55 protein-coding genes, 1 tRNA gene and 2 pseudogenes are annotated in these 55,076 nt (G+C 70.3%); 25 read left to right on the top strand and 33 right to left on the bottom strand.

The features are described from left to right. Positions 1-140: 140 nt before the first annotated feature. From ACIRHA_RS03145 to ACIRHA_RS03160, 4 genes are all read right to left on the bottom strand, one after another. Positions 141-617, bottom strand: coding sequence for a thioesterase family protein (locus ACIRHA_RS03145; RefSeq protein ID WP_403839237.1), 477 nt, complete (start codon positions 615-617; stop codon positions 141-143). Positions 618-623: 6 nt separating this feature from the next. Next, positions 624-1,586, bottom strand: a complete 963-nt coding sequence (locus tag ACIRHA_RS03150; RefSeq protein WP_403839238.1) for a 3-hydroxyacyl-CoA dehydrogenase NAD-binding domain-containing protein — start codon at positions 1,584-1,586, stop codon at positions 624-626. Positions 1,587-1,644: 58 nt separating this feature from the next. Continuing rightward, positions 1,645-2,535 carry a 3-keto-5-aminohexanoate cleavage protein gene (locus ACIRHA_RS03155; protein WP_266716674.1) on the bottom strand — a complete coding sequence of 297 codons (891 nt, stop codon included), beginning with the start codon at positions 2,533-2,535 and terminating at the stop codon, positions 1,645-1,647. 102 nt (positions 2,536-2,637) lie between these two features. Further along, positions 2,638-3,486 carry a TetR family transcriptional regulator C-terminal domain-containing protein gene (locus ACIRHA_RS03160; RefSeq protein ID WP_403839240.1) on the bottom strand — a complete coding sequence of 283 codons (849 nt, stop codon included), beginning with the start codon at positions 3,484-3,486 and terminating at the stop codon, positions 2,638-2,640. 127 nt (positions 3,487-3,613) lie between these two features. Here ACIRHA_RS03160 and ACIRHA_RS03165 point away from each other — a divergent pair. From ACIRHA_RS03165 to ACIRHA_RS03185, 5 genes and pseudogenes are all read left to right on the top strand, one after another. Beyond that, positions 3,614-3,923: pseudogene (locus ACIRHA_RS03165) on the top strand (ABC transporter permease); the annotation flags it as partial. Between the two features lie 320 nt (positions 3,924-4,243). Then, positions 4,244-4,867, top strand: coding sequence for an ABC transporter ATP-binding protein (locus ACIRHA_RS03170; RefSeq protein ID WP_403842075.1), 624 nt, complete (start codon positions 4,244-4,246; stop codon positions 4,865-4,867). Positions 4,868-4,935: 68 nt separating this feature from the next. Beyond that, the gene (locus tag ACIRHA_RS03175) at positions 4,936-6,693 is read left to right on the top strand and encodes a sensor histidine kinase (protein ID WP_403839242.1); all 1,758 of its coding nucleotides are present in this window, start codon (positions 4,936-4,938) and stop codon (positions 6,691-6,693) included. Beyond that, positions 6,690-7,328, top strand: coding sequence for a LuxR C-terminal-related transcriptional regulator (locus ACIRHA_RS03180; RefSeq protein WP_403842077.1), 639 nt, complete (start codon positions 6,690-6,692; stop codon positions 7,326-7,328). Before ACIRHA_RS03175 ends, ACIRHA_RS03180 begins: the two co-directional genes overlap by 4 nt. Before the next feature lie 325 nt (positions 7,329-7,653). Beyond that, entirely contained in the window at positions 7,654-9,168 is a 1,515-nt protein-coding gene (locus ACIRHA_RS03185) for a long-chain fatty acid--CoA ligase (RefSeq protein ID WP_403839244.1), read from the top strand. 28 nt (positions 9,169-9,196) lie between these two features. Here ACIRHA_RS03185 and ACIRHA_RS03190 read toward each other — a convergent pair whose 3' ends face one another. Both ACIRHA_RS03190 and ACIRHA_RS03195 read right to left on the bottom strand, forming a co-directional pair. Further along, positions 9,197-9,412 carry a hypothetical protein gene (locus tag ACIRHA_RS03190; RefSeq protein WP_403839246.1) on the bottom strand — a complete coding sequence of 72 codons (216 nt, stop codon included), beginning with the start codon at positions 9,410-9,412 and terminating at the stop codon, positions 9,197-9,199. Next, positions 9,409-9,819 (bottom strand): DUF1622 domain-containing protein, encoded by a 411-nt coding sequence (locus ACIRHA_RS03195; RefSeq protein ID WP_403839248.1) that lies wholly within the window; start codon positions 9,817-9,819, stop codon positions 9,409-9,411. Before ACIRHA_RS03195 ends, ACIRHA_RS03190 begins: the two co-directional genes overlap by 4 nt. Before the next feature lie 145 nt (positions 9,820-9,964). Here ACIRHA_RS03195 and ACIRHA_RS03200 point away from each other — a divergent pair, with 145 nt between their 5' ends. Beyond that, positions 9,965-10,735: a sulfite exporter TauE/SafE family protein gene (locus tag ACIRHA_RS03200; protein WP_403839250.1), complete on the top strand. Its 771-nt coding sequence runs from the start codon at positions 9,965-9,967 to the stop codon at positions 10,733-10,735. Between the two features lie 111 nt (positions 10,736-10,846). Here the strand turns inward: ACIRHA_RS03200 and ACIRHA_RS03205 are convergent, their stop codons facing one another. Continuing rightward, positions 10,847-12,931: an MDR family MFS transporter gene (locus ACIRHA_RS03205; RefSeq protein WP_403839252.1), complete on the bottom strand. Its 2,085-nt coding sequence runs from the start codon at positions 12,929-12,931 to the stop codon at positions 10,847-10,849. 270 nt (positions 12,932-13,201) lie between these two features. Next, on the bottom strand, positions 13,202-13,690 hold the full coding sequence (locus tag ACIRHA_RS03210) for a DUF309 domain-containing protein (protein ID WP_403839254.1): 489 nt from the start codon (positions 13,688-13,690) through the stop codon (positions 13,202-13,204). Between the two features lie 127 nt (positions 13,691-13,817). Here ACIRHA_RS03210 and ACIRHA_RS03215 point away from each other — a divergent pair. Next, positions 13,818-13,891, top strand: a tRNA-Pro gene (locus ACIRHA_RS03215). A gap of 558 nt (positions 13,892-14,449) precedes the next feature. Here ACIRHA_RS03215 and ACIRHA_RS03220 read toward each other — a convergent pair. After that, positions 14,450-16,192, bottom strand: a complete 1,743-nt coding sequence (locus ACIRHA_RS03220; RefSeq protein ID WP_403839256.1) for a CocE/NonD family hydrolase — start codon at positions 16,190-16,192, stop codon at positions 14,450-14,452. A gap of 117 nt (positions 16,193-16,309) precedes the next feature. Here ACIRHA_RS03220 and ACIRHA_RS03225 point away from each other — a divergent pair, with 117 nt between their 5' ends. Together ACIRHA_RS03225 and ACIRHA_RS03230 are read left to right on the top strand one after the other, a co-directional pair. Further along, positions 16,310-16,969, top strand: coding sequence for a TetR family transcriptional regulator (locus ACIRHA_RS03225; RefSeq protein WP_403839258.1), 660 nt, complete (start codon positions 16,310-16,312; stop codon positions 16,967-16,969). Next, the gene (locus tag ACIRHA_RS03230) at positions 16,966-18,033 is read left to right on the top strand and encodes a magnesium and cobalt transport protein CorA (RefSeq protein ID WP_403839260.1); all 1,068 of its coding nucleotides are present in this window, start codon (positions 16,966-16,968) and stop codon (positions 18,031-18,033) included. Before ACIRHA_RS03225 ends, ACIRHA_RS03230 begins: the two co-directional genes overlap by 4 nt. Positions 18,034-18,065: 32 nt before the next feature. Here ACIRHA_RS03230 and ACIRHA_RS03235 read toward each other — a convergent pair whose 3' ends face one another. After that, positions 18,066-18,716, bottom strand: coding sequence for a TetR/AcrR family transcriptional regulator (locus ACIRHA_RS03235; protein WP_403839262.1), 651 nt, complete (start codon positions 18,714-18,716; stop codon positions 18,066-18,068). Between the two features lie 116 nt (positions 18,717-18,832). On the opposite strand from ACIRHA_RS03235, the gene ACIRHA_RS03240 reads away from it, so the two are divergent. Further along, the gene (locus tag ACIRHA_RS03240) at positions 18,833-19,531 is read left to right on the top strand and encodes a hypothetical protein (protein ID WP_403839264.1); all 699 of its coding nucleotides are present in this window, start codon (positions 18,833-18,835) and stop codon (positions 19,529-19,531) included. A gap of 195 nt (positions 19,532-19,726) precedes the next feature. Here the strand turns inward: ACIRHA_RS03240 and ACIRHA_RS03245 are convergent, their stop codons facing one another. The 9 genes from ACIRHA_RS03245 to ACIRHA_RS03285 form a co-directional block, all read right to left on the bottom strand. Next, positions 19,727-20,479, bottom strand: coding sequence for a GntR family transcriptional regulator (locus tag ACIRHA_RS03245; RefSeq protein ID WP_403839266.1), 753 nt, complete (start codon positions 20,477-20,479; stop codon positions 19,727-19,729). A 319-nt stretch (positions 20,480-20,798) separates the two neighbouring features. Further along, entirely contained in the window at positions 20,799-21,713 is a 915-nt protein-coding gene (locus ACIRHA_RS03250; protein WP_403839268.1) for a fumarylacetoacetate hydrolase family protein, read from the bottom strand. Positions 21,714-21,802: 89 nt separating this feature from the next. Continuing rightward, positions 21,803-22,966 carry a DUF3500 domain-containing protein gene (locus tag ACIRHA_RS03255; RefSeq protein WP_403839270.1) on the bottom strand — a complete coding sequence of 388 codons (1,164 nt, stop codon included), beginning with the start codon at positions 22,964-22,966 and terminating at the stop codon, positions 21,803-21,805. Continuing rightward, on the bottom strand, positions 22,941-24,287 hold the full coding sequence (locus ACIRHA_RS03260; protein WP_403839272.1) for an MFS transporter: 1,347 nt from the start codon (positions 24,285-24,287) through the stop codon (positions 22,941-22,943). Before ACIRHA_RS03260 ends, ACIRHA_RS03255 begins: the two co-directional genes overlap by 26 nt. Before the next feature lie 76 nt (positions 24,288-24,363). Further along, a complete protein-coding gene (locus ACIRHA_RS03265; protein ID WP_403839274.1) occupies positions 24,364-25,968 on the bottom strand; it encodes a bifunctional 3-(3-hydroxy-phenyl)propionate/3-hydroxycinnamic acid hydroxylase in 1,605 nt (534 codons plus the stop codon). 37 nt (positions 25,969-26,005) lie between these two features. Further along, positions 26,006-27,085 (bottom strand): zinc-binding alcohol dehydrogenase family protein, encoded by a 1,080-nt coding sequence (locus tag ACIRHA_RS03270; protein ID WP_403839276.1) that lies wholly within the window; start codon positions 27,083-27,085, stop codon positions 26,006-26,008. Positions 27,086-27,173: 88 nt separating this feature from the next. Further along, a complete protein-coding gene (locus ACIRHA_RS03275; RefSeq protein WP_403839278.1) occupies positions 27,174-28,445 on the bottom strand; it encodes an acyl-CoA dehydrogenase family protein in 1,272 nt (423 codons plus the stop codon). A gap of 44 nt (positions 28,446-28,489) precedes the next feature. Continuing rightward, a complete protein-coding gene (locus ACIRHA_RS03280; RefSeq protein ID WP_403839280.1) occupies positions 28,490-28,651 on the bottom strand; it encodes a hypothetical protein in 162 nt (53 codons plus the stop codon). 28 nt (positions 28,652-28,679) lie between these two features. Then, positions 28,680-29,060: a cupin domain-containing protein gene (locus ACIRHA_RS03285; protein ID WP_403839282.1), complete on the bottom strand. Its 381-nt coding sequence runs from the start codon at positions 29,058-29,060 to the stop codon at positions 28,680-28,682. A 510-nt stretch (positions 29,061-29,570) separates the two neighbouring features. Between ACIRHA_RS03285 and ACIRHA_RS03290 the strand changes: the two genes are divergently transcribed. From ACIRHA_RS03290 to ACIRHA_RS03300, 3 genes are read left to right on the top strand one after another with little or no spacing between them, the layout of a single operon-like run. Then, a complete protein-coding gene (locus tag ACIRHA_RS03290) occupies positions 29,571-30,092 on the top strand; it encodes a nuclear transport factor 2 family protein (protein ID WP_403839284.1) in 522 nt (173 codons plus the stop codon). A gap of 14 nt (positions 30,093-30,106) precedes the next feature. Further along, complete coding sequence (locus ACIRHA_RS03295; protein ID WP_403839286.1) at positions 30,107-31,003, top strand: SDR family oxidoreductase; 897 nt, start codon at positions 30,107-30,109, stop codon at positions 31,001-31,003. Continuing rightward, a complete protein-coding gene (locus ACIRHA_RS03300) occupies positions 30,988-32,139 on the top strand; it encodes a flavin reductase (RefSeq protein ID WP_403839288.1) in 1,152 nt (383 codons plus the stop codon). The genes ACIRHA_RS03295 and ACIRHA_RS03300 overlap by 16 nt, the downstream gene beginning before the upstream one ends. Positions 32,140-32,150: 11 nt before the next feature. Here ACIRHA_RS03300 and ACIRHA_RS03305 read toward each other — a convergent pair whose 3' ends face one another. Next, positions 32,151-32,633 carry a MarR family winged helix-turn-helix transcriptional regulator gene (locus ACIRHA_RS03305; RefSeq protein WP_403839290.1) on the bottom strand — a complete coding sequence of 161 codons (483 nt, stop codon included), beginning with the start codon at positions 32,631-32,633 and terminating at the stop codon, positions 32,151-32,153. Here ACIRHA_RS03305 and ACIRHA_RS03310 point away from each other — a divergent pair. Further along, positions 32,623-32,673 (top strand): annotated as a pseudogene (locus ACIRHA_RS03310) (hypothetical protein); the annotation flags it as partial. The gene ACIRHA_RS03305 and the pseudogene ACIRHA_RS03310 sit on opposite strands and share 11 nt — an antisense overlap. Before the next feature lie 59 nt (positions 32,674-32,732). After that, positions 32,733-33,368: an IclR family transcriptional regulator gene (locus tag ACIRHA_RS03315; protein WP_403839292.1), complete on the top strand. Its 636-nt coding sequence runs from the start codon at positions 32,733-32,735 to the stop codon at positions 33,366-33,368. Positions 33,369-33,549: 181 nt separating this feature from the next. Here the strand turns inward: ACIRHA_RS03315 and ACIRHA_RS03320 are convergent, their stop codons facing one another. Together ACIRHA_RS03320 and ACIRHA_RS03325 are read right to left on the bottom strand one after the other, a co-directional pair. Next, positions 33,550-34,647, bottom strand: coding sequence for an MBL fold metallo-hydrolase (locus ACIRHA_RS03320; protein ID WP_403839294.1), 1,098 nt, complete (start codon positions 34,645-34,647; stop codon positions 33,550-33,552). Between the two features lie 134 nt (positions 34,648-34,781). After that, positions 34,782-35,348: a flavin reductase family protein gene (locus ACIRHA_RS03325; RefSeq protein ID WP_403839296.1), complete on the bottom strand. Its 567-nt coding sequence runs from the start codon at positions 35,346-35,348 to the stop codon at positions 34,782-34,784. Positions 35,349-35,649: 301 nt separating this feature from the next. Between ACIRHA_RS03325 and ACIRHA_RS03330 the strand changes: the two genes are divergently transcribed. Continuing rightward, positions 35,650-36,849 carry an acyl-CoA dehydrogenase family protein gene (locus ACIRHA_RS03330; RefSeq protein WP_403839298.1) on the top strand — a complete coding sequence of 400 codons (1,200 nt, stop codon included), beginning with the start codon at positions 35,650-35,652 and terminating at the stop codon, positions 36,847-36,849. Between the two features lie 5 nt (positions 36,850-36,854). Here ACIRHA_RS03330 and ACIRHA_RS03335 read toward each other — a convergent pair whose 3' ends face one another. Both ACIRHA_RS03335 and ACIRHA_RS03340 read right to left on the bottom strand, forming a co-directional pair. After that, positions 36,855-38,216 (bottom strand): PucR family transcriptional regulator, encoded by a 1,362-nt coding sequence (locus tag ACIRHA_RS03335; protein ID WP_403839300.1) that lies wholly within the window; start codon positions 38,214-38,216, stop codon positions 36,855-36,857. 177 nt (positions 38,217-38,393) lie between these two features. Then, positions 38,394-39,074, bottom strand: coding sequence for a GntR family transcriptional regulator (locus ACIRHA_RS03340; protein WP_403839302.1), 681 nt, complete (start codon positions 39,072-39,074; stop codon positions 38,394-38,396). 116 nt (positions 39,075-39,190) lie between these two features. Here ACIRHA_RS03340 and ACIRHA_RS03345 point away from each other — a divergent pair, with 116 nt between their 5' ends. Genes ACIRHA_RS03345 through ACIRHA_RS03355 form a run of 3 tightly spaced genes read left to right on the top strand, consistent with a single transcriptional unit; the run spans position 39,191 to position 43,102 of the window. Beyond that, complete coding sequence (locus ACIRHA_RS03345; RefSeq protein ID WP_403839304.1) at positions 39,191-40,054, top strand: fumarylacetoacetate hydrolase family protein; 864 nt, start codon at positions 39,191-39,193, stop codon at positions 40,052-40,054. Positions 40,055-40,088: 34 nt separating this feature from the next. Continuing rightward, on the top strand, positions 40,089-41,063 hold the full coding sequence (locus ACIRHA_RS03350; RefSeq protein ID WP_403839306.1) for a VOC family protein: 975 nt from the start codon (positions 40,089-40,091) through the stop codon (positions 41,061-41,063). Continuing rightward, positions 41,060-43,102 (top strand): acetoacetate--CoA ligase, encoded by a 2,043-nt coding sequence (locus ACIRHA_RS03355; protein ID WP_403839308.1) that lies wholly within the window; start codon positions 41,060-41,062, stop codon positions 43,100-43,102. The genes ACIRHA_RS03350 and ACIRHA_RS03355 overlap by 4 nt, the downstream gene beginning before the upstream one ends. Before the next feature lie 181 nt (positions 43,103-43,283). Here ACIRHA_RS03355 and ACIRHA_RS03360 read toward each other — a convergent pair whose 3' ends face one another. Together ACIRHA_RS03360 and ACIRHA_RS03365 are read right to left on the bottom strand one after the other, a co-directional pair. Further along, positions 43,284-43,988 carry an HpcH/HpaI aldolase/citrate lyase family protein gene (locus ACIRHA_RS03360; protein ID WP_403839310.1) on the bottom strand — a complete coding sequence of 235 codons (705 nt, stop codon included), beginning with the start codon at positions 43,986-43,988 and terminating at the stop codon, positions 43,284-43,286. 41 nt (positions 43,989-44,029) lie between these two features. Continuing rightward, complete coding sequence (locus tag ACIRHA_RS03365; RefSeq protein WP_403839312.1) at positions 44,030-44,935, bottom strand: hypothetical protein; 906 nt, start codon at positions 44,933-44,935, stop codon at positions 44,030-44,032. Between the two features lie 89 nt (positions 44,936-45,024). Here ACIRHA_RS03365 and ACIRHA_RS03370 point away from each other — a divergent pair, with 89 nt between their 5' ends. Then, on the top strand, positions 45,025-45,948 hold the full coding sequence (locus tag ACIRHA_RS03370) for a LysR family transcriptional regulator (RefSeq protein WP_403839314.1): 924 nt from the start codon (positions 45,025-45,027) through the stop codon (positions 45,946-45,948). Here ACIRHA_RS03370 and ACIRHA_RS03375 read toward each other — a convergent pair. Genes ACIRHA_RS03375 through ACIRHA_RS03395 form a run of 5 tightly spaced genes read right to left on the bottom strand, consistent with a single transcriptional unit; the run spans position 45,938 to position 49,588 of the window. Continuing rightward, complete coding sequence (locus tag ACIRHA_RS03375; protein WP_403839316.1) at positions 45,938-46,660, bottom strand: luciferase family protein; 723 nt, start codon at positions 46,658-46,660, stop codon at positions 45,938-45,940. The two genes, ACIRHA_RS03370 and ACIRHA_RS03375, sit on opposite strands and share 11 nt — an antisense overlap. A 51-nt stretch (positions 46,661-46,711) precedes the next feature. After that, a complete protein-coding gene (locus ACIRHA_RS03380) occupies positions 46,712-47,407 on the bottom strand; it encodes a TetR/AcrR family transcriptional regulator (RefSeq protein ID WP_403839318.1) in 696 nt (231 codons plus the stop codon). Beyond that, entirely contained in the window at positions 47,404-48,099 is a 696-nt protein-coding gene (locus tag ACIRHA_RS03385) for an alpha/beta fold hydrolase (protein ID WP_403839320.1), read from the bottom strand. Before ACIRHA_RS03385 ends, ACIRHA_RS03380 begins: the two co-directional genes overlap by 4 nt. 32 nt (positions 48,100-48,131) lie before the next feature. After that, entirely contained in the window at positions 48,132-49,106 is a 975-nt protein-coding gene (locus ACIRHA_RS03390; protein ID WP_403839322.1) for a hypothetical protein, read from the bottom strand. A gap of 44 nt (positions 49,107-49,150) precedes the next feature. Then, the gene (locus ACIRHA_RS03395) at positions 49,151-49,588 is read right to left on the bottom strand and encodes a nuclear transport factor 2 family protein (RefSeq protein WP_403839324.1); all 438 of its coding nucleotides are present in this window, start codon (positions 49,586-49,588) and stop codon (positions 49,151-49,153) included. A gap of 222 nt (positions 49,589-49,810) precedes the next feature. On the opposite strand from ACIRHA_RS03395, the gene ACIRHA_RS03400 reads away from it, so the two are divergent. Continuing rightward, complete coding sequence (locus ACIRHA_RS03400) at positions 49,811-50,221, top strand: winged helix-turn-helix transcriptional regulator (protein WP_403839326.1); 411 nt, start codon at positions 49,811-49,813, stop codon at positions 50,219-50,221. A 29-nt stretch (positions 50,222-50,250) separates the two neighbouring features. On the opposite strand, the gene ACIRHA_RS03405 is transcribed toward ACIRHA_RS03400, so the two are convergent. Further along, positions 50,251-50,937 (bottom strand): TetR/AcrR family transcriptional regulator, encoded by a 687-nt coding sequence (locus ACIRHA_RS03405; protein ID WP_403839328.1) that lies wholly within the window; start codon positions 50,935-50,937, stop codon positions 50,251-50,253. A gap of 321 nt (positions 50,938-51,258) precedes the next feature. Here ACIRHA_RS03405 and ACIRHA_RS03410 point away from each other — a divergent pair, with 321 nt between their 5' ends. The 3 genes from ACIRHA_RS03410 (at position 51,259) to ACIRHA_RS03420 (ending at position 54,385) form a co-directional block, all read left to right on the top strand. Then, complete coding sequence (locus tag ACIRHA_RS03410; protein ID WP_403839330.1) at positions 51,259-52,221, top strand: amidohydrolase family protein; 963 nt, start codon at positions 51,259-51,261, stop codon at positions 52,219-52,221. A gap of 43 nt (positions 52,222-52,264) precedes the next feature. After that, complete coding sequence (locus ACIRHA_RS03415; protein ID WP_403839332.1) at positions 52,265-53,332, top strand: amidohydrolase family protein; 1,068 nt, start codon at positions 52,265-52,267, stop codon at positions 53,330-53,332. Between the two features lie 90 nt (positions 53,333-53,422). Beyond that, positions 53,423-54,385, top strand: a complete 963-nt coding sequence (locus ACIRHA_RS03420) for an amidohydrolase family protein (protein WP_403842079.1) — start codon at positions 53,423-53,425, stop codon at positions 54,383-54,385. A gap of 79 nt (positions 54,386-54,464) precedes the next feature. Here ACIRHA_RS03420 and ACIRHA_RS03425 read toward each other — a convergent pair whose 3' ends face one another. Beyond that, a complete protein-coding gene (locus ACIRHA_RS03425) occupies positions 54,465-54,674 on the bottom strand; it encodes a hypothetical protein (RefSeq protein WP_403839334.1) in 210 nt (69 codons plus the stop codon). Between the two features lie 142 nt (positions 54,675-54,816). On the opposite strand from ACIRHA_RS03425, the gene ACIRHA_RS03430 reads away from it, so the two are divergent. Continuing rightward, positions 54,817-55,044: a hypothetical protein gene (locus tag ACIRHA_RS03430; RefSeq protein WP_403839335.1), complete on the top strand. Its 228-nt coding sequence runs from the start codon at positions 54,817-54,819 to the stop codon at positions 55,042-55,044. Positions 55,045-55,076: the final 32 nt, after the last annotated feature.

Below are 55,076 nucleotides of genomic sequence, written 5' to 3' on the forward strand. Positions count from 1 at the left end.
CCCGGGGGTTGGGCGGCGGGGTTGGACCCGCCCCGGGGGAAAGGGGGGGGCCCCGGGCGACCGCTTGGCGGCCCCCCTCCGGGGGGGCCCGGCCCCGGGGGGGGGCGGGCACCCCTCGTACGTCCAGCAGTCGTGCGCCGTCAGACGACGGCGATCGACCGGCCCGCCCACTCCGGCGCGGGCTCCGTCAGTTCGGTGAAGCGGTCGCGGACCGCGGCCGGGAACTCGGCCGCCTTCCCCGCCTCCTGGTCGACGTGGATCGCGAGCAGCTCGGTGGTCGCCACCGGGTCCGCGTCCGCGGCGGGCTCGCCCGCCTCTTCGTCCACCACGAACATCTCGTGCGTGAAGCGCGCCTTCTTCGACGCCGCACCCAACACCCGCGTACGGATGGCGAGATGGGCGCCCTCGGGCACGTCACGCAGATAGCGGATGTGCGACTCGACCGTGTAGAGCGAGCAGTGGGTGGACTCCCGGTACGTGGAGTCCAGGCCCGTCTCGATCATCATGGCGTCGGTGGCGTGACCGAAGGCGAGCACGTAGAACGCCTCGCTCATATGGCCGTTGTAGTCGATCCACTCGGGGCGGACCGTGCGGTGCAGGAGGGGGAGCTTTATCATCGCAGGTCAGCCTACATTCCGGCCGAGCCGGCCCGTCGCGCGCAGCACGTCGATGACGCCCTGGTCGCGCTCGGCGACGAGTTCGGCGATGGAACGGCCGTCGGCGGCGACGTCGCAGCCCGCGACCACGGAGTCGTACAGCTGCTTGTCGAGCTCCGGGGCCTCGAGGCGCGTCCACGGCGACTTCAGGGACGGGCCGAAGTGGTCGAGCATGTGCGCCATGCCGCCCTCGCCGCCCGCGAGCGCGAACGTCAGCATCGGGCCCATGAACGCCCAGCGCAGACCGGGGCCCTCGGTGATCGAGTCGTCGATCTCCTTCACCGTCGCCTCACCGTTGGCGACCATGTGCAGCGCCTCGCGCCACAGGGCCTCCTGGAGGCGGTTGGCGATGAAGCCCGGCACCTCGCGGTCCATGGTGATGACCGACTTGCCCGCGACCTCGTAGAAGCGGGAGGCCCACGCGGTGGCGTCGGCATCGGTCTTCTCGCCGCCGACGACCTCGACGAGCGGGATCAGGTACGGCGGGTTGAACGGGTGGCCGACGACCAGGCGCGCGGGGGTCGCGGCGGTGGTCTGCATGTCGGTCATCGGGTAGCCGGAGGTCGACGAGGCGATGACGACGCCGGCGGGGGCGGCCGCGTCCAGGCGGGACAGCAGGTCGCGCTTGAGGTCGAGGTCCTCCGGGGCGCTCTCCTGCACGAACTCGGCGTCGGCGACGGCCTCTTCGAGGGTCGGGGCGACGGTGAGCCGGTCGCGCGAGGCGCCGTCGGCGAGGCCCATCTCGGTCAGGGCGGGCCAGGCGGCGTCGACCAGGCGGCGCAGCTTCTGCTCGGCGTCGGGGGCGGGGTCCCAGGCCTGCACGTCGTAGCCGCGGGCGAGGAAGTGGGCGACCCAGCCGCCGCCGATGACGCCGGCTCCGACGCAGGCGACCCGGCGGACGTCCTCGGGAGCGGTGAGGGGGGAGGTCATGAGGGTGGTGTTGCCTTCCGGTGGTGCGGGTGCGGGTGCGGGGTTCGGTGCGTGGGGGTCAGGAACGCGGCTTGAGGCCGAGCAGCGCACGGGCCTCGTCCGGCGTCGCGACGCGCGAGCCGAGGGACTCCGTGATGGTCACGGCGCGCTCGACGAGCTGAGCGTTCGTCGCCTTGTTGCCCTTGCCGAGGTAGAGGTTGTCCTCCAGGCCGACGCGGGCGTGCCCGCCGAGCAGGATCGACTGCGCCACCCACGGCATCTGCATGCGGCCGAGCGCGAAGCTCGCGAACTGGGCGCCCTCCGGCAGCATGTTGACCATCGACTGCAGGACGCCCGGGTCGGCCGGGGCGCCCCACGGGATGCCCATGCACAGCTGGAACACGGTCGGGTCGTCGAGCAGACCTTCGGCGAGGAGCTGCTTGGCGAACCACAGCTGGCCGGTGTCGAAGATCTCCAACTCGGGCCGCACGCCCAGCTCCTGGATGCGCTTGGCGCCCTGGCGCAGCATGTCGGGCGTCGACACGTACAGGTTCGAGCCGTCGCCGAAGTTCAGCGAGCCGCAGTCGAGCGTGCAGATGTCGGGGAGCAGCTCCTCGACGTGCGGCAGCCGGTCGAGGCCGCTGACGAGGTCGGTTCCGGGCAGGTGGGTGAGCGGCTCGTCGGGGTCGATGACCAGGTCGCCGCCCATGCCGGCGGTCAGGTTGATGACGACGTCGGTGCCGGTCTCCTTGATCCGCTCGACGACCTCGCGGTACAGCTTCGTGTCCCGCGAGGGGTCGCCGGTCTCGGGGTCCCGTACGTGGATGTGTACGACGGCGGCACCCGCGTCGGCCGCCTCGACGGCGTTCTTGGCGATCTGCTCCGGCGTGACGGGCACGTGCGGACTCCGCCGCACGGTGTCGCCGGCACCGGTGAGCGCGGCGGTGATGATGACGTTCTCTGTGGGCATGGGGGGACCTCTCAGGTGTGTGTCCGCCTGCGGCGGGTGTGCAAATCAAGCCCCTGCGGCGTTTGAGCAGCGGGGTCCGGGGCGGAGCCCCGTGTCGTGCGGCTATTCGGCCGCGATGGTTCCGTCGACGTAGCTGAGCAGCGCGGCATGCATCGCATCGGCGGCCGACCCGAACGACTCCCGGCTCACCGAAAGCACCTGCGTAGCAAGTCCATCGATGAGCGCGGTCAGCGCATACGCGGCCGCCTCCGGCTCCACGGACGGCCGAAACACGCCCTGATCAACCCCGCGGCGCAGAACGTCCGCGACGGTCGACCGCCACTGCCGGTAGTACTCCGTGTGCAGCCGCCCCACCGTCGTGGAACGCGCCGCCTCGGCCCACAGGTCGAGCCACACCTTCCACTGACGCCGCTGCTGCTCGGTGCGCGGCGTCTGCAGCTCGATGAGCTGGCGCAGCTCCGCCGCCGCGTCGTCCGCCTCCGCGAGGTGGGCGGCGCGGCGCGCGGTGTCCTCGTCCATGCACCAGCGCACCGCGGCCTCCAGGAGGTCCGCGCGGCCGGGGAAGTGGTAGTGGATCGCGGCGGTACTGGTGGCGCAGGCGCGGGCGATGTCGGAGACCCGTACCGCGTGGAACCCGTGCTCGGCGACCAGCCGGACCGTCTCCTGGACGATCTGCAGCGGCCGCCCGCCCGCCACGGGCGCGGGCGCCCCGGCCTCGGCCTCCAGGGGCCGCGCGCCGAGCAGCCAGCCCGGATCGACGCGCGCCTCGTCGGCGATCCGTGCCAGCTCGGCCACCGTGAACCGGCGGGTGCCGCTCAGGGAGCGGGAGAGCTTCGACGGATCCATGACGATGCGGCGCGCGAACTCGCGCTGGCTGACACCGGCCGCCGTGATGACCTCACGGACGCGGGCGGCGGTGTCGGCAGGGGGTGCCTCGTTGCTGGATTCCACGAGGCACGACCCTAACCATGCGTTGAGAAGAACACAACACCGAGGCCCGCGATGTCCAGTAAATGCTGGTCATTGAGCCTCTGACTTGCTCATCAGTCACCATCGCAACACGAGAGGTGATGCCGGCGTCTACGCCGCGTTCTGGCAGGTCCTCGTGCAGGTGCTGTACGGGGTGCAGGACGTGGACCCGGTCGCCGACGACACGGCGCGCCGCCTCGGTCGCGTTGATCCTCGCCATCACCGTCGAACTCGTCATCGGGGCACCGGGGTTGGGGCACCGGATCAATGTTGCGCAGAGTTCCCGGGCCGTCCCGGACATGTACGCATTGATCCTTGTGGCCGGCTGCCTGGGCGTATTGATCAATACTGGAGCGCGGTTCGTGGAGCGCCGCGCCCTGTCCTGGCACCAGTCTGTACGGGCACGGGCTCCGGCGTGAGCCGCACACTCCGCGCCCTGCGCGCCACCGTCCTGGCCGTGGCCCTGCCCTGCCTCCTGGTCGCCATCTGGTGGTGCGCCTCCGACGGAAGTACCAGCTTCTACGCGCCGCCCCTGCGCACGATCCTGTCCCGCTTCGACGACACCTGGACGCCGGACCGGCTCCAGGACGACGTCCTGCCCAGCGCGCTGCGCCTGCTCGCCGGGTACGCGGCCGGGGGGGGCGTCGCCGACGTCGCCCTCGGCGTCGGCCCCTCGCGCCGCACCCGCGCCGTGTGCGAGCCCGCCCTCGAGTTCCTGCGCTCCTTCGCCGTACCGAAGGTGTGGACCGGCATCCGCGTCCTCGGCCTGCTCGGGGTGGTGCTCACGCTGCTGTTCCGCCTTGAGGCGGGCGAGCTGGTGTGCGTCGTCGGCCCTTCCGGCTGCGGCAGGACGACGCTTTTGAAGTGCGTGGCAGGGCTGCTGCGGCCGACCGGGGGATCGGTCGCCCTGGACGGCGCGCGGGTGACGGGCCCGCGCCCCGGGCTCGCCGTCGTCCTCCAGGAGTACGGGCGCAGCCTCTTTCCGTGGATGCGGGTCGCCGAGAACGTCGAACTCCCGCTCAGGCAGCGCGGATCGATGCCCAAGGTGGTCAGCCGCGAACGCGTCGCGGAGCCCCTCGAAGCGGTCGGCCTCGCAGGCGCCCACCACGCCTACCCGTGGGAACTCTCCGGCGGCATGCAGCAACGCGTCGCCATCGCCAGCGCGTTGGCGTACGAGCCGCAGGTACTCCTCATGGACGAGCCCTTCGCCGCCGTCGAACTCCCTGCCCGACGCGACCAGTTGACGACGCGTGCGGATGCGCGGTTCACGGCGCTCAGGAGCCGCGTCCTTGAGCTGATCCGCGAGGGCGGTGGCGCGGGCACCGCCGAGCCCAGGGACCGGGTCACGAAGCCCTACGGGTAACCGACGGTTACCCGCAAGTACCTCACGCGCTTTCCCGTTTGGGCCGCCAGATGCCTTACCGTGTGGCCGTGGACAGTCAGGGTGAGCGGGCGGTTCGGCTGCGCCTGACCGGGGCCGTGGCCCTCGCCGCAGTATCGGGAGTGGCAGGCGCGTGGGCGTACGCGCGCAGCGGGGCGTCCGCGGGCGATATCGTGCGGGACCTCGCGGTGGGCTGGGCGTACGTGGTCGCCGGCATCGTCGCCTGGCGGCGCAGGCCCGCCAACCACACCGGGCGCCTGATGGTGCTCGAAGGCATCACCTGGTTCTTCGGCAACCTCCAGGGCACCGCGGTACCCGCGCTCTTCGCCTTCGGCGCCTGGTGGGAGGCGCTGAACATGGCGATCCTGCTGCACCTCATCCTGTCGTTCCCCGAAGGGCGCCTCACCACCGTTCTCACGCGCCGCCTGGTCCAGGTCGCGTACGGGCTCGTCGCCGTCGGCGGATTCGTGCGCACGCTCCTGTTCGACCCGGCGGCCCAGGCCGGGGCGACGTATCTGGACTGCCGCGCGTGCGGCCCGAACCTGCTGCACGTGCCCGCCTGGGACGGTCTCTTCGGCCCGTTCGACGCCGCGTATCACGCGGCGGGCTGGGGGCTCTCGGTCGTCGCCGCCGTCGCGATCGTGCTGCGCTGGCGCAACGCGTCCGCGGCGCGCAGGCGCGCCCTGTTGCCCGCCTGGATCGGCATCGGCGTCGCCACGGTGTTCCTCATGTGGGACATGCTCTTCTACGTAGTGCCGTGGTTCGGCGGAGTCGGTTCGGTGCCCGAACAGGCTGTCTACTTGTTGTCCGACCTCGCCCAGGTCGCCGTCCCCTTCGCCTTCCTCGCGGGACTGCTGCGCATGCGTCTGCAGCGCGCCGAGGTCAGCGGGCTCGTCATCGACATCGGTACCGACTCCGACCCGGCGCGGCTGCGCGAGGCACTGGTGCGCGTCCTCGGCGACCCGACCCTGCGGCTCGGCCTGTGGGACGAGCGGCGCGGCGGGTACGTCGAAGGGGCGGGCCGCGAGATCGGCGAGGACGGGCGGCCGGGCCGCACCCCGGTGGCAGCCGCCGACGGCCGCCCGCTCGCCCTGCTCCACCACGACCCCGCGCTCGACGAGGACCCCGAACTCCTGCAGTCGGTGGCGGCCGCCCTGCGCCTGGCCCTGGAGAACGTCTGGCTGCGCACGCGCGCGAAGGACGTCGCCACCCGCATCGTGGCGGCCGCCGACGCCGAGCGCGGCCGCCTGGAGCGCGATCTGCACGACGGCGCGCAGACCCGCCTCGTCTTCGCCCTGATGTCCGTACGCCGCGTGCAGAAGGGCCTCGCGGACCACCCGGACGCGGGGCTGCGCGAGGCCGCAGACGATGCCGAGGCCGGTGTGCGGCACGCCATCGAGGAACTGCGCGGCATCGCCCACGGCATCCATCCCGCCGTCCTCACCCGCGAGGGCCTCGCCGCCGCCCTGAGCGAGCTGGCCGAGGAGGCCACCGTGCCGGTCGTCGTCGCGGCCGAGTCCCGCCGCTACGACCCGCTCGTCGAGTCCACCGCGTACTTCACCGTCTGCGAGGCCCTCTCCAACGCGGCCAAGCACGCGGAGGCCCGGGCCGTCAGCGTCTCCGCCCGGCACCACGACGGGAGGCTCGTGGTGGAGACCGTGGACGACGGCGTCGGCGGCGTCGATCTCGCGCGCGGCACCGGCCTGCGCGGCCTCGCCGACCGGCTCGCCGCCGTCGACGGCGTACTGCACATCCACAGCCCCGCAGGGGGCGGAACCAGAATCAGGGCGGAGCTTCCGTGCGGGTGATCGTCGCCGAGGACTCGGCACTCCTTCGGCTGGGGATCGTACGACTGCTGACCGACGAGGGCATCGAGGTGGCCGCCGAGTGCGGTGACACCGCCCCGCTGCTCGCCCTGGTCGCCGAGCACACTCCGGACGCCGTGCTGCTCGACATCCGTATGCCGCCCACCCATACCGACGAGGGCCTGGTCGCGGCGGCGGCCGTGCGCGCGGCACACCCCGACACCGGCGTGCTGCTGCTGTCGCAGTACGTGGAGACGACCGCGAGCGTCCGCGCGCTCGCCCAGCGGCCCGAGGGGTTCGGCTACCTGCTCAAGGAGCGCGTCGCCGACGCCGAGGAGCTGAGCGGGGCGCTGAAGCGCGTGGCCGCGGGGGAGACCGTCGTCGATCCGCTGGTGGTGGCCCGCCTCATGGACGCGCCGCGTCCGCGGGGGCCGCTCGACGAGCTCACGGGCCGCGAGCGCGACGTGCTCGCGCTGATGGCCGAGGGGCGCTCCAACGAGGCCATCGCCAACAAGCTGGTCATCGGCGGCAAGACGGTCGAGACCCACGTCCGCAACGTCTTCGCCAAGCTGAGCCTGGAGTCGGACCCCACCGAGCACCGCCGCGTGATGGCGGTGCTGCGCTTCCTGCGCGGCTGACCCCGCGCCCGCCACCCGTGGGTGGAAGAGATTCCGGCTACCCGCTCCGTCGGACGACGCGCTACCCCCGTAGCCCCCGTACTTCCCCCGTACGTCGTCCGCGGAGCGGTGCCGGACCTCCACAGTAGGCGGGCCGACCGGCCAGGACATCAGGGCCAGCCCTGAGATCCGGAAGTGACCCAGGGCACATACCGTCTGGTCGGGTCCGGGCGTAGAGTCCCCCCAGGATGGCAAAACTAGCGGCGCTAATTAACCGCTGCGGCGCCCTCCCGACCTGGTCCACCGCCGCACCAGCAGTCAGTAGTACGGAACGGAGCGCTACCCGATGGCCACTCTCTCGCTCGCCGCGATCCTCGCCGACAACGCCCGCCGGCACCCCGACAAGACAGCCCTCGTCGCGGGCGAACTGCGCAGCACCTTCGCCGAGCTGTGGCTCCAGGTCCGCAAGCAGGCCGCCGCCCTCGCCGGCCTCGGCGTCCGCCCCGGCGACAAGATCGCCCTCATGGCGCCCAACACCGCCGAGTTCCCGCACGCCTACTACGCGGCCATCGCGGCCGGCGCCGCCGTCGTCCCCGTCCATCTGCTCCTGTCGGCGCCCGAGGTCGAGCACGTACTCAAGGACAGCGGCGCGACGCTCCTGCTGTGCCACCCGGCGCAGGCCAAGACGGGCGAGGCGGCCGCCGACGCCGTCGGTATCCGCACCGTCGCCCTCGGGGCCGACGGCGAGCTGGAGAAGCTCACGCACGACGCCGAGCCCATCGCCACGTACGCCACCCGCGACGCCGACGACCCGGCCGTCGTCTTCTACACGAGCGGCACCACAGGCGTCCCCAAGGGCGCCGTGCTCAGCCACTTCAACCTCGTGATGAACGCGACCGTGGAGGCCTTCGACTGCAACGAGCACAGCCCCGACGACATCGTCCTCGGCGCCCTGCCCCTCTTCCACGCCTTCGGCCAGACCGCCTCCATGCACGCCACCTGGCGGGCCGGCAAGACGCTCGTCCTCATGCCGCGCTTCGACGCCGTCAAGGCCGTCGAGCTGATGGTCCGCGAGCACGTCACCGTCTTCCAGGGCGTGCCCACCATGTACGTGCATCTGCTCACGGCGGCCGAACAGGCGGACACGCTCCCGAAGTTGCGCGTCGCGGTCTCCGGTGGCGCCTCGCTGCCGGTCGCGATCCTCGAACGCTTCGAGCAGCTCTTCGGCGCCCCCGTCCACGAGGGCTACGGGCTCAGTGAGACCTCGCCCGTCGCGGCCGTCAACCAGCCCTGGTACGGCGCGAAGGCGGGCACCATCGGCCACTCCATCTGGGGCGTCGACGTCGAGGTCGCCCGCGCCGAACTCGACGACCGCATCGAACTCCTTCCCACCGGCGAACTCGGCGAGATCGTCGTCCGTGGCCACTGCGTTTTCTCCGGCTACCTCGGCCGCCCCGAACAGACCGCGGAGGCACTCGTCGACGGCTGGTTCCGCACCGGCGACCTCGGCACCAAGGACGAGGAGGGCTACCTGCGGATCGTCGACCGCAAGAAGGACGTCATCATCCGCGGCGGCTACAACGTCTACCCGCGCGAGGTCGAGGAGGTGCTGATGCGCCACCCCGGCATCGACCACGTCGCCGTCATCGGCCTGCCCGACGAGGTGCACGGCGAGGAGGTCTGCGCGGTCGTCGTCCTCAAGCCGGACGCCACGCTCGACACCGCCGAACTCACCACGTGGTCCAAGGAGAACCTGGGCAAGCACAAGTACCCCCGCCGCGTGGAGTTCACCGACCAGCTGCCGCTCGGCCCGAGCATGAAGGTCCTTAAGCGCGAGCTGCGGGAGACGTACACGGGCTGAGGACGGCGCACCTTCGGCCGGTGGACGGTCAGAGGACCCTGCGAAGCGCGATCGCCGCGGCCGTCAGGACGATGCTGTCCCATGACGGCCGACCGGCCAGCCGGAGCAGGGCGGCGGCGGTCAGGAAGTCGAGCAGCACGGCCAGGGCCTGTCGCACGATGCGCGTCAGGCGCCAGGCCGCTGCTGCGGCGAAGAGGCCGAACACGCCTACGAGGGCGGCCGCCCGCGACAGCCACTCGCTCATGTCGGCCGTCCCTCGGCGCCGGGCGCGGGCGCCGTGCGGCCCTGCTCGATCTCGGCCCGCTCCTGGGCGATCTCGCGTCCGAGGAAGTAGTTCAGCGCGGTCCGGATGGCCGCGATGGCCGCCAGCTGGCCGATCTCGGCGAAACTCGGTGCGACCGCTGTGCGCAGCACGTCACTGGCGAGCTGGAACTCCAGGCCCAGGACGAGGAAGCGCCCCATACCGAGTCTGATCCGGCCGAACTCCGCCACCTCGCGGTGCCTGCGCACACCGGCCCGGACGAACCGTGCGAACGCCCAGACGGCGCCGATGAAGATGATGAGCGCGCCCGCGGTCTCGACCAGCCTGATCAGCAGATTGATCAGATCGTGCACGGTCGACTCGGGCAGCGTTTCCGCCAGCGGGGCCATGGAGGGAGGCTCGTCCTCGAACGGGCGGTGCGCAAGGACCAGTTCGCGCCGCCCGGTGGGCCGGGGCCCGGTGAAACGTAATCCGTATCAGCATGTGGTGCCCCTGACGCCCGGCAGGTAGTTGCGTCTAGCATCTGTCCTCGCCATGCACGACATATTCGGGATCACACCCTGGGAGTTCTCCGCCCTGGCCGCCGCGGCCATGGTGGTGGGGTTCTCCAAGACGGCCGTCAGCGGCGCCAATACGGTCAGCCTCGCGGTCTTCGCCGCGATCCTGCCCGCGCGCGCCTCCACCGGAGTGCTGCTCCCCATCCTGATCTGCGGCGACATCCTCGCCGTGCTCACCTATAGGCGGCACGCCCACTGGCCCACCCTGTGGCGCCTGTTCCCCGCCGTCGGCGCGGGCGTGGTCCTCGGCACCGTCTTCCTCGGCTTCGCGGGGGACGGGGCGGTACGGATGTCGATCGGCGTGATCCTGCTCGTCATGGCGGGGGTGACCGTCTGGCGCCGCAAACAGGCAGCCGCGGCCGCTGCCGCCGCTGAGCCGACGCCGACCCGCGCGGCCCGCGTCAAGGCGGGCTCGTACGGGGTGCTCGGCGGCTTCACCACCATGGTGGCCAACGCGGGCGGCCCCGTGATGTCCATGTACCTGCTGTCGGCGGGCTTCAAGAAGCTCGGCTTCCTCGGCACCTCCGCGTGGTTCTTCCTCATCGTGAACTCCGCGAAGGTGCCGTTCAGCGTGGGCCTCGGCCTCATCGACGGCCGCTCGCTGCTCCTGGACGCCGCGCTCGCCGCCTTCGTCGTGCCGGGCGCGGTGATCGGCAGAGCCTGCGTGAACCGGATCAACCAACGCCTCTTCGAGCAACTGGTCATCGCGGCGACGGTGCTTGGCGGCCTCCAGCTCTTGCTGAACTGAGGGCCGCCGGCGGTTCGGGCATGGGGACCGGGCCAGTGGTGAATGCCGGTCCGCATGGGGGTTAGCCGGTCCTACATGGGGGTCCTACATGGACATGGGGGCCAGTCGGTCCTACATGGGAACCAGCGCCCGCTCAGAGCCCGACTGACTGGTCAGCCCCTGCGCCATGTCCTCGGCGAGCAGCCGCTTCGCGATCGAGTCGACCGCGATGCGCAGCTCCCCGTCCGCGGGGCGGCCGACGTCGGCCTCGACCTTCTCGCTCAGCCAGTCGCCCCAGGCGCTGTTGATGACCTCCGACTCCCGGTGCCCCGCTTCGGTGTGCGAGAAGAACGCGCCCGTACGCGTCAGATAGCCCTCGTCGACCATCCGCTGGAACACCGGCACCAGCACCTCCGGCGGCACCCTGCGGCGCGCCGCGATCATCCCGAGGGTCGCGTGCCCGACCATCCGCGTGAAGAAGTCCACCTGCATCACGGCCCACGCACCCGCGATATCGAGCCGGGTCTCGGATTTCTCCAGGATCTGCCGCGCGGTGTTGAGGTTCGTCTCCTTCACCAGGTTCGCCACGGCCCGCTGGAGCACATGCGAGGAATCGCCGGTCGAGGGCTGCGCGAAGCCCTCGCCCATGTCGGCGGAGCCCGCGCGCGCGGTGTCACGCAATTCCACCTGCTTGAGGAACAGCGCCACCAGGAACCCGATGACCGCCACCGGCACCGTGCACAGGAACACCGTGTGCAGCGAGTCCGCGTACCCGTTGACGATCGGCTCGCGCGCCGCTTCGGGCAGGCTGTGCAGGCCCTGCGGGCTCTGCGCCGCCTTGGCGAGCGCTTCCGGAGCGATCCTCGTCCCGGCGCGCGCCGCCTCCGCCACGCCCTGCTTCAGGTTCGGCTCCAGGCTGTTGGCGTAGATCGTGCCGAACACGGCGGTGCCGAACGAGCTGCCCAGCGTGCGGAAGAACGTGACACCGGAGGTCGCCGTGCCCAACTCCGCGTACTCGACGGTGTTCTGGACGGCAATGGTCAACACCTGCATGCACAGACCAATGCCTAGACCAAGGACAAACATGTACACGGACTCAAGCCACGCACCGGTCGAACTGTCCATCAGGGACAGCAGATACAGGCCCAGCGCCATCACCAGGGCGCCCACGATCGGGAAGATCCGATACTGACCGGTCTTGCTGACAACATTGCCGGAGAAGATGGACGCGATCAACAGACCGATCACCATGGGCAGGGTGCGTACACCCGAGATGGTGGCCGAGTCGCCGTCCACGTACTGCAAATACGTCGGCAGGAACGTCATCGCGCCGAGCATCGCGAATCCCACGATGAAGCTGAGGATCGAGCAGACCGTGAACACCGGGTTGCGGAACAGATGCATCGGCAGCATCGGTTCCTTGGCCCGCATCTCCACCCAGCAGAACAGCCCGAGCGCGACGAGGCCGCCGACGAACAGGCCGATGATGACGCTCGACCCCCACGCGTACTCGTTGCCGCCCCAACTGGTCGCGAGAATCAGGGCGCTCGCCCCGACCGCGACGAGCGCGATGCCGAGATAGTCGATGATCGGCTTGGCCGCCGACTTCACCACCGGGATCGTCCGGGCCGCGGCGATGACGACGACGATCGCGATCGGTACGTTGACGTAGAACGCCCACCGCCACGTCAGGTGATCCGTGAACACACCGCCGAGCAGCGGCCCGATGACGGTCGAGACACCGAACACGGCGCCGATCGCACCCTGATACTTCCCGCGCTCGCGCAGCGGAATGACGTCCGCGATGAGTGCCATCGCCGTCACCATCAGCCCGCCGGCGCCGATGCCCTGCAGCGCCCGCCAGGCGATGAGCAGTGACATGTTCGTGGACAGGCCGCACAGGAACGAACCGGTGATGAAGATGATCGCCGAGAGCTGGAAGACGATCTTGCGCCCGAACATGTCGCCGAACTTGCCGACGAGGACCGTGGCCACGGTCTCCGCGAGCAGATAGGCCGTCACGACCCATGACATGTGCGCGGCGCCGCCCAGGTCCGAGACGATCGTCGGCAGCGCCGTGCCGACGATCGTCTGGTCCAGCGCGGCCAACAGCATGCCGAGCATGATCGTCCCGAAGACGACATTGCGGCGCCGTCTGTCGAGAACCGGTGGAGCCGCCTCGGCGGCCGGCGGCGGGGCTGCTTCTTCGGTGGTCATCACTCCCGCAGCGTCACATCGGGGCCCGGGCGGCGCATGCGGGTGGGGGCCGGACCGGTGACGTGCGCCGGCCGCGGTGGAGGGGGAGGTGCGTGCGCTGGGCGGAGCGGGGGCGTGCGTGGCCGGGGGTCGGGGGTGGGTGCCGGTGCCGTGGACCGGGGTGGGCGTGTGTGCCCTGCCGCGGGTCGGGCGGGTGGCAAGGTGCTTGCGCCCTGGTGTCGCCGTGGGCGTGCGCGCCTGTGCGGGGGCGTGCACGTACTGGGAGCCGCGTCAGGTGAGGCGTGGTGCGACGGTGGCGGCATCCACGGGTTCCCCGCTGCGCTCCACCTCGTCGGCTAGCCCCTGCGCCCACCGCACCAACGTCGCCGTGTCTAGCCCCGCCGGCGCGACGCCCTGCCATGCCGCGATGCCCTCCGCGCCCCGCCGCAGCAACCGGGCGCCCCCGGTTGCGTTGCCGCGCGCCGCGTGCGTCAGTCCCACCGCGGTCTGCGCGAGGGCCCGCCACAGCCCGCGCTCACCCTCCGGCCCGGACTTCCACGCGTCCTCGAAGACCTCGTGCGCATGGAACGGCCGCCCCGAGTCGAGCAGCGCCTGCGCCTCCGCGACGCTCTGCGCGGCCGTCCGCACGACCCCTTCCGGCTGCCGGTCGACGCCGGTGCTGCCATAGGGGAGCGGCCGACCGAGCCCGTCCCGGGGCCGGGCATTGCGTGCCCGCCCCTCCTGGTCACGGTCCCGTCCACCGTCGCGCGAAGTACTCATGCCCCGATTCTCGCGCAGCCTCCCGCGAGCCCGCAGATCCGGTTTCAAACCACCCCTGAGCTTGGGGTATTGTTCCTCTTGTCGCCGCCGACGGGACGGAAAACACCGGGCCGAAGGCAGTGGACATCGGGACGTGGCGCAGCTTGGTAGCGCACTTGACTGGGGGTCAAGGGGTCGCAGGTTCAAATCCTGTCGTCCCGACGGTTTTGCGGCATGAAGTCGCAGGTCACAAGCCGGTTCGAGGAAATCTCGAACCGGCTTGTTTTATTTGACCGTTGGGAGCGGATCGTGCTCCCTGGGCCGGTTCGATTCGAACGGCGTGACACCGGATCGCGCCGGGAGCCGGTCGTTTGTGCAGGCTGTCGTGGTGGCGCGGGTAAGTCTGCTGTTCGAGTGACAACTTGTCTGCGGCGTAAGTGCGCAACTGTTGCGTGTGGGGTGCGGGTGACGTCATGGGGCGTTTGAGGCGCCTCGATGGGCTCGTGGAGCTGCCGCCACTCTGGCGAATTGCCGCTGTTGTCGCAGTTGCCCTTCTTGGTGTGTGTGGTCAAGGGGTCGTTTTGCTCCCCGGCTGCTCCCGGAGTGCTCCCCGTGTTCGGTTCTCCTGTCCGAACCGGGTGGGGCTGGTGGGGTGTGTGGTTCACCAGTGTGTGGGGATGCCAGGTATGGGGTCGCAGTTGGAGTTCAGGTAGTCGGTGAGGCTCTGTCCGGCGGTGGTCAGGTGGCGGATGCTGGGGTGGAGGTGGTGGAGCGCCTGGGTCACCCGGTTTTGAGCGGAAGCTGCAGGTACGACGCCCGGTCGCCGCCCGTGTGGATGAGGTGTCGGCCGCTGTTGGCCGGCGCGTACTCGCGGATTCCGGGCATCATCGTGCCGAGGAGCGAGCGGCCGCTGACGATGAAGCGGAGCTGTTCGCCCGGGTGGAAGGTGAGCCCGACCGGCAGCAGGTCGATCTCGACGTCGACGACCTCGCCGGGGGAGAGCTTCTCGACCCGGTCGAAGGCGTGGGCAGGGACGTCGTCCGTGGCCAGGGTCTTGTCCAGGTGGCGCATCGAGACGCGCAGACGGCCGTCGGAGCCCTTGTAGCGCAGGATCGAGGCACCCCGCTCGGTGACGTCCTGGACCAGCGCGCCCTGGTTGAGCACGGTGAACGCCTGCAGTGGTGTGCCGTGGGCGTCGAGCTTCTGGACGAGGACGAACAGGTCCATGTCGTCCGAGCCGTCCGCCTCGACCCACAGGTGGGCCTTGGGGTAACCGACCAGCGTGGTCTCCTCGTCGAAGCGCGCCACGAACGACACCGTGTCGGGGTTGGACGAGATGGCGTACCCCACCTCTGCTTCAACGTCGGGCGTCGCCGTTCCAAGGGTCCGGGTGCGTCCGTCGAGGTAGTACTTCGTCGACGTGACGTCAGTCGGCGGGAACTGGTCCGCCGGGACGTTGACCCGGTCGCCGCCCCGGAGGTCGAGGAGGGAGTAGCGCACGCGGGGCGTGTTCTCCCAGCCGTTGTCCTCGCCCTTGAGGGCGTGGTCGAAGAAGCGGCGCAGGTCCTCGACGTTGGCCTCGTCGTAGTAGTCGGGCCATTCCTGGCTGTTGTGGACGCGCAGCCACTTGTCCTCGGATGCCATCCGGCGCCAGGCGCGGAACGTACCCGCGGTGTGCAGGGTGTTGGAGTAGCTGGCGACGACGTACGCGGGCACATTGATGTTCTCGAACCGCGGGATCTTGTTCTCCCACAGCTCGTCCATCAGCGGGTGGTGCTCGGCCTCGGTGAGGATGTCCTCCTTCTGGCCTTTGCCGAAGAAGCTGTTGTCCTGGAGTTGGCGGGCGAAGCCGGTGTCGGGCATACCGCCGCGCATCACCAGGTCGCGGTAGACGTCGCTGACGCCCTCCCACGGGTTGATCGCCGCCAGGTGCGGCGGCTGCTCGGCCGCGGTGAACCACTGGGAGACCGCGAGGTACGAGGTGCCGCTCATGGCGACCTTGCCGGTGCACCAGTCCTGGACGCCCAGCCACTCCACGAGGTCGTAGCAGTCCCGGCCCTCCTGGCGGTCCCAAATGACGCTGTCGCCCTCGGAGTTGGCCACGCCCCGGATGTCCGGGTTGCAGATCGCGTAGCCCTGCGCGCACCAGTAGGCGGGGTCCGGGCCTTCGAACTTCTCGAGGCCGGACACGATGCCGTTGTCGAGGCCGACCATCCCGAAGATGCCCATCACGCTGGCGGATGAGCCCTGGCCCTTGCCGTACGGGCTCCACGCCACGATGACCGGGACCTGCTCCGCACCGGCGGGGCGGAAGATGTCGACGTGGATCGTGACGCCGTCGCGCAGGGTGACCGGTACGTCCTTGTCGAGCACGATGTCGACGGGGAGCGGCTTGAACGGCGGCGCGATCTGGAAACCGGCCTCCAGCGTCCGCGTCCCGGGCTCGAAGTCGCTCAGAATCCCGTAACGGGCGCCCGGCTCCAGCGGCTGGGACGGCATGAATACCTTCTGGGCATCGCTCATCGTGAACTCCTCGCGTCTTCCGTCGAGCAACGGACTCTGCCGACATTTCGAGGGTAGATCCGCGACGAGAAAAACTCAACGCCGTTGAGTTCTGTGGCGTGAGGGTAATTTTGGACTATGAGCGCGCATACGAGTCCCGCCCCGGCACCCCGTCGCGGACGCCGTCCGGGAACGAACACGACCCGACAGGCGATCCTCACCGCGGCCCGCGCCCGCTTCGCGGCTGATGGCTTCACCAAGACCACGATCCGGCGGGTGGCGGCCGACGCCGGGGTGGACGCGTCCCTGGTGATGCAGTTCTTCCGGTCGAAGGGTGAGCTGTTCGCTGCTGTCATGGCCGTTCCCGCAGAGGCGTTGACGCGCTTCAGCGCCGCGTTCGAGGGGGCGGACGACGGCCTCGGTGAGCGGGTCGTCCGAGCCTTCCTCGACGTGTGGGAGGTGGACGCCCGGACGTCGGAGCCGCTCATGGCGATGCTCCGGGGCGCCATCGTCAACGATCAGGTGAACGAGCAGCTGCGCGAGTTCCTCCAGGATCGGCTGCTCGTCGCCGCGATCGCTTCGCGCGACGCCGACGCCGACGCCGACGACGCGATGCTCCGCGCGGGGGTCGTGTCGTCGATGCTCGTCGGCCTTGTCGTAGGGCGGGGCATCGTCGGTGTCCCCACGCTCATCGGGGCGGAGCGTGAGAAGCTGATCATGCTCGTCGGGCCTGCCGTGCAGAGCGTGCTGGTCCCGGCGCCTCCCACCACCGACGACAAGGGGGCGGACCGCCCATGACGGCAATCGACGGCCGCATCTACGTGGAAGGGCACCGTGCCGCGTGCCCGCCCGACCTGGAGGACGCCGCCGACGATCTGGAGCGCTCGGGCGGCGTGGCCTGGATCGGTCTGATGGACCCCGGCCCGGACGAGCTCGCTGCCGCGGCGGCCCGGTTTGGTCTGCACCCCCTGGCCGTCGAGGACGCCCACAAGGGGCATCAACGCGCGAAGCTCGAGCGCTACGGCGACACCATGTTCGTCGTGCTGCGCCCTGCCTCCTACGACGACCGCCGTGAGTGCGTCGACTTCGGTGAGGTGCACCTGTTCGTCGGGCCGCAGTTCGTCATCACCGTCCGGCACAGCGCCGTGCCGGACCTGTCGGCGGCCCGTGACGCCCTCGAGGCGGAGCCACAGTTCCTCGGGCTGGGGCCCGAGGCCATGCTCACCGCGTTCCTCGACGTCATCGTCGACGGCTACGCGCCCGTCGTCGCCGGGCTGATGAACGATATCGACGAGGTGGAGGACAGCCTGTTCGGCGAGGGGAACGCGGATCCCGCGCTCTCGGAGCGGATCTATCGGCTTCTCGCCCAGGTCATCGCCCTGCAGCGGGCGATCGGACCGCTCCCGGACATGGTGCGGGGACTTCTTCGCGGCGCCGATCGTTACGGCACGGGGGACGAGGTGCAGAACCGGCTGCGCAACGTGCTCGACCACACGATCCGGGTGACGGAACGCGTCGACGGTGCCAGGTCCCTGCTGGAGAACGCGCTGACCGTCCACTCCACGTTGGTGACGATGGATCAGAACGAGGCCATGCGCCGCATGTCCAGCGCGAGCCTCGCCCAGGGTGAGGAGAGCCGCCGCCTCGCGGAGGAGACCATCGAGCAGGGCGAGCAGGTCAAGAAGATCTCGTCGTGGGCGGCGATCCTGTTCACTCCGACCCTGATCGCCTCCATCTATGGCATGAACTTCGACCACATGCCGGAGCTGCACTGGACATGGGGATACCCGCTCGCCGTCGCGCTGATGATCGGCTTCGGTGTGGGCCTCTGGGGTGTTTTCAAGTGGCGCCGTTGGCTGTGACCGGCCGGGCCGGCTGGGGGTGAGTCGGGCACTCAGGTGCGGGCGGCGTCCCGAGGGTCGGGCGTGCGGAGGTAGGCGACAGCCATGTCGCTGAGGTCGTCCGCGTACCGGCGCATCGCCGTGGCACCGGTCGCCGGGTCCGGGCGTACGGAGTTGTGGAAGCAGGCGCCGAGGAGGGCGCGGGCCGCGGTGTCCAACGCTGCCTGCGGGTCGGGGCGGCGGATCTCGTCCGTATAGGGAGCTGCCGCGTCGAGCAGGAGCCGGTGGACCTTGGTGATGGTGCGGGCGCCGCGGTCCGAGGGCCTGGCTCCTCGTGTGCGCAGCAGCTCGGGGAAGAGGGTGTTGCTGTCGCTGAATGACTGCAACAGGGCGTGCGCGTAGGCGTCCATGACGCCGGAAAGTGACGGCTCGGCCTTGCGCAGCTGCTCCGCCACGAACTCCTCGCGTCGGTCCAGCATCCGCTCGGTGAGGGCGCTTATCAGCTGCTCTTTGTCCTCGAAGCGGCGGTAGATCGTGCCGACCGAGACACCGGCGCGCTCCGCGACACCGGTCATCGTCAGCTCCTCCAGTCCGGCCGAGGAGGCGATTTCCTCGGCCGCGCGCAGTACACGGGCGAGTGTCGCAGCGCTGCGCGCCTGCTGGGGCTCCTTGTAGGGCGCCGGGCTGTCGTGCTGGTCGGTCATGCTCCGCATCGTATCGGCGGGCTCCGGCGGGAGGGGGTTGACAAGTGAAGGGGCTCCCTGCGTAACCTCGCAATGCGAATGTGAATGTACATTCGCATGATATCGGAGGTTCGACCATGACCGACAAGCAGACTTCCCCGGCTGTGACCGTGACGCTCGAGTCGGGGCCCACCGGCTCCGGCGGCATCGACGACTTCGAGCTGTTCTACGCACGCCGTGCCCTGGACCGCTTCAGGACGCGACTGGGCCGCCAGGGTCTGCTCGATCTGTTGGCCGCGGACATCGAGGAGGGCAACGCCTTCCTGCGGGAGTGCGCGCGCACCTCCGACGGCGAGTTCAATGCGGGCACGACCGTGCTTCAGGCGCGTGGGCTGACCTCGGCCGAGTTCCTCTCGTGGATGGATGCCGCCTTCGCGGGCGACGACTCCCGCCCGCTTCTGGCGGCGCACCCCGAGCACTATGTGATGGGCACCGACGGCATCGGGGCGCGTGTGGTGGAGAACATCGGCCCCCATGTCTGCTCCTTCTACATGGGCGGATGGGGCACGGCCGCGATGGCCTGGGCCGAGGACGCCGCCGAACGCCTTCCCGAGTCGGAGTTTCCGCGGAAGATGTCCTCGAACCTCTTCCTGGAGGACGGCACCGTCGTCGGGCGGGCGTTGATCCAGTTCGGCGACACCGCAGACGGGTTCACCGCGAACCTGACGGTCTACTTCCCCACGTCCTGCCCGAAGGACGTCCTGGATCACCACCTGCGGCACTACGCCGTCGAGTTCAGGAACTGGATCGCCGCCGCGGCGGAAGCCCGCGCCTGAGGTCCGCTGCCGAACGGCACATGAGTCGCTCCGGCAAGGTCGCGCCGCCTGCTGCGCGACGTCGCAGAGATCCGGGCGGTCGGCGACGTCACCACGCTCGCCGACTCATCCGTCATGGACCTCGTCCAGGCGGAGCCGCCCTCGGTGTTCAGCGACGACTGACCAACGTCGTCCGAGCGAGAGGAACCGGAGTCGCTAGTCGGCGCACGCGGCGGCGAGAGCCTTGCGGGTACGGACGGGTTCGTACGCCGGCGAGGCGATGGAGAGGACCACGAGCGCGGTGCGGGCCAGGTGGGTCGCCAGCGCACGGGAGGCCGCCTTCGCGTCTTGTGCGTGCACGGCCTCCGCGATGGTGTGGTGCTGCGTGCTCGTGTCCGCCTGCCACTCGAGCGGGTTCCACGAGACGAACGCCATGCGGTAGCGCGTGGCGTGGTCCGACAGCAGCGCGAGTTCCCGTTCCAGGCGCGTGCCGGACGGGTGCACCAGCGCGCGATGGAACTTCTCGTGCGGGCACTCCCACTGCTCGACGTCTCCCGTGCGTGCCTTCTCGTCCATCTCCCGCAGCGTCGCGTCGAGGTGACGCAGATGGTCCTCGGTCATGCGCGGGACGGCGATCCCGATCGCCAGCGACTCGAGGCTGATCCGCATCGCGTACAACTCGTCCAGGTCGTCGTCGCTGAACGCCGCAACGCGGGCGCGATGCTGTGACTCCTGCTCGACGAAGCCCTCGCGTTGCAGAATCCTGAGAGCTTCGCGCAGCGGGCCGCGGCTCACACCGAGTTGGCGGGCCAGTTCGACCTGGGACAGTGGGTCGCCGGCGCGCAGGTCGCCGTGCATGATCGCGCGCCGGAGAGCGTGATGGGCCCTGCTCATCTCGTCGGGATGGGTCCGGCTTGCGTCGTCGGGGCGGGCGAGCTTGTTCGCCGCCTCGGCTGACCGTGCTGTCATCGGCTCCAGGCCTTTCACGCGTCTCCATGTGGCGTTCGGATGTTCCTTGGAACCCGCTGGACGAATCGTCGGCACAACCGTAGCTGACGCTCCGTGCAAGCCTGCCGACACTTCGGAGCAGGAACTGGACGGGATGGGCGGGGTACAACCTGCGTGCCCGGTCGTCAGGCGGGAGCGGTGGAATACCTACGTACTGCGCCCCGGCGGCAAGGTGTCAACATTACCGGCCGCCTGCCGCGCGCAGCACGGTGAGGCCGGACCGCCTCCCGGCTGTCCGGCCCGTCTCACCGTTCCTGAGTTCCACCAGGTCAATGGCGCCCTACGGTGTCAGCGCCTCGGGCTTCTCAGCAGATGTCCTGCGTCCGCCCGGCAAGACGCCCGGTCCGGACCGGTGGTCGTTGTCCACCACCGTGTTGCGGACCGTACCCAGACGTTCCACCTCGACCTCGACCGTGTCTCCCGGCCGCAGCAGCCGGGGAGGCGTACGGCTGTAGCCGACTCCCGCCGGTGTGCCGGTCGCGAGGAGGTCGCCGGGACGCAGGGTCAAGGTGTGCGAGATCAGGGACAGCGTGTCCCCGACCGCGTAGATCATCTGGTCCGTCGTGGCGTCCTGCATGGTCTCGCCGTTGACCCGGGTCCGCAGCCGCAGCCCCTGCTTCAGGTCGCCGACCTCGGCGGCGGGCACGAGCGGGCCGAGGGGGCCGGACCGGTCCCCGTTCTTGCCGAGAATCCACTGCGAGGTCAGCTTCTGCGCCCGGCGCGAAGTCAGGTCGTTGAACGCGGAGTATCCGATGACCGCCGCCAGGGCCTCTTCGGCAGAGGCGTCGACGAGGGGCGCTCCGACCCAGGCGACGACCTCGCCCTCCCAGTCCAGTCCCTCCTCGTTGGAGGGCACGGGCACTTCCGCCCCGTCCACGGTCAGCGACTGCGGCCACCGTGCGAACAGTGTGGGGTACGGCGGCAGTTCCTGGTCGCGGAAGCTGCCTTCCGCCGCGTGCGCGTAGTAGTTGAGGCCGATGCAGAAGACGCGCGCGCCGGGGAGGACGGGGGGAACCTGTTCGACCGACGCGGCGGCGAACGTCGGCCCGGTGGGCGGCCTGGAGAGATGTCCCGCCGGGTCGGCCCAGAAGTCCGCGAGTGAGGCGATGACGGTGACCTCGTCATCCTGTTCGGCCAGAGCCGCGACCTCCACGCCGGACTCGCCGTGCGCGCGCCTGACACCCACGATTCTCATGAGATTCCCTTTCCGGTCTCCGCAGGCAGGCCCACGAAGCTCTTCTTTCGTCGTTGCTGATGTGCCGAAGGCGGCGATGCCGCCGGCGGTCAGGCCGCGTCGTCCGAGGACGGGGGCGGGCCGGTGTGGTCGTGTTCGAGGTGGTGCTGGATCAGTAGGTCGGCGCCGAAGTCATTGGACGGGTCGCGCCAGACGCTGTGCACGTGGTTGGCGTCGTCCTCGGCGTTGTCGAACTCGACGAGGGTGACGGGCCCCTGGATGCGGAAGTAGTGCGGCTGCTCGATGGAGGTGCCGCCGGCCCAGGCGAAGTGCAGTGCGTCGACGCCGCCCCCGGCCGCGATGCGGTCCATCTCATGGCCCACCAGGCCGGGGCGGGCCCGCTCGACGAAGTGGGCGAGCAGGTCGTCGAAGTGTGGCCGCTGCGCGAGGGAGAGATCCCCTGCGCGGATGCCGCGGGGGTGGGCGCGGAAGTACGCCAGGGCCTTGCGGTCCTCGTCGGTGATCATCGCGTCGCGGCGGCCGACGCCGTGGTAGGCGGGGTACTCGACGTCGCCGATGGTGGAGACGGTGCGGGTCACGAAGTCCGCAGGCGGCCTGGAGTGGATGACCGCCTGCTCCTTCTGGGCGCCGGTGAGGCCGTCGAGGAGGACGAAGGCGGCGTCTTCCTCCTCGCCCAGGATGCGGAACGGCCCGAACCGGGCGGGTTCGGCGCCGAGCAGGAACGGAGTGGCGCTGACCAGGTCGCCGTCGACGACGGTGACGTTGACCGACAGGTGGTGGCCGACAATCCGCCAGCCCCATGTGGTGTCGGGCTGCGGCTGGCCGAAGAACGTGAGGAAGTAGCCGCGGGGGTCGCGGAAGGTGGCCGCGACGTGACCGAAGACGGGCAGGTTCAGTTCGCGCAGTACGTGCTCGTTGGACATCACCTGGACCACGCGGGCGTAGGCCGGGATCGACATCGACTCGGCGATCAGACGGTGTGCCAACCCCTCCTGGTGGCGGTCGAGTTCGCCCAGCGGGAGGCCGTGCCGTCCGGACTCGGGCAGGAAGTTCCAGTGCGTTCGGCCGGAGTCCTCGTGAGGGAGCAGCACTCGCGCGCGCTGGTCGCCGGTCAGGCCGTCGAAAAGGCCCATCGCCGCGAAGGTGATCGCCGTCGCGTCGAACGTGCCGCCGGGCCGCGGCCGGTGTGCCTTCGGGAGTTCGCCGTTCAGATGCGGGTGGTGCGCGTTATGCGGATGTGGCGTCGCCGTCATGAAGGTCCATGCCTTTCTTCGTGGGGTGGTCCTCGATCCTTGCGGGGTTCGGCGTGGGCTGGGGGAGCGGCTCAGGCAGGCTTCCCTGAGGGCCTCCGTCGTACCGGTACGGGCCGAGGCACAGGAACAGCACGGCGCAGACCGCGCAGGCGACGGCCAGCACGAGCATCGCCGGCGTATAGGAGCCGTAGGTGTCGCGGCTCACGCTCACCAGGGACGTCGCGGCAGCCCCGCCGATCTGGAAAACCGAGAACGCGACACCGTAGATCCTGCCGAAGGCCAGACGCCCGAAGTAGCGGGGGATGAGGTAGCTGAGGACGTCGAACTCGGCGCCGATCAGCAACCCGGCAAGGGCCGCAGCGAGCAGGGCCATCGGTACGTTCGGCCCTGCCGCAAACAGCAGCACCGAGGCGATGCCACCGACGAGATACACCGACATGACCTGCGACACGGTGAAGCGGTCGAGGAGCCACCCGGTCACGAGCCTTGCCACGATGAGCGCGACTCCGAGTGCGACCGGCACCAGGTTCGCGATGTGCGAGGGGATCCCGGCGTCAAGCAGCAGTGAGATCTGATGGACGAGGACCGTGGAACCCACGGTGCCCAGAAGGACGAACGCGGCTAGGACGAGCCAGAACGGCCGTGTTGTCGCCGCGACGCGCAACGTGTCACCACTGACCGGCTGCGCTGCCGTGCGCGCACGGGGTTCGGCCAGCAGGAAGTACGCGACCGGGAACGCGATGAGCGCGACCGCTCCGAGCCCGACGTACCCCGCGCGCCACCCCCACGCTCCGATCAGCACCGTGGTCAGGATCGGGGCGAGCACCGTACCGACCCCGATGCCCGAGTTGGCGATGCCCAGCGCGAGGCCGAGCCTGCGCTCGAACCAGCCCGCGGTGAGCCGGAGATACGACACCGGCCACAGACCCATGCCGCAGAGCGGGATGAGCACCCAGCCCAGATAGAAGACGGGCAGGCTGTCGGGCAGGAAGGCCATCGCCATCAGGGACAGCGCGAAGAACGGGGAGCTGCACAGGATCACCCGGCGACCGCCGAACCGGTCGACCAGCAGGCCCTGCACAGGCGAGATGATCACAAGCGTGATGCTGAGGATGGACGAGGCCAGGCCGATGGCGGGCACTCCCCACCCGAACTCCCGGTGCAGCGGCGCGATGAACGCCCCGAACGTGGTGACCGCCAGCACGCTGGGACCGCACGCGAGGCCGAGCGTGGACGCCATCGCGGTACGCCACCCCGACCTCGACTCGTCGGGCGGATCCGTGGTCGCCTCGGCGTACGTGACGGAATTCTCCGCTCTCATGTGAATCCTCCTTGATTCCTCGTGGAAGAACCCCGCCTCGCATGGGCGAGCCGCGTACTGCTCGTCGTCGGCCCCCTCAGGCGGCGGGTGATCCGAGCGCCTGACGCAGAAGCGAGACGAAGCGCGGGATGTCGCGGTGCCGGCCGGCCGCGAACACGTAGAAGTCCGGCCGGGCCAGGAACGCCTCACAGTCGTGCTCGGTGAACCAGCGCTCATAGGCGCCGTCCAGGTCCTTGACCGCATGCCCGCCCGACACGTCGGCGAGCACGCCGCCGATCTGCCGGAACCAGGACGCGTCCTCGTCATCGAGGGCTTCGGTGGGGTCCCCGCCCCGGCTGATCAATTGCCAGCCACCGCCGACGACGTCGTCGAACAGGCCCTCACGGTCGGCGAGTTGAATACGCCCCTGCGGTGCGAGTCGTCCCTCGGCGCCCCCGCTCCCGACCGTCAGTGACGGCCCGCCCAGGCGCGGGTGCGGGGGCTCCCGCGTGGCGGCATCGGGATCGAGCGAGCGCTTCCTCATCTCGGCGTCCCTGGCCGCGGCCCGGTCGACGTCGAGTTCGCAGATGACCCGGCCGGCGGCCACCGCCTCGTCGATGATCTCCCGTACGTGGCCGGTGCGTTCGGGGCCGTACGTGTCGAGTACGTCTGCTGTCGCGAGGCCGTCGTGCACCATGCCGAGACGCCACGACAGCGCTCGCGCGTCCCGCAGGCCCGAGCAGAGCCCCTGGCCGAGGAACGGAGGCATGAGGTGGGCCGCGTCACCCGCGAGGAAGACGTTTCCCTCGTGCCACGCGTGCGCCCACCGGCCCCGGAACGTGTACACGGCGTGCCGTTCGAGCCGGGCGGTCTTTGGTGTCACGCCCCAGGGCGCCATGAGCCGCCAGGCCGTGGTCTCCTGGCCCAGTTCCTCGACGCTCACGTCCGCGCGGCGCATGAACTCGAACCGGCGCCGCCCCGGGCCGCTGTTGACCGCGGTCGCCGGCTGTTCCGGGTCGCAGTACTGGGTGACGAAGGCACTCCATGTCTCCTCGGCCAGTGGCTGGTAGTCCACCACCAGCCAGTCGGCCTCGAACCCCGAGTCGTCGACGCCGATCCCGATCCCGGACCGGACGGCACTGTTGGCCCCGTCGGCGCCGACCAGCCAGCGGGCCCGGACGCGTACGGCTTCGTCGGGCCGCTCGGTGGGAGCCACCTGCACGAAGACCTGCTCGTGGCGGCTGTCCTGCTCCAGGGACTGGAAGGTCCATCCGCGGTGGACCGTCACGCCCGGGGTCGCGCGAGCCAGGTCCTCCAAGGCCGCCTCGAGTGCGGGCTGATGGAAGCCGTTCGTGTTGGCCCACCCCGACTCGGCGATCCTGTTCCAGTCGATGGTCTGGAGCAACTCGCCCGCACTGCCCCGGAACTCGTACCCGCCCCGCTCACCCTGGGACGGCTCGAACATCGCGGCATGGTCCGCCATGAGGCCTGCGGCCTGGAGGACACGCAGTGCCTCATGGTCGATCGTGCACGCCCGCGGCAGCGGATACCGCTGGGGCCAGCGTTCCACGACGGACACCTGCAGCCCGGCCTGGCCGAGGAAGACAGCGGTCAGCAGACCGACGGGCCCGCCGCCGACGACCACGCAGTCGACGGCCGTCCGCACAGTGGCGCCGGAGTGCGGCGCAGGTTGCGTCGTCATGCGTGCGGCTCCCGGCTGCGGGTCTGGGTGCGGTGGCTCACGGACGTGTGCTCCGATCTCGTGGGGTCCTGGCGGTGATGGCGTGCTCCCGGAGTCCGCCGTCCTGAGGCAGGACAACGCATTTGGCATGCGGGGAGACCGCCTGCGTCCGCCACGCCGACGGGAGGTCCTCGAGCGGGAAGGTGCGGACATCGACCCGCAGTTCGCCCCGCGCGAGGCAGGCCCAAAGCCAGGTCAGAGCTGCCTGCTTGGCCTGTAGCGGAGTGTGCAGACCGGCGAAGCCGGACAGGGTGAGTTGCTTGCCGCGCAACAACCCGGCGGGTATCCGCGCGGTCGCGCCGGCCGGATTGCCGACGTTGACGATCCGCGCCCGTGGTGCGCAGACCTGCAACGCCGCTTCCAGCGGCATCCCGTAGACGCCGTCGAGGACGACGTCCACCGGACCGGTCACCGCCCGCAACCGCTCTGCCAGTTCCTCAGCGCTCTCGCCCGCGCGCTGATCGACGGTCGCGTCGGCGCCGAGGGCCGGCAGACGCTCCAGCGCTGTGCGGTCGCGGGCCACGCCGATCACCCGGCCCGCGCCGCGCCGGTGCGCCACCTGCACCGCGAGCTGTCCGACCGCGCCCGTGGCCCCCAGCACCAGCACGGTCTCCCCGGAGCGGAGCGCTGCGTCCTCGACCAGAGGCATGAACGCCGCCGTGCCGGAGTTGCCGACGGCCGCGGCCTGTACCGGATCGATCCCCTCGGGCAGCGGCAGCAGATCCTCGTCGTCGACGAGCACCTGCGTGGCGAGGGAGCCGGGAGCGTCCGGTGAGGCGTGACACTCGGCGTAGACCCAGGCGCCGGGCTGATGCCGGTCGGAGGCGAGCACGACCCCCACGCACTCGCTGCCCGGTACGTACGGGGCTTCGTGACGCGCCGAATGGAACGTCCCCGACGCGATGACCAGGTCCAGCGGGTTCAACGGCGCGGCGACGACCGCCACGAGGGTGCTACCGGGCGTGCGCGGTGGCAGTGCGATCGAGCTCACTCGCGGCACGGCGCCCGGGGCGTCCACGACGGCCGCCCGGATCTCGCCCGGCGAGTCGGTGTCGTCGTGCGAGCGTGTGCTGCTCATCGTCCGGCTTGCCTCTCTGTGAACGTCATGGGGGAACCTGAGCCGGCGCCGCGGGCGGCGACGACGTTCGGCGCCTGGACCAGGGAACTCAGGCGTCCTTGTCCGGGGTGGGCGGGGCGAAGCGGTCCAAGGTGGTGATCCCCGCGAACTTGTGCGGCTGGGAACCGGCCATCAGCCGTCCGTAGTTCTCGGAGAGGGCCTCGAGGTTGAGAGCGCCGTGCAGGGTGATGACCCGTGCGTCGCGCCACGCTCGCTGGATCGGTTCGCTCTCCATGATCGCGGTCGAGCCGGAGTTCCTCTGCAGCAACTCGATCGCCTCCGCGCACCACTTGGCCGCGTAGGCCGTCTCGACGAGGACCCGGGCGCTGAAGCGCTGCATGTACTCGCCGTCGGCAGGAGTGCCGGCGGCGGCCAGCGCCCCGAGCCGGTCGGTCTCCTCCGCGTTGGCACGGGTCATCGCCGTAGCCGACTGGATCTTGGAATGCACCTCGGCGAGCATCAGATGCGTCATGGGCGCGTCCAGCTGGTTCTTGTACGTGGTGCCACGGACAGGCCGTCCGGCGGAGCGTTCGAGGAACCGCTCGAGCGCGCCCCGGGCGATACCGATCGACAGGCCCGCCATGAGGGTGAACGCCCAGCCGAGAGTGGGTGCCTTCCACAGCGAGCCCCCGAGGCCGTTGTCGAGGGTTCCACCGGTGACGTCACGGAAGTCGACGACGCGGTGTTCGGGTACGAACAGCTCGTCCTGCGCCAGCGTCGAGGAGACACTGCCGGTGCCGCGCATGCCGGCGACCTGCCAGTCGTCGAGGAAGCGGAGTTCGTCGCGCGGAACCTGAACGCCGACCAGATACGGGCCTTCACCGTCGTCGGCGATGCAGCCGAGGTTTGTGTAGGGCGCCCAGAGGGAGTCGCTGCCGAAGGTCCAGGGGCCGCCGGTGATGGTCCAGCCGCCGCCGGTCCGCTTCGCACGTCCCCGTGAGGCCGGGAAGTGGCTGGAGGCGGCGATGCGCGGGCCGACCCATTCCGGGGCGTAGACCTCCTTGACGACGCGGGCGCCCGAACCCGCGGGGATCCAGTTGGTGGAGGCGCCGACCCACACGATCCATCCGGCTGAGCCGTCCCACTTGGCTACCTCGGACACCACGTCGAGCTGCTGGCGCACGGTGAGTTCATGGCCGCCGAACTCGGCGGGGCTGCCGATGTCGAAGGCGCCGGTGGCGTCCAGGTCGGCGATGGTCTCGTCCGAATGGCGGCCCGCACGCTCCGCGTCCAGGGCGCGTTCGCGCAAGGTCGGCCCCAGCGCACGCACCTTGTCGAGGACCGCTTTCAGCCTGTCGGACGTGTCGGGAGACTCATTCATCGACGTCAACTCCTCTGTGGTTCGTCGTTCATGGGGCTTGTCGTTCATGGGTCATGGGCGCAGCCAGATGCGGCGGATGCCGACCAGACAGGTGTGGAGACGGATTCCTGTTCCGCGCCGCCGAAGAGCCGACGCTCGTCGGCGCGGATGCCGAACGCCTCGCACAGGAGCTGCCACATGGCGTCCTTGCCGCAGGCGATCTGCACACGAGGAGGCCCTCGAGTAACCCGCTTATTACCGCGCCTCGGAGGATTCGTTCGCCTGCGCGGCCGCGGGGTTGGGCCGGATCACCATCATGCTCGCCGGCAGGTTCGTCCGGTTCTCGACACTGCGGAGCGTCCCGGTCGTGAGCCGCACCGCGTCCAGGGGATGCAGGTCGTGGGTGTCGCCCTCGGCGTCGATCGTCAGTGTGCCGGTCAGGACGACGTACAGCGTCTCCATGGGGACGGGCGACATGTCGGCGCGTCCTCCGGGGAGGTAGTGCGACAGGGTTGCCGTCACGGCGCCGTCGTAGTCCTTGCCGCCGAAGAGATGGACGGGGCCGACGCCGTGGTGGCCGGCGGGCTGGAAGGGCTGGGCCTGGGGGAGCCGGGTGATGTCGATCGGCACGGTCATGAACTCGTTTCTGGCGGGCCTGTAGGGCAGAAGCGCGCGGCGGCTGAAGTCGACGGAGGGCGAACGAGGCTGCTGAGAAGCAGAGTCGGCGCCGTCCGGAAGGAAGGGCCTGTGCGTCGCACCGTAGGAGCCGCTCTCGCAAAGTGTCAACATTTAGCGCGGGAATCGCTGGGAGCGACTTGGCGCGCACGGCCGTGAGCCGGGTGGCCTGTTGGCGGGCGCGTCATTGGAGCGCGAGTAAAGCCCAAGTAAGTGGAGGGCGGAACGTGTCGTCGGTCTATCGCCGAACGGTTCGCGGGCTGTAGATGTCGATCATTCGCCCTGCTCCAAAGTGTTGACAGAAAATGTGGTGGCTCTCAATGATGGCTCTCAGGCCGCTGTCCCGTCCGACGCAGCCGAACCGCGCCTTCCCGTACGACAGCGCGTCGCTGTGATGACGTACCCCCAGCTCGGCGAGGTCCTTTCGATCCGCCTGGCTTCAGACACCCGATGAAGAAGAGGGACACACGCATGGTCAACGACGACAAGGCCGCAATCATCGAGGCCCTGAACATGTACGCCTTCGCGCTCGACGCACGTCAGTGGGATCTGTTCGACCGCGTTTTCACCGAGGACGTGGAGGCCGTCTTCGGTCCTGCCGGAGCGGCCTGGGTGGGTCTCGAGGAGTTCAAGACGTCCTTCGCCGGGTTCCACGACAGCCTCGACAGCCACGTTCACACGATGATGGGCCAACTGGTCAACGTCGACGGGGACAAGGCGAACGCCTTCAGCTACGGCAACTGGATCCTCGTGCGCGAGGCGGCCGAAGGCGGTCCCACCTGGACAGGAACCGGCTACTACGACGACGAGCTCGTCCGCACCGATGACGGCTGGCGCATCAAGCGTCGCGTCTGCCGACTGCTGTCGTGGACCGGTAACCCCTCGGTGCCCGAGCCGCAGCGCGAGCACCAGCCGGACATGAACGCGATCGGGTTGCACCAGATTGCCAAGAAGGGCGACATCACGTTCCTGAAGGCGATCACCAAGAACTAGACGGGGGTGCACCTGTGATTCTCGTGACCGCCGCGAACGGCAACCAAGGAAAGTGTCTCGTCCCGAGGCTGGTGGCAGCGGGAGCCGAGCTGCGCGCCTGTGTCCGCTCCGACGAGTCCGCGAAGGCGCTCCGCGCCGCCGGCGTGACCGACGTCCTGGTCGGCGATCTCGCCGATCCAGCGGTACTGGCGCGTGCCATGCGCGGCGTGGAGACGGTCTACTACGTCGGGCCCGCCCTTCATCCCGACGAGCGGACGACGGGGTTCGCCGCCATCGACATCGCGAAGCAGGCGGGCGTGCGGCACTTCGTGTTCAGCTCAGTGCTGCACGCGATCACCACGGACCTGATCCAGCACGAGATCAAGCGTGACATCGAGGAGCATCTGGTGTCGTCGGGCCTGGAGTTCACCATCCTCCAGCCGGCCAACTACATGCTGCGCCACCGGCTGCTCCCCGCCTTCCAGGACGCCGTCTTCCGCCTGTCGTGGTCGCTCGACCGCTACCAGTCGATGGTCGCCGTCGACGACGTGGCGGAGGTGGCGGCGGCCGTCGTGGCCGACCCTGGCAGGCATGAGGGTGCCACCTACGAGCTCGTCGCACCTGGTCGCTACACGGCGTACGACCTCGCCCGAGTCATCTCCGAGGTGACGGGGCGTGAGGTCACCGCCGAGGAGATCGACTCGACGGTCTTCCTCAAGGCGTCCCTCGGCGTCGAGAACCTCGACGAGGTGCCCTACCAGGCCGAGGTGTTGCGCGCGATCAGCGCCCGCTACAGCAGCCACGATTTCATCGGGAACCCCAACGTGCTCACGTGGCTGCTCGGTCGGCGGCCCACGACCTTCGAGCAGTTCGTCCGCAGGGAGTTCCACGCCTTCCAAGAACGGACGGAGAAGCCATGCCCGGCTCCATAGACGCCACCCTTTTCCGCGAGACCCTGGGCCACTATCCGACCGGGGTGGCCGTCGTCACGACAGCGACGGACGACGGGACACCGGATGGCATGGTCGTCGGAACCTTCTCGTCGGTCTCCCTCGATCCACCGCTGATCGCCTTCTACCCGGCGAGCAACTCGCGCACCTTCGCGCGGCTCCGGACCGCCTCGGCGTTCTGCGTCAACGTCCTGGCATCCGACCAGGAGCCGCTCTGCCGGCAGATCGCGACCAGGCGAGAAGACAAGTTCGACGGTGTGGGCTGGCGGGCCGGCCCGCTGGGTTCGCCCATCCTCGAGGGAGCGGTGTCGTGGATCGAGTGCACGTTTGAGGAGGTCCGTGAAGCGGGGGACCACTTCATCGTCCTGGGCCGGGTCCACGGTCTCACCGTCGAACGGTCGACGCTGCCGCTGCTCTTCTTCCAGGGCGGCTACGGGCGGTTCTCACCCGGGTCCTTCGTCGCCGCCCCCGACCCCGAGCTGATCCAGGCGGCGCACCTCGCCGAGACCATCAGGGCTCAGGTCGAGGAGCTCAGCACCGAGTTCTCGGTCAACTGCAGTGTCCTTGCCAGAATCCGCGACGACGCGGTCCAAGTGCTCGCCACCAACCAGGGATCCGCCAGTGACTCACCCCCGCTCGGGCACCGGCAACCGGTGATTCCTCCGATGGGAGCCGTGTTCATGGTGGACGAGGGCCCGGCGGCGGTCGACGAGTGGCTGCGACGCGCACCGGACGACAGTCGTGAGAGCCGTGAACTCTACAGTGCGCTGCTCGACAGGGTCCGCGAGCGCGGCTATTCCCTCCTTGCGACAGAGCCGCACCTGCTCGAGCGTCATCGGGCGGCGCTGTCCGCGTTCGAGCAGTCCGACCGTCTGCCGAGCCAGGAACGCGCAGTCCGACAGGCGACCGCGAAGCTGGCCGAACTCTTCTGCCCCGACCTGGTGCCGGGACGGAGCTACGACCTCGCTTCGATCGTCGTCCTGATCCCGACGAAGGCCGACCTGCCCCCGATGGCTCTGCGTATGACCGGGCTGCCCGGTGCCGCATCGACGGCTCAGGTCGAGTCGTGGATCGACGGCCTCAAACGGGTGGCCCGGAGCGTGCCTTCCACACCCTGACCACCCATCCCCTACGCGACCGTTCGTCCGGCTCTCGGCGGCGGCGGGGAACCCGGGGTCTCAGGGGCGCGGGCGTCGAGGGTCTGCCGCACCGTGGGCGTGGCCAGGGGAGCGTCGCCGACGGCACCGAGGACGGATCGCAGCTGATGCAGGGCGTCGAGCAATGTCGTGGACGGAACTGCGGAGAGGGTGCGGTGGATCGCCGTGGTCACCGCGGAGGTCGTGTCCAGAGCGGTGGAGACCCCCGTAAGTGTCCGCCGGACGTTGTGACTCCGCCTGTCCACGGGGTCCGGAACACGGGAGACAAGACCGCGGGCATCGAGTCGGCGCAGGACGTTGCTCAGTCCGCCAGTGGTCAACAGCAGCCGGTCCGCGCCGAGGGCGAGCACCCCGAAGCCGGAGGCGCCGGCGTCCGAGGGCGGCCGGAGCAGGCGCGGCGGCAGGCCGGCCGAGGGGCAGCCGGTGATCGACCGGGCGTTCGCGGTGCTGGGCACCTTCGACGGTGACCATCGTGCGCAGACGCTCGCCGAACTCGCACAGCGCAGTGGCACGCCTCGCAGCAGTGCGCTGCGGCTGGTCCGCTCGCTGGTGGGGTGGGCGCGCTGGAACGTCTCGACGACGGGCGTTACGTCGTGGGGCTGCGGTTGCTGGAGACCGTGTCGCTGGCGCCGCGCGGGCACGGGCTGCGGGCGGTCGCCATGCCGTTCATGGAAGACCTCTTCCACGTCACCCGTCAGCATGTGCTGCTCGCCGTCCGGGAGCAGGGCGAGGCGCTGCTCGTGGGACGGTTGTCGGCCCGGGACGCCGGTCCCGTGCACTACCGCGTCGGGGGTCGGCTGCCCCTGGCGTTCACCGGCGTGGGCCTTGTGCTGCTGGCGTTCGCCCCGCCGGCCGTCCAGGACACGGCCATCGCCGCCTACGAGCCGCACCAGGGTGACGACGACCTCCGCACCCCCGCCGAGCTGCGGCGTGTGCTCGCGGAGATCAGACGCGGTGACTACGCCGTCGGACACCAGAGCAGTCCCCGGCCGGCGAGCACCGTGGCCGCGCCCGTGCGCGAGGGCGAGGAGGTGGTGGCGGCGCTGTCGGTCGTGACACCCGGCACCGGCACGCAGCATTCCGAGTACGTGCCCGCGTTCCGGGCGACGGCCCGCGCGATCTCGCGGCGGCTCACCGAGGACAGCGGCAGGGCCGACAGGGGCGAAGGGTACGGGGGCCGGCGCCGGTGACGGCGTTGGGGCGTCCGCACGGGACATGCGCGGTCTCCGGTCATCGGCGAGGCAACGGCGGGTGCCCGACGCGGCGGACGCCGGGCGGCCTCGGCCCGCGCCTGTTGCGGCCGGGCGCGGCAGGTGTGGCCGGTGTCGCGGGCGCACCTGTCTCCCGTCCCGCCCCGGTGTGCCAGATGGATCAGAAGGAGTCCAGGTCACGGGCGAACGTCGTCGGTCCCTTGAAGTGCCGGCGGATGCTCCGTCGCGCATCCGGGACGGCTCCGTCGCTCATGCCGATGTGCGTCAGCGCGAGCGAGCCGACCGCGGCACGCCGGGCGAGCAGTCCGACCTGGTCCGCGGTGAGGTGCTCCTGCTCGAAGTGGGCACGTATGCCCGCCAGTTGTTCCGAGGTCAGGTCAGGACGCCCGGCGATCAGTTGCCGCAGCGCGTCTTCCACGTCGATGATCTCGCTGACCAGCAGGTCCGCTCCCTGCGCGAGGTGTTCGACGGCCGTGCTGGGCCCGGTGTCTCCCGTGAAGACGATCGTCCGCCGTGCGGATTCGAACCGGTAGGACAGCGACGGTGAAGCGGTGGCTCGTACCGAGTCCGCGGGTCCGTAGTGCGTGTTGATTGTGGCGCGCACCTTCACCCCGTCCACCTCGATGGTGTTCTCCGGGTCGATCTCGATGACTTCCTGGGTCGAACCACGCCCCTGGGCCAGGTCGTGGAGCGGTTGCTGACCGGCGAGGATGCCGTCGACGGTGCGGCGCGTGCCGGCGGGTCCGTAGATGACGAGGGTTCCCGGATCCGCCAGCTGGAAGCGCCGCCCGATGAGCGCCCACAGGCCGCCCGTGTGGTCGATGTGCAGGTGGCTGAGGAACACCGTCCGCACGTCCTCCAGCGCGATGCCTGCCTTGGCGATCTGGTCGACGACGCCGTCTCCCGCGTCGACCAGGACGTACGCGTTCGCGGTACGCAGAAGGTGGGCCGGCTGCGCGCGGTGCGCATCGGGGATGGGGCCTGACGCGGTGCCGAGGGTGGTCCAGGTCATGGATTCGTGGGGTGTGCGCGCTGTGGCCCCATGGCCTTTGGCCGGTTCCTTCTGCGCGGCGGCCGCGGGCGTCGCGAGGGTCGTGGTGGCGGCGAGCGCGGTGGTGCCCGCTCCGGCCGTGGCGGCCAGGACGGAGCGCCGGGACGGGCCGTTTCCTGCCGCGCCGCGGGTGTCGAACTCCGTTGGCGGAGTGGTGTGTTGCGGCTCGGGGGTGTCGTTCTGGCCGGCTGTCGAGGGCATGGTCATGGCAGCAGCTCCTGGTGTCGCTCCTCGTACGGGCGGTGGTCGGGCAGCCGTACGGGGCCGGATCGTGGGGTGGTTCGTAGGGGGCCTCGGCCCGTCCGTGCAGGCCCGCACAGGGCGGAGCCGATGCGGGTGGCTCAGATGTCCCACCAGTCGAAACTGCGCGTGGGTACGTGCATGGTCTGCGCGCGGTCGAGGCGGGCGAGTTGGCCGCGGTGGAAGATCAGGGGCTTCCGGTGCCCGTCGGCAGCGGCCAGCGACCGTACCCGGCCCGTCACCGCCACATGGTCGCCCGCGGGGAAGCTGTCCTCGACGTCGCACTCGATCCAGGCGGCCGCGGCCTGCAGTCGCGGCGGCGCCGTGGCCGACTGCTCCCACCGGCCGGTGGCGAACCGGTCCGCCGCCCGTCCGGCGAACGCCGCGCACACCGCCTGCTGGTCCTCGGCCAGCACGTTCACGCAGAACCGCCCGGCGCCGATGATCGCCGCGGCGCTGGCCGACTGCCGGCCGCCGTAGAACACCACCAGGGGCGGATCGAGGGAGACGGAGGTGAAGCTGCCCACCGTGACGCCCACCGAGCCCTGCGGTGTCGTGGCGGTCACCACGCACACAGAGGTCGGCGCGTGGCCGAGTACGCGGCGGAACACGGCGGGGTCACCCGTCGTTGTGGGCAGGTCTGTTGGAGCAAGGGCGGATGCGGACACATCGACCTCCAGGGGAGCGGGAGCCGGGCCGTGCGCCGGCGGCGGGCAGGCGGCCTCGGCGGGTCACTCCAGTGATTCCACGGTTGCCTCCTGATGGCATTGGGCCGGGCGGCCAAGGCGACCGTGCGGTGTTGGGCGCCCGGCTCAAACGTCCGCCCCTCTGGTCCGGCGGCCCAAACAGCGGGGCGAACTCTGCGGTCCCGGACACAGGACAGCGGCGTCACAGCGCAGTGGAATCCCGGTAGCGACGTCTCGCCGTGAGAGACGCCGCCACATGAGCCGCGAACAGCCGGAGGACTTCATGACCACCACCACGCCCGGACCCCAGAGCGTCGCCGCGACGCTGAAGAAGAGCGCGGAGGGGCTGGTGCCGCTGCTGCGGGAGAACGCCGGCCGCACGGAAGCGGACCGGAGGATCGCCGAGGAGAACATCGCGGCCCTGACCGAGGCCGGACTGTTCCGGATGACGGTGCCGCGGCGGTTCGGCGGTCACGAGGTGGACTTCCGGACCTTCCTGGAGATCACCTCCGAACTGTCCCGCGGATGCGGGTCGACCGCCTGGGTGGCGACCCTGATCAACGTCTGCAACTGGTTGGTCGGCCTGTACCCCGAGCAGGCCCAGCAGGAGGTGTGGGGCGACGACCCCGACGCCCGGGTGTGCGGGGTGGTGGCGCCCAGCGCCACCAGCCGGGCCGTCGAGGGCGGACAGGTCGTCACCGGGCGCTGGGGTTTCGCCTCGGGCAGCCTGCACTCCCAGTGGGCCAGCCTGGGCATCCCGGTCGTCGACGCCTCCGGCCAGCAGATCGACCAGGGCGCCGCGCTCATCCCGATGGGCGACCTGACGATCGAGGACACCTGGTACGTGGCCGGGATGCGGGGCACGGGCAGCAACACCCTCGTCGCCGACGAGGTCTTCGTCCCCGACCACCGCATCCTGTCGGTGACCCGGGCCGTACAGGGCACCTATCCGACCGAGCACACCGAGGAGACCCTGTACCGCTCGGCGCTGGTTCCGGTGCTCGCGCTGGTGCTGGCGGGCCCGCAAGTGGGCCTGGCGCAGGCGGGGATGGACGTGGTCACCGCCTCGCTCGCCAAGGGCAAGGGCATCTCGTACACCTTCTACGAGAAGTCCAGTGAGGCTCCGTCCACGCAGATCCAGATGGCGGACGCCGCTCAGTTGATCGACACCGCGCGTCTGCACCTGATGCGGGCGGCCGACGACATCGACACGTGGGCAGCCTCCGGTGAGTACATGCCGTTCGAGACGCGGGCACGGGTGCGCATGGACACCGGGTACGTGGCCCGCCGGTCCCGCGAGGCCCTCGACCTCCTGCTGAGCGTCCAGGGCGCCGGAAGCTTCGCCGAGGCCAACCCGCTGCAGCGGATCTGGCGGGACCAGGAGACGGGCAGTCGGCACGCGGTGATCAACCCGGCCATCGCGGGCGAGCTGTACGGGCGGGCGCTCCTGGGCATCGAGGAGCAGGTCACTCCGCTGATCTGACTCCCTCAACCGGAACGGCGAGACGCACTGCTATGCACCCCACCCATGTCCTGCCTCATGTCCCGTCGCAGGACAGCGGTCCCCAGGACCCGCGCGGCATCCAGGGCCGTTATCGTTTCGGGCAACCGGGCGGCCAGGTCGTGCCCGAGCAGCTTCTGTACCTGTTTGACGCGGTAGGTGACGGTGTTGCGTGCCACGTGGAGGTGCGCGGCAGCTACGTTCAGGCTGCGCTCGTGGCGCAGGTACAGGCGGGCGGTCTCACGCAGTTGCCGCGTGTGCGCGTCGTCCACGGCCAGCGCGCCGAGTTCGTCGCTCACGAAGCGGCGCAGCGCGGGCAGGTCGATGGAGAGAAGGGCCGCGGTCTCGATGTCCTGGTAGTCGATGACCTGTCCGGTGCCGTGCGGGTTGAGCTGCGCGACGCGGGCGGCGTGCTGGGCGTCCTCGTGGGAGTGGCGGAAGCCGGACAGGCCCTCGCGCACGGAGCCGCAGGCGAACCGGATGTCGGCGGGGAGATCCGGCTCGCGTTCCCGGGTCGTGGACGGTGCGGGATGGGGGCTGCCCCAGGCCCACACCGTGGTCCCGCCGATGGGCACGACCAGTACGGAGGTGCAGCCGCGTCGGCGGAGCAGTTCGGCGGCGGCGGACTGTACGTCGCTCGTGGCCTCGGCCCGGGGAGCGTCGCACCATGCGATGAGGGCCAACTGGGGTCCGTCCAAAGGGTGGTCCAGCACCTGGCCGGCTTCCCACGGCCGGATCGGTTCGCCGTCGAGAATGAGGCGCACGGTTTCCTCGCGGGCCGCCGCACCGCTGGTGATCCATCGGTCGTGCTCGGCAAGGTACTCCGCGGTCATGTGGGAGGAGAACACGTCCATGTAGCCGAAGAGCAGTTCGGAGACGCGACGGAACTGCTCCGCCAGTTCGTCCGGTCGGACGAGATCCTGGCACGCGGTCATCAGCGATCGTGCCAGAGCCGCATGGGCTACCCGGATGCCGCGCAGGACCTTGTCCAGGGCGATGCGGCGTCGGGCGAACTCACGGTCGCCCAGCAAGGACTCCTCGGGCACAGGCCGGTCGGCCGAGGGATCGGCGAGCAGCACAAGCGCATCCAGTGTCGCGGCTTCCGTACCCATGCGCAGCGTCTCGAAGGGGCCTTCGCCTCCACCGAGGTCGGGCACCTCGTCGAGGATGAGGCGGGCCAGATCGCTGCCGGTCCGAACGGCCCAGGCCGCCGGTTCGGGGCCCAGGCGTTCCGTGGCCTCGGCGATACTGCTCGCCGAGCTGGCGGGCGCGTACGGTGCCTCGCTGCCGGGGGGTGGTGCGAGCCGGTAGATCCAGGAGGAGGGGCCGGAGGATTCCTGAGCCGTCATGACGCCGTCCTTGCCGTCGTGAAAGCAGCGTGCGCTGCGCTGGTCACCGCCGGGTCGCTGCCGCGCATCAGGTTCTCGGGGAGCGCGTCGTGCGTCCGGACGGTGGTGGGTCGAGGCGGCCGGCCCGCGACGGTCAACGCCGGGCGCGGCTCGGGCGGAGGGAACTCCGGACAGGACCTAAGGCAACGCGCCGGCATCTTTCTCGATCACCGTACGCAGAGCCTCGGACGTGCGGTCGATGTGCCCGGCGAGCAGCCGGGCGGCTTCGTCCGCGTCCCGGCGCACCACCGCGTCGACGAGCCGCTTGTGCTCACCCGGCACATCGCGGTCGACGTCGTGGCCCACAGGCCGGGACCAGTGCCGGTACAGGGTGGCCGCGTCCCGCAGGGTGAGGGCCGCGGCCAGCAGTCGGCCGTTGCCGCAGGCTTCCAGCAGGGTCTGGTGGAAGCGCTCGTGCACGGTGAACCACTCGCTGTTCATGGTGCCGTCGGGCCGTACTCCTTCGGTGCCGGCCAGGTGGTGGTGGGCCGCGACCACGGCCGCCTCCCACGTGATGTCGCCGCGCTCGATGGCCCGGCGCAGGACCAGCGTCTCGATCTCGATCCGTGCCTCGGTGAGTTCGTTGAGGTCCGTCAGGGACACCGTGACCACGCGGAAGCCCTGCTGGGGGGCGGCGTGGACGAGGCCCTGCTCGGACAGGCGCGTCAGGGCCTCACGCACGACCGACTGGCTGACCGAGAACCGCTGCGCCAGCTCCACGAGACGCAGCCGCTGACCGGGGCTGAACACCCCTTGGAAGATCTCTTCGCGGATTCTCGCGTAGACGATGCCGCCTCTAGTTGCTTTCTCACCAGCCATGGCCACACACCGTAGCAGTGAACGACATGGTAAGAAATTATCGTTAATTTATTGCTTCACCGAGATTTCATCGCAACACTGCAACCGCAGACATCAACACGGCACGGAGGAACCCCATGCGCTTGGCACACATCGACGAACGACTGGTCATCAAGGGCCCCGAGGGCTACATCGACGTAGCGGAGGCGAGCGGGGGACGCTTCGGCCCCGACCCGCAGACGGCGCTCGCCGACTGGGAGGCGTTCTCGTCCTGGACGCGGGAGTACCTGGCGTCATCGCGGGCGGCGCAGGCCCCCGTCGTCGCTGCGGACGCCGGCGCGGTGTGGGGTCCGCCCGTTCCGCGTCCGGCCCAGATCTTCGCGGTCGGCCTCAACTACCGTGACCACATCGCCGAGTCGAACCTCGAGGTGCCCGCCGAGCCGGCCGTCTTCACCAAGTTCCGTACGTCCCTGACCGGCCACGAAGCTGCGGTGGCCCTCCCCGACGGCCTGGTCGACTGGGAGGCCGAACTCGTCGTCGTCATCGGCCGCGACTGCCACCGCGCCACTCGCGAGACCGCGTGGTCGTACGTCGCCGGGCTCAGCGTGGGACAGGACCTCTCGGAGCGGCGGCTCCAACTGACCGGCCCCGCACCGCAGTTCTCCCTGGGTAAGTCCCACCCGGGGTTCGCCCCGGTCGGCCCGGAGCTGGTCAGCACCGACGAGTTCGACGACCCCGACGACCTGGAGCTCGGCTGCCGACTGGAGGGCGGCGAGGTCCTGCAGAAGAGCCGTACCTCCGCGATGGTCTTCGATGTCCCCGAACTCGTCACCCGGCTGTCGGCCGTGTGCCCGCTGCTGCCGGGTGACCTGATCTTCACCGGAACCCCGGCCGGTGTCGGCGGCACCCGCACGCCGCCGAAGTTCCTCGCGCCCGGGGACGTCCTCGTCACGTGGATCGAGGGCGTCGGCACCCTGCGCAGCCCGATGACCGCGTCCTGAACGACACCTCCCCGCGCGCGAAGGAGCCGCAACCGTGTCACTGCACCGACTGACCCAGATCGTCATGGGTGTGCCGAACGTAGAGCAGACGGCCGCCTATTACGCCGACTTCGGGCTCACCCCCGTACCCGACCTTCCGGACACCACCACCCGCTCACCCCACCCCGCACAGGTCTTCGCGACCGCCGACGGGGGCGAGCAACTGCGTATCGTGCACACCCCGCGCCGCCGACTGGTCGAGCTCGGCGTGGGCGCCGACGATCCGGACGACCTCGACCGGGTCGCCGCCTCCCTCGCCCGCCTCGACATACCGGTCCAGCGCGCGGCCGGCGCCCTGACGGCCGTCGACCCGGGCACCGAGGTCCTCGTCCGCGTCCACCTCGCCCCGCGCCTCGCCCAGCCTCCCGCGCACACGGCCCCGTACAACGCGCCGGGCGTCGACGCCCGCCTCCACGAGCGTGCTCCGGGCATCCTGCGTGAAGACCCGGTCCGCCCGCGCAAGTTGGGCCATGTCGTTCTCGGCTCCACCGACCAGGAGACGTCGCAGCGCTTCTTCCAGGAGGGCATCGGCTTCAAGGTCAGCGACACGGTCAAGGGCCTGGCCGCCTTCATGCGCTGCTCCACCGATCACCACAACGTGCTCGTGCAGCAGGCTCCCGTGGCCTTCCTGCACCACACCTCCTGGCAGGTCGACGACGTCGACGAGATCGGCCGCGGCGCCTCCGCCATGCTGGAGGCCGACCCCGACCGCCACACCTGGGGCCTGGGCCGCCACTACATCGGCTCGAACTTCTTCTGGTACCTCAAGGACCCGGCCGGCACGTTCTCCGAGTACTACTCCGACCTCGACTGCATCGTCGACGACGCCCTGTGGAAGCCCGGCGACTTCGAGGGCGCCAAGTCCCTGTGGGCCTGGGGCCCGCCGCCGCCCGCGTCGTTCCTCGCCCCCGACGACCTGGCCGCCCTGATGACCGGCGCCCACACCCCGGCCGGAGGCGAGGCACGGTGAACACCCCACAGGCCCGCGAGGCCGCCGAACCGGTCTGGCTGCCCGACCCGGCGCAAGCGCAGCGCTCACGCCTCGCGCGGTTCACCGACTTCGTCGCCCGGCGCACCGGCGTGACCCATGCCGACTACGCCTCCCTGTGGTCATGGTCGGTGCGGGACCTGCCCGGGTTCTGGTCGGCCGTCGCCGACTTCTTCGACCTGCGCACCACCGGTGAACGGGAGTGCGTCCTGGACGACGCCCCGATGCCGCACACACGGTGGTTCCCCGGCGCCCGGGTGAACTACGCCGAGCACGCCCTGCGCACCGGCGAACCCGACGAGAACGCGGTGATCTCGATCGGCGAGGACGGCACGACGACATACACCAGCTGGGCCGAACTGCGCTCCCAGGTCGGCGCGTTGGCCGCATGGCTGCGCCGACAGGGCGTCACACCCGGGGACCGCGTGGTCGGCTACCTGCCCAACACCCTCCACTCGGTGGTCGCGTTCCTGGCCTCGGCGAGCGTCGGCGCCGTGTGGTCGGCCTGCGGACAGGACTACGGGGCCGACGGTGCAGCCACCCGCTTCGCCCAGCTGGAACCGGTCGTGCTGTTCGCCGCCGACGGCTACCGCTGGAACGGCCGCGAACACGACCGCCGCGCCCAGTCCGCCGCGCTGCGCGACGCGTTGCCGTCCGTCCGCGTTACGGTCCAGGTCCCGAACCTCGGCCTGGCCACCACCCCGGTCGCCTCGGCCGGCACCTCGGACGAGGAGACGGTGCGCTGGGAGGACGCGCTGGCCGATCCCGCGCCGTGCGACTTCGAGCAACTGCCCTTCGACGCACCGCTGTGGGTGCTGTTCTCCTCCGGCACCACCGGCACCCCCAAAGGCATCGTCCACGGACACGGCGGCGTCCTGCTCGACCACCACCGACTCCTCGGCCTGCACCTCGACCTCGGTCCCGGCAGCCGCTTCTGCTGGTACACGACGACCAACTGGATGATGTGGAACCTGGTCGCCTCCGGCCTGCTGGTCGGCGCGACGATCGTGCTCTACGACGGCAGTCCCGCGTATCCGGGCCCGCAGCGCCTGTGGGAACTGGCCGCCGAGCACCGCACCGACGTCCTCGGCGTCAGCCCCGGCTACCTCCAGGCCTCCGCCAAGGCCGACCTGGAACCCGGACGCGACCTCGACCTGTCCGCACTGCGCGTCCTCGGCTCCACGGGCGCACCCCTGCCCGCCCAGTCGTACCACTGGGTCCGCGACCACGTGGGCGACCGCGTCCAGACCGCCTCCACCAGCGGCGGCACCGACATCGTCAGCGGCTTCGCCGGCAGCGCCCCCACCACACCCGTCTGGTCAGGCGAGATCTCCGCCCCGTTCCTGGGCGTGGCACTCGAGGCGTTCGACGCCGACGGCCGACCGGTCACCGGCGAGGTCGGCGAACTCGTGGTCACCCGGCCCATGCCGTCGATGCCGCTGTACTTCTGGAACGACCCCGACGGCAGCCGCTACCACCAGGCGTACTTCGCCTCCTACCCCGGCGTGTGGCGGCACGGGGACTGGACGACCCGCACCGCGCACGGCAGTGTCATCGTCTCCGGCCGCTCCGACTCCACGCTCAACCGGCACGGAGTACGACTGGGCAGCGCCGACATCTACGCCGTCACCGACGAACTGCCCGGCATCCGCGAGTCCCTCGTCATCGGCGCCGAACTCCCCGACGGGGACTACTGGATGCCGCTGTTCGTCGTCCTCGAACCCGGCCACGAACTTACCGACGCGCTGCGAGACACCATCACGACCACCATCCGCACACATGCCTCGCCCCGGCACGTCCCCGACACCATCATCGACGTACCCGCCCTGCCCCACACCCGTACCGGCAAGAAGCTCGAAATCCCCGTCAAACGCCTGCTGCAGGGCGCCGACATCAGTCAGGTCGCGAGCCGCGAAGCCGTCGACGACATCGCGGCGCTGGAGTACTTCACCCGGTTCGCACGAACCGCGTCCCGTACCGGCTCCACGGACCACACCGCCAAGACGAACGCCGCTCCCTGAACACCGGGCCGTGCCGGGCGAGAGGCGAGCCCCCACCGCTCCTCCGTGCGGCAAGGAGCCGCTGTACGCCCCAGTTCACCTGCTGCCGGTGTGATCCCACTTCCAGCGTGTCGGCCGGCTCGCCGCCGGGGCAGAAGCCGAGGGGCCCGTCGGCACACACGTCGGGAAGCGGAGGCCACCGTTACCGGGACGCGGCAGCGGAGGCCACGACCGCGCGGGCGGAGCGAACGAGCAGGGCCGCGTCGGTGGCGACGACGACGAACCGGTGCCCGCGGGCGATACGGCTCGCGGCACCGGCGCCGTCGGGCGCGGTGATCCCCATGACGTGGCCCGCGCGTCGACAGGTCTCCTCGATACCGCGCACCATCCGTTCCAGCTCGGGGTCGTCGAGCCCGAGGCCGCAGCTGACGGCCAGGTCGGCGGGGCCGATCATGACGCCGTCCAGGCCGGGAGTCGACGCGATGGCGTCGGCGTTCTCGACCGCCTCACGGCTCTCCAGCTGGCCGATCAGGCAGACGTCCTGGTTGCCCTGCTCCATGTAGTCCGGCAGTCCCACGCCTCCCCAGCCACCCGCCCGCCCGGAGTTGCTGACGCTCCGCCGGCCGAGTGGCGGAAACCTGCAGGCGGCGACGGCGTCGCGAGCCTGGTCCGCGTCGTCGACGTGCGGGACGATCAGCCCTGCCGCACCGGCGTCCAGGGGAGGTTGCACGTCCCGCGGCGCGTGGCCGGGGACCCGCACGAAGGGCACGATGCCGCAGCCGCGAGCGATCGCGATCATCGCCGACAGGTCCCGGGGGCCGATGAGGGCGTGTTCGTTGTCGAGGACGACGAAGTCGAGCCCGCCGGCCGCGAGGACCTCCACGATCTCGGGGGTGGGCAGCTTCACGAACGTTCCCAGTACCGGACGTTCGGCTGTTTCCAGCGGGTTCACATGGCACCGCCCTGCGGTGCGGGGTCGACTGGGTAGTCCGCCGCGTTGAGGACCCAGCCCTGTTCGAGGAAGTCCCGCCGCGGGGGCGCGAAGACGTCGATCAGGTCGTGGTCTCCGTCGTGGACGGCACGCGTGGTGTGAACGACGCCCGGCGGGATGACCGCCACGGACGGGCTCTGGCACGGGACGTGCGCGTCCTCGCGCCACTCGCTCAGCCGGGGCGTCCACGGCGTACGGAAGTGGTGGACGAAGTCCCCGGCCAAGGTCACCGAGCCCTGCTCGAAGTCGTCGTGGACGTGGGGGGAGAGCTTCTCGGGGTCCCGGGGGCCCTCCTGCCGGGGAAACCAGTTGATCATGAGGTTCGAGGTTCGGAAGATCCGGCCGAGGCGGGCAGGGTCCTCGGAGACCGTGGACATCCGGTGGACGACGGGCCCTGTGGGCCGTGCCGCGGGACTGTGCCGCGGCAGTGGAGCGACGGCTGGATCGGGGCTGTCATAGAGGGCCGTGTTCGCGGCTCGCTCCTGTACGGCCCCCGCGAGGCCGGAGAAGACCTTCAGTACCGTGCATTCCCGGTCGGCGGTGACGGTGCCGCCGCCGGGCGGCACGATCACCACGCCCGGCTCGTCGAGGACGGCCTGCCCGCTCGGGCAGGACACCGACAGCCGCACGCCCTCCTGTGTCAGCAGCACGATGTGCTCGTCGGGTACGTCGGACTCCTCGACCGCCTCGCCGGGGCCGAGAGGCGTGAGGGAGACGGTGAAGTTCTGCCCGCGCACGTACTGCGAGCGGCCGGGCGTCCGCGCCCACTCGGTCACGTACGGTTCCCGGGGCAGCCGACCGCCGGTGTCGGCGCGGGGCGCGGGGTTCAGGAGACGGCGGGGATCATCAATGGGGTGGGGCATGTCCTCACTGTCGGACCCCGCTCCGGTGCGATCAATGAGCAAGTGCCGATAGCATCGTTCGGCGCAACCGAATGATCAGGGAGGCCGGGATGAACCTCGCTCAGTTGGAGTGCTTCCTCGCGGTCGCCGACGAGTTGCATTTCGGTCGTGCCGCCGAGCGGCTGCACCGCAGCCCCGCGACCGTCTCGGAGACGGTCGCCGCTCTGGAACGCGGCATCGGCGGCAGGCTGTTCGCGCGCACCAGCCGGAGGGTCGACCTGACGCCCGAGGGCGCGCGCTTCCTCCAGGAGGTACGTGGGCCCTACGAGCAACTGCTGCGGGCGCACGCTCGTGCTTCCGCTCGGGCGCGCACGCCGCGTCCGGAGGTGGTCGTCGCGCACACCCCTCAGCTGGGGCAGCTGCTGCTGCCGGGCCTCCATGTCACGCCCGAGAGCCGGGACCCCGCTCACCCGCCCTGGCGGCCGGTGCTGATGCACACCCATCAGCAGCAGCGGGCGGTGGCGGCGGGCACGGTCGACATCGGCCTGTGCTGGTCGGCGTCGGTGCAGCCGCCCTTGCGGAGCTCCGTACTGCGGGAGGTCCCCATCGTGGCCCTGCTGGCCCAGGACGACCCGTTGGCCCGCAAGGACGTCGTCACCATGACCTCACTGCGAGGCCGGAGGCTGGTGATGACACCCCGGAAGGACAACGCGTTCTGGGCGGGGGCCGCCCGGATGGCCTTCGCGCGGGCGGCCCTGGAACCGGTCGACGTGGCGGAGGTCGAACGCTACGACGACCTGGCCCTGCAAGTGCGGGCGGGTGGACTGGTCGGCCTGCACCCGGCGCTCGGAGCAGCCTTCGACCGCGTCCCGGGAGTGGTGATGCGGCCTGTGACGCCGGAGCTGAGTGTGGCGATCTGCGCGCTGACGCGCGAGGACGCAGGGCCGACCGTCTCCGACCTGGTCGGCACGCTACGGGAGACGGCGCGTGAGGCGGAGCTTCCCGTGGAGAACCGCGTGGAGGTCAGCGGTTGAGCCCGGCGGCGTGGCGTACGGCCGCGTCGAGGATGCCGGCCACGGCCTCCAGCTCGGCCGTGTCGCGCGGCGGGTAGAGCAACAGATACGTGGCGGGGAGCTGGGGCGTGGCCCCGGCCAGGGGGTGGCGTTCGCCCCAGGACTTCTCGATCACGGCTCGGGCGTCAGGCGCCGCCAGGACCAGATGCATGGAGCCATCGCCGGGATGGATGTGGGCGATCTCGCCCCGCGTCGCGCGGATGTCGGTGGGCGCGGTCTCATGGTCCACCAGGGTGATCGCCTGGCAGTGGCCCTCCAGCCGACTGCGCTGCCAGGTCGCGATGTTCGCGTGCGCGGCGACCGCATCCCCGAACACCGCTTCGAGCGCATGGCGCATGGCTGTGCCCACGCTCTGGTCGACCGGTCGGTGCGGGATGGGCCAGTGGCCGACCGACGGGCGTGGGCCGTTGCGGTACGTCAGCTCGGCCAGCCGACCCGTGGTGCGGCGACCGTCACCGTCGTCTCCGTATCCGGTGACGTCCAGGGGGTCGATCGTCTTGAGCCGGAGGCATGTCGTGGTCAGCCAGCCGCGGGGAGAGTGCGGAAGTCCGCCGACACCGAGGGTTTTCCAGGCGCGGTAGTCGCGCCGGACCCAGGTACTCGCGGCGGCGAGGGCGCAGAGGGTCGCGGTGAGTGCTGCCGGGGAGGGGCGCCGCTGCGGGGATGAGGTCATGGCGTGCTCCAAACGGAAGGACGTTCAGGCGAACGCAAGGCCACGGCTAGGTCATTGCGCCTGGTCGCCGTAGTCCTCGCTGATGAGGTTCGTGCCGATCGGAAGGGCCGGGAGGGGTGAGCCGAGCAGGCGCAGGACGCGGGAGCGGTGCAGGCCGAGGCCGAGGAGGACCGCTTGGGTGACGTCCTCGGCGTGGGAGGGGCCGGCCTCGCCGCGGCAGACCGAGTGGATGGCCTGGAGGCCGGCACCGGTGACGAGGTCGAGGGCGGCTTCCAGGCTGCTGATCCGGAGCAGGCCGTCGGCGATTCCGTCCTGGAGCGTCTCGGTGGCGTTGCGGAACGTGTCGTGGCCGAACGCCTGCCGGCCGTTGGCTGCGACGTTGACCATGGCCCAGCCCCACTGCGGGTTCCGCTGTGCCTTGCGGATGTAGAGCCGCAGGGCCCAACTGGTGCGCGTGGCGGGGTCGGGTGCCCGCGCCACGGCCGCGTCCATCCCGTGGTTCAGCTCGTAGGCCATCACGTCGAGGAGGTCGTCGCGGCTGTCGAAGTAGTTGTAGAAGGTGCCCCGGGCCACCCCGGTGTGCCGGATGACGTCCTCGATCTGGGTGTGGCGTCCCTCGGGCCGGCCCAGGAGTTCGAAGGCGGCCCGGATGAGCCGCAGCCGGGTCTCGGCGCGTTTCCGCGCTCCCCGACCGCCGTCGGTCTCGGGCGGTCGGGTGGGCGGGGGTGAGGAGGGCTGGGTGGTCATCGCGTCATGCTAGTGAGTGCCCCCGCGTCGAGGAACGTCAGCGCCAGCCGCCGGAACTCGATCGATCCGGGCAGGTCCAGGTGGGCGACACCGCCGAGCACCCGCACCTGTGTGTCGGGCAGCGCGGCGGCCAGCGCGTGCACCGGATGCGCCACCGGGTCGTTCTCCCCGACCACCAGGAGCACGGGACAGCGGACGTGGGCCAGCCGGTCCGGGGTGAGTACGGGGTTCGCGGCGCGGCGCAGGCAGGCGGCCAGGGCCAGGGGGTCGTTGCCGTTGCCGACGCCGTAGTCCGCCAGTTCCCGGACGGCCGTCGAGGCCTCGGCGTGGGCCCCGTTCTCCAGGACGTCGGCGAGGTCCTGCCCGAGGGGCTCGGGGGCGAACGCGTTGTCCCCGAGCCCGCCCAGCACCAGTCGGTGAAACCGGTTCGGATGCCGGGCCGCGATCTCCAGGAGCACCTTGGCGCCGAGTGAGAAGCCAACGGCGTCCAGCACGCCGTCGGTGGGCAGTCTCCCCAGGACTTCGGAGGCGAGGTCGGCGTAGTCACCGGGATCATGGGGCTGGGGCCCTGAACCGTGTCCGGGCAGATCGACCGCGACGACCGTGTGCCCTTGTCCGGACAGGGACCGGCGCCAGCCGTTGTCCTCCCAGTCCGAGGCCGCGCTGCCGCCCCAGCCGTGCACCAGGACCACGCCTTCCCCAGCCGCCGCCCCGGGCGTAGGGCTCACTGACCCGTGCGCAGCCGGCTGTGCGCGATGCCCACGCCGACCGCTGTGACGGTGTCGGGCGAGTAGTAGTCGACGACGCGCTCGCCCGCTCCGCAGGCCTCTGCCGCCGCAGCGGCGGCTACCCACTGACGGATCTCCGAGCCGCCACCACCGCCCGCCCGGAGGATCTCCTCGTCGGTCCAGGTGTCGAACGCGGCGAGGTCGCCGGCGAAGGTGGCCAGGAACTTCTCGTCCCACTTTTCATTGATCCACGGCACCTTGAGCTCGCCGCTGACCAGCTGCCCGCTGAGGTCGTCCATGCCGGTCTGGATCTTCTCCATGAACGCGGCGCGGGTCAGCGTCCCGCGGGCGCCGCCGCTGACGATGTAGTCCCGGGTGACCTCGTCGGGGGCGGTGTCGTACTGCGGGAAGATCGAGTCGGTCTCGTGCGAGAGCCCGCCCGACCCCAGGAAGGCGACCTTCAGCCCCAGCGTCCGGGCGAACGTGCCGACCGCCTCGCCGATCGCCCGGACGCGGCGCATGGTCGGGCGCGGCTCGCTCAGCACGTTGACGTGGATGGGGATGACCGGCTTGGCGTCGAGGTCGCCCAGGAAGTGGCCCAGGACGTTGGAGAATCCGTGGTCCACCCCCATGTCGTAGGAGGTGGCGATGTCGAAGTCCTGCGCCACCAGGTGGTCGGCCAGTTTCCGTGAGATGTCCATGGGGACGTCGAGGGTGCCGGGCCTGCCACCGCAGTCGTCCACGGCCCAGGCCTTGTGTCCGACCATGAACTGCGGGGCGTTGTTGAGGAAGACGTTGTCGTAGTGGTCGCCGCCGAAGACGATGACCAGATCGGGGTCGAAGCTTCGGAACTCGGCTACGCGGGCGTCGTAGGCCTTCCAGGCGTCGGCGTTACTCTCGCGCTCCTGCATGGTGAACAGCGGCACGTGCACGACACAGGCGAGGTAAGCGGTGGACTCGGTGGAGGACATCGGTGTGCTCCCGGTTCGGTGGACGGTTCGGTGGGACGAGGGGTTCAGGCGGAGGGCGAGACGAAGCCGGCGACCGTGGGGCCGATGAAGACGGCCGTCAGCCGGCGGCTCCGGAACCGCCAGCCGTCGGGGGAGCGGACGCACTCGTCCTCGGCGTCGGCGATGGTGGCGGGTGTCGGCGTCTGCAACGGCAGGTCGCCCGTACCGGCGAAGACCAGGACGGTCGACCGGCACAGGGCCCGGTCCGGGCCCAGCGGTTGGACGTGCAGGTTGGTCTGCACATGTCGGGTCGACCGCCCGAGGGCGGCCTGTTCGCGATTGCGCTTGGCGAAGTAGCTCTTGATCGCGGCACGCCCGTGCAGGTCGAGTGCTCCGGCACGGAACGCACCGTCCTCGGTGTACAGGGCGTCGACCGGTTCGGCGCTGCGCAGGTCCACACGCAGCCAGTAGTCGGCGATCAGAGCCGCAAGTTCGGTTTCCATCTGCACCAGCCCTTTCGGGGGTGTCCGTGAATGCGGCGGCACCGTAAGCGGCGCGTTTCTGGAACGTAAGGAAGAATGACAGAAGTGTCAATCAAAGAAACATGGATAGGCCACACAGGGCGAGAAAAGCGCGAGAACAGGGAAGCTGGCTTACTTTTCCACAGTGAACTTGCCATAATGCAGCTGATGGTGGCGAGCGGTGGGCGGGCTTAGGCTCTGCGCATGGGTGATGTGGAGGGTGCCGCCGGAAGCGGCCGCAGAGAAGTGCCGGGCGACGGGGACGTCTTTGCCCGTAATGGTGTTCCGCGCGCGACGTTCGAGACGGTCACGGGCCGGTGGGCGCCGCTGGTCATGCTGGCCCTCGCGGAGCGCGGCCGGCGTTTCGGTGTGCTGCGACAACGGATCCAGGGCGTGAGCGAGAAGATGCTCGCCCAGACACTCCGATCCCTCGAGCGGGACGGGCTGGTGCGTCGCAGGCTCTCCGACGGGGTACCGCCGCAAGTGGAGTACGCGCTCACACCTCTTGGCACCGCGTTCGCGCAACGGCTTCGGGCGCTGGCCGACTTGTGCGAGAGCTCTACCCAGGAGGTGGTGGCCGCGCGGGAGGCGTATGCCGACGGACTGGCCGGCTGACGGAACGTTCTACCGGTGTCGCGGCCCCGTCATCCGCGCGCCGCGATCAAGGGCAGCAGTACCTCGTCGACGATGGCCGCCACCTCGGCCGGCGGCACCGTGTCGTGGCGCATGGACTCCATCACGACCAGTCGGGGACCGACGGAGGCGATGCGCTGGGTCACCCCCGCGGGGTCGCTCTCCCCTCGGTCGGCCGCGGCGCGGAGGATGTCGAGGAGCAGTCGTTGGTGCGGCACGACCAGCGCGCGGAAGATTTCCTCGAACAGCTCCGGATGACGGGGGCGTTGGCCGATCAGCGGGCGCAGTGCCCGGCCTCGCGGTTCCTGGAGGCTCTGCGCCAGGGCACTCAGCACGGCCGCGAGGTCGCCGCGCAGGGAGCCGGTGTCCGGAGGGCTCGGCAACGGGAAGCCGGTCGCCGGGTCGGACAGCGCGGCGAGCACCAGTTCCTCGGTGGTGGACCATCGGCGGTAGAGGGTCGTCTTCGCGGTGCCGGCCCGGGCGGCGATCTTCTCGAAGCCGAGTTCCTCGAAACTCGTCTCCGCCAGTTCCTCCAAAGTGGCCAGGTAGATGGCTCGCAGGAGTGTGGCTCCCCTGCGCCGGTGGACCGTACGCGGGGTGTCCGGCGCGTCCGAGTCGTCCGGTGCGTTCGGCTCGTTCGGCGAGGAGTCGCTGGAGTCGCTGGAGTCGTGGTCGGCGGGGCGGCGAGCGGCTGTCACGGTCCGGTTATAGCTGGTGAGGCGCCCCCTCGTCGAACAGTCGGGGCCGGCGCGGCTCGGGCCTGTGGCGGCGCGACCGGGGACGGCGGGGCCCGGCTGCCGGTCGTGAGGGCGTGGGCGAGGGGCGGAGTGGCCGATCAGTGCGGCGTGCAGATCGGTCGACCCGGGGGTCGGCGCCCGCTGCACCTGGAGACCCTCGGCCGATGGTCGCGGCTCGGGCGGGAGATGCCCCTGAAGTCCCATCCCTCCGCTCGCGGGACGGCGGCACGGGGAGTACGCTCATTAGGAAACGAGTGAGTATCTTATTTCTGGAGGGTTCTCGTGCCGGCGCAACGCATCGATGTCCACGCCCACTACACGGGCGGCACGGTCGAGGAGACCTTCCGCAGCGGGTTCACCCTGGCCGGCGGCTTCAAGATGTCGGTCGAGTGGTCCCCGCGGGAGGCACTGGCCTACATGGACGGCCAGGGCATCGCCACGCAGATCCTTTCGGCACCCTGGACCTTCAGCGGCACCGCCGAGGACCCCGGTTTCGGCATCCGCTGGGCCAGGAGTGTCAACGAGGAGTGCGCGCAGTTGGTCGAGGAGCATCCGGGACGTTTCGGTGCGTTCGCCGCCCTGCCCGGTGACAGCGCCGAGGCGATGCTCGACGAGCTGGCCTACGCCCTGGACACGCTCGGGCTCGACGGCGTGATGCTGAACTCCAACACCGCCGGCCGCTACCTCGGCGAGGAGTGGGCCGAACCGCTGCTCGCCGAACTCGACCGGCGCAAGGTGCCGGTCTTCCTGCACCCGATCGACAGTCCGGTCATCGCGGGCCACCTCGGATTCGGCCGGGCCAGCTCGATCTGCGAATTCCCCTTCGACACCGCGCGCAACATCATCAACGCCCTCTATCGCGGGGTCTTCCAGCGCTACCCCGACCTGAAGCTCATCCTCGCCCACTGCGGCGGTGCGCTGCCCACACTCGGCTGGCGCCTCGCCGAGCACTCGACGATGGGCACGGGCCCCAAGGACGCCGCGATCGACCCCGCTCATGTCACCGACGCCCTGAGCAAGCTCTATTACGAGACCGCTCTGGCGGGTGGGCGGCACTCGATCCTGCCCACGCTGGAGGTCACCGGCGCCGACCACATCCTCTTCGGCACCGACTGGCCCGCAGCACCGGAACCGACGGTCGAGCGCACCATCGAGCAGCTCATGACCAACAGCTCCCTCACCGAGGCCCAGCTCGCCGCCGTGCAGCACGACAACGCACTGGCGCTCTTCCCCCGCTTCGCCTGACTTCCCTGTTCCCCCCCCCGTTGCACCCATGTCTGGAGTACACGTGACCACCACCAAGACCGCCCTCGGTAACGTCCGAGTCTTCGACGGGTCCCGTCTGAGCGAACCCACCACCGTCGTCATCGACGGCTCGGTGATCGGCACGGACGCCACCGGCGCCGAGACCCTCGACTGCGGCGGTGCCACCCTGCTGCCCGGGCTCTTCGACGCCCACGTGCACCTGATCTTCCCCGACGACCTCACCAACCTCGCCCGCCACGGCATCACGACCGCTCTCGACATGGCCTGCTGGCCGCCGGAGCGGGTGGACTCCTTCCGCGGCGGGGTACCCGACATCCGCAGCGCGGGCGTCCCCGCGATCGGGCCCGGTGGCAACCACGCGCGTATGCCCGGTATGCCCGCGGAGGCGATCCTGACCGAGCCCGGCCAGGCCAAGGGCTTCGTCGCCCAGCGCGTGGCCGACGGCTCCGACTACATCAAGGTCGTCGTCGAGGAAGATCTCCTCGACCAGGCCACCATCGACGCCGTGATCGCGCAGGGCAAGGCCCAGGGCAAGCTCACCGTCGCCCATGCGTCGTCGGTCGACGCCTACCACCGAGCGGTGAACGCCGGTGCCGACGTCGTGACGCACGTGCCGCGCGACGGCGTACTCGACTCCGCCACCATCGAACGGATGGTAGAGCAGGGGACGATCGCTGTTCCCACGCTGGCCATGATGGAAGCGGTCATCAAGGGTGCTCGTCCGCCGGGACAGGACTATTCCTACAGCCGCGATTCGGTGGCCGCCCTCCACGCGGCCGGGATTCCCATCCTGGCCGGTACGGACGCCTTCTCCGGCCCCGCCCCCATCCCGAACCCGGTCACCCACGGCCCCAGCCTCCACCACGAGCTGGCACTCCTGGTCGACGCCGGCCTGACCCCGGCCGAAGCCCTCCAGGCCGCCACGGCCCTGCCCGCCCGCCACTTCGACCTCCCCGACCGCGGCGCCGTCCGCCCCGGCCTGCGCGCGGACCTGCTCCTCATCGACGGCGACCCACTGGCCGACATCAGCGCCACCGGCAGGATCAAGCGCATTTGGGCGGCCGGGACCGACGTCACTCCCGCCGGCTGAGGGGACTCCGTGCCACCGGCTCCGGCCGCCGACAGCGCCGTATGCGACGGGAACGAAGCCAGCGATGATGAAGGACTTGCCGTGACTGACCTGCCTGACGAACTGATCGACGTCCATGCCCACTTCGTCACCGACTCCTACGTGGCGGCAGCCAAGGCCGGTGGACACACCCATCCGGACGGAATGCCCGGATGGCCCTCCTGGGACGTGGATGACCACCTGCGGTTCATGGACGAGAACCGCATCAGCACATCAATGCTGTCCATCTCTTCCCCAGGGACCCATTTCGGCGACGACGCAGCCGCCCGCACGCTCACCCGCGAGGTCAACGACCACGCGGCCGGCCTCGTCCGCGCCCATCCGAGCCGCTTCGGCCACTTCGCCTCCCTGCCCCTGCCGGACGTGGAGGGCAGCCTCACCGAACTTGCCTACGCCCTGGACGAGTTGGGCAGCGACGGCGTCGCCATCGAGACCAACGCACACGGCCACTACCTGGGCGATCCGCGTTTCGAGCCCCTCTGGGCCGAACTCGACCGTCGCCGGGCTGTCGTCTTCGTTCACCCGACCTCGCCCGTCCGGCCCGAGACAGTCGCCGTGGGGCGTCCGCGGCCGATGCTGGAGTTCATCTTCGACTCCACCCGCGCCGTCTCCGACCTGGTTCTCAACGGAGTCCTGACCCGCTATGCGGGCGTCCAATGGGTCTTCACCCACGGCGGCGGCGCCCTGCCGCTGCTGGCCGACCGGATGGAGCTCTTCCGTACCGCGTTCGGAGGCAGTTCACCGGACGACCCGTCCGTCCAGGAGCAGGTTTCCAAGCTCTGGTTCGACATCGCTGGGACCCCCTTCCCCCAGCAAGTCCCCGCTCTGGAAAAGGCTTTCGGAGCTGAGCGGATTCTGTACGGCAGTGACTACTGCTGGACACCGGATGGCGCTCTCGCTCACCAGATCGCCTCCATCGACAAGGCCGATCAGCCCGAGGCCACCACATGGCGGAACCTCACCTCAGCAAACGCGAAGCGCCTGATTCCCCGCATCGCACGAAACGACGCGTGAGACCGTGCTCCAGGACCCCTTGGCCTTCAGCGGTCGTAACGTGGGGACCAAGGCTGAGGGAGCGCGCGCTGGTTGGCGTTCACACCATCACCGGTAGATAGGGCCCGGGGCCCTTCAGGGTGCGGTGGATGGGGGCGGTCGCTGTGTGGCGAGGGCCGGGGAGCGTGGCGACCGACTCGGTGAGGTAGCGGTAGAAGAGCTGGGCGTTCGGGACGTCGATGCTGGCGTTGAGATTCGCCGTGCTCGTCGTGGCCGTGGCGAAGGCGACCTCGGGGTGTGCGGCGAGCACCGCTCCCGCTTCGGCGAGACGGATCGATCTCCAGCCAGAGGGCGGCCGTTCAGCGGGAGGGGTCCGAGGGTCTCGGCCGCGCCGGCATGGGGAGGATGACGGTCCCCATGCCCGTCGCCGAGACGCCGAGCCAGGGAAGGGCGTGAGCAGCGGCGGCATCATCAAGGCGATGATGCCGCCGATGGAGCGGCCGGTCAGGAACACCGTCGGCAGCGAAGCGGGCAGCGGCCTGACCGATCGCCGCGCCAGGCAACTCGACGTGCCGGGTGAAGGTATTGTCCTTGGGCGCGAGAGGCGAGCTGTCTCCGTAACCGGGTCGGTCCAGGGCCGGCACCGAGTACCTGTGCCGGGCGGCCGTGTCGATCAGTGACCCTTCGGGGAGCCCTGTACGTCGAAGTACCG

Origin of the sequence: Streptomyces sp. NPDC102360 (assembly GCF_044766085.1) — a bacterium.
Taxonomy (GTDB): domain Bacteria; phylum Actinomycetota; class Actinomycetes; order Streptomycetales; family Streptomycetaceae; genus Streptomyces.

Coding starts and splice junctions, on each gene's coding strand:
- ACIRHA_RS03335 (WP_403839300.1), bottom strand. CDS start 38,216: ATGACGGCTCAGGAATCCTCCGGCCCCTCCTCCTGGATCTACCGGCTC.
- ACIRHA_RS03400 (WP_403839326.1), top strand. CDS start 49,811: ATGGGTGATGTGGAGGGTGCCGCCGGAAGCGGCCGCAGAGAAGTGCCG.
- ACIRHA_RS03190 (WP_403839246.1), bottom strand. CDS start 9,412: ATGAGCGAGTGGCTGTCGCGGGCGGCCGCCCTCGTAGGCGTGTTCGGC.
- ACIRHA_RS03150 (WP_403839238.1), bottom strand. CDS start 1,586: ATGACCTCCCCCCTCACCGCTCCCGAGGACGTCCGCCGGGTCGCCTGC.
- ACIRHA_RS03290 (WP_403839284.1), top strand. CDS start 29,571: ATGGTCAACGACGACAAGGCCGCAATCATCGAGGCCCTGAACATGTAC.
- ACIRHA_RS03285 (WP_403839282.1), bottom strand. CDS start 29,060: ATGACCGTGCCGATCGACATCACCCGGCTCCCCCAGGCCCAGCCCTTC.
- ACIRHA_RS03390 (WP_403839322.1), bottom strand. CDS start 49,106: ATGTCCTCCACCGAGTCCACCGCTTACCTCGCCTGTGTCGTGCACGTG.
- ACIRHA_RS03225 (WP_403839258.1), top strand. CDS start 16,310: ATGAGCGCGCATACGAGTCCCGCCCCGGCACCCCGTCGCGGACGCCGT.
- ACIRHA_RS03235 (WP_403839262.1), bottom strand. CDS start 18,716: ATGACCGACCAGCACGACAGCCCGGCGCCCTACAAGGAGCCCCAGCAG.
- ACIRHA_RS03250 (WP_403839268.1), bottom strand. CDS start 21,713: ATGAGAATCGTGGGTGTCAGGCGCGCGCACGGCGAGTCCGGCGTGGAG.
- ACIRHA_RS03260 (WP_403839272.1), bottom strand. CDS start 24,287: ATGAGAGCGGAGAATTCCGTCACGTACGCCGAGGCGACCACGGATCCG.
- ACIRHA_RS03255 (WP_403839270.1), bottom strand. CDS start 22,966: ATGACGGCGACGCCACATCCGCATAACGCGCACCACCCGCATCTGAAC.
- ACIRHA_RS03155 (WP_266716674.1), bottom strand. CDS start 2,535: ATGCCCACAGAGAACGTCATCATCACCGCCGCGCTCACCGGTGCCGGC.
- ACIRHA_RS03370 (WP_403839314.1), top strand. CDS start 45,025: ATGAACCTCGCTCAGTTGGAGTGCTTCCTCGCGGTCGCCGACGAGTTG.
- ACIRHA_RS03245 (WP_403839266.1), bottom strand. CDS start 20,479: ATGACAGCACGGTCAGCCGAGGCGGCGAACAAGCTCGCCCGCCCCGAC.
- ACIRHA_RS03220 (WP_403839256.1), bottom strand. CDS start 16,192: ATGAGCGATGCCCAGAAGGTATTCATGCCGTCCCAGCCGCTGGAGCCG.
- ACIRHA_RS03270 (WP_403839276.1), bottom strand. CDS start 27,085: ATGAGCAGCACACGCTCGCACGACGACACCGACTCGCCGGGCGAGATC.
- ACIRHA_RS03375 (WP_403839316.1), bottom strand. CDS start 46,660: ATGACCTCATCCCCGCAGCGGCGCCCCTCCCCGGCAGCACTCACCGCG.
- ACIRHA_RS03210 (WP_403839254.1), bottom strand. CDS start 13,690: ATGAGTACTTCGCGCGACGGTGGACGGGACCGTGACCAGGAGGGGCGG.
- ACIRHA_RS03265 (WP_403839274.1), bottom strand. CDS start 25,968: ATGACGACGCAACCTGCGCCGCACTCCGGCGCCACTGTGCGGACGGCC.
- ACIRHA_RS03185 (WP_403839244.1), top strand. CDS start 7,654: ATGGCCACTCTCTCGCTCGCCGCGATCCTCGCCGACAACGCCCGCCGG.
- ACIRHA_RS03195 (WP_403839248.1), bottom strand. CDS start 9,819: ATGGCCCCGCTGGCGGAAACGCTGCCCGAGTCGACCGTGCACGATCTG.
- ACIRHA_RS03275 (WP_403839278.1), bottom strand. CDS start 28,445: ATGAATGAGTCTCCCGACACGTCCGACAGGCTGAAAGCGGTCCTCGAC.
- ACIRHA_RS03145 (WP_403839237.1), bottom strand. CDS start 617: ATGATAAAGCTCCCCCTCCTGCACCGCACGGTCCGCCCCGAGTGGATC.
- ACIRHA_RS03395 (WP_403839324.1), bottom strand. CDS start 49,588: ATGGAAACCGAACTTGCGGCTCTGATCGCCGACTACTGGCTGCGTGTG.
- ACIRHA_RS03205 (WP_403839252.1), bottom strand. CDS start 12,931: ATGACCACCGAAGAAGCAGCCCCGCCGCCGGCCGCCGAGGCGGCTCCA.
- ACIRHA_RS03365 (WP_403839312.1), bottom strand. CDS start 44,935: ATGCCCCACCCCATTGATGATCCCCGCCGTCTCCTGAACCCCGCGCCC.
- ACIRHA_RS03330 (WP_403839298.1), top strand. CDS start 35,650: ATGACCACCACCACGCCCGGACCCCAGAGCGTCGCCGCGACGCTGAAG.
- ACIRHA_RS03240 (WP_403839264.1), top strand. CDS start 18,833: ATGACCGACAAGCAGACTTCCCCGGCTGTGACCGTGACGCTCGAGTCG.
- ACIRHA_RS03230 (WP_403839260.1), top strand. CDS start 16,966: ATGACGGCAATCGACGGCCGCATCTACGTGGAAGGGCACCGTGCCGCG.
- ACIRHA_RS03300 (WP_403839288.1), top strand. CDS start 30,988: ATGCCCGGCTCCATAGACGCCACCCTTTTCCGCGAGACCCTGGGCCAC.
- ACIRHA_RS03200 (WP_403839250.1), top strand. CDS start 9,965: ATGCACGACATATTCGGGATCACACCCTGGGAGTTCTCCGCCCTGGCC.
- ACIRHA_RS03345 (WP_403839304.1), top strand. CDS start 39,191: ATGCGCTTGGCACACATCGACGAACGACTGGTCATCAAGGGCCCCGAG.
- ACIRHA_RS03340 (WP_403839302.1), bottom strand. CDS start 39,074: ATGGCTGGTGAGAAAGCAACTAGAGGCGGCATCGTCTACGCGAGAATC.
- ACIRHA_RS03380 (WP_403839318.1), bottom strand. CDS start 47,407: ATGACCACCCAGCCCTCCTCACCCCCGCCCACCCGACCGCCCGAGACC.
- ACIRHA_RS03320 (WP_403839294.1), bottom strand. CDS start 34,647: ATGACCATGCCCTCGACAGCCGGCCAGAACGACACCCCCGAGCCGCAA.